The 56038-nt window shown below is 73.4% G+C and carries 55 protein-coding genes (1 of these 55 cut by a window edge); 31 read left to right on the forward strand and 24 right to left on the reverse strand.

Going from position 1 to position 56038, the window contains the following annotated elements:
* The 6 genes from AC1DT4_RS00005 to AC1DT4_RS00030 form a co-directional block, all read left to right on the forward strand.
* The coding region (locus tag AC1DT4_RS00005; protein WP_477087707.1) for a helix-turn-helix transcriptional regulator at positions 1-1626 on the forward strand (1626 nt) is incomplete at its 5' end.
* Between the two features lie 17 nt (positions 1627-1643).
* Positions 1644-2096 (forward strand): hypothetical protein, encoded by a 453-nt coding sequence (locus AC1DT4_RS00010; RefSeq protein ID WP_477087708.1) that lies wholly within the window; start codon positions 1644-1646, stop codon positions 2094-2096.
* A 99-nt stretch (positions 2097-2195) separates the two neighbouring features.
* Positions 2196-2858, forward strand: a complete 663-nt coding sequence (locus AC1DT4_RS00015) for a DUF998 domain-containing protein (protein ID WP_477087709.1) — start codon at positions 2196-2198, stop codon at positions 2856-2858.
* Positions 2859-2871: 13 nt separating this feature from the next.
* On the forward strand, positions 2872-3228 hold the full coding sequence (locus tag AC1DT4_RS00020) for a YciI family protein (protein WP_477087710.1): 357 nt from the start codon (positions 2872-2874) through the stop codon (positions 3226-3228).
* The gene (locus AC1DT4_RS00025; RefSeq protein WP_477087711.1) at positions 3218-4468 is read left to right on the forward strand and encodes an RNA polymerase sigma factor; all 1251 of its coding nucleotides are present in this window, start codon (positions 3218-3220) and stop codon (positions 4466-4468) included. Before AC1DT4_RS00020 ends, AC1DT4_RS00025 begins: the two co-directional genes overlap by 11 nt.
* A gap of 64 nt (positions 4469-4532) precedes the next feature.
* Entirely contained in the window at positions 4533-5417 is an 885-nt protein-coding gene (locus tag AC1DT4_RS00030) for a hypothetical protein (protein ID WP_477087712.1), read from the forward strand.
* A 2-nt stretch (positions 5418-5419) separates the two neighbouring features.
* Here AC1DT4_RS00030 and AC1DT4_RS00035 read toward each other — a convergent pair whose 3' ends face one another.
* Positions 5420-6271: a VOC family protein gene (locus tag AC1DT4_RS00035; protein ID WP_477087713.1), complete on the reverse strand. Its 852-nt coding sequence runs from the start codon at positions 6269-6271 to the stop codon at positions 5420-5422.
* Complete coding sequence (locus tag AC1DT4_RS00040; RefSeq protein WP_477087714.1) at positions 6268-6879, reverse strand: NADPH-dependent F420 reductase; 612 nt, start codon at positions 6877-6879, stop codon at positions 6268-6270. Before AC1DT4_RS00040 ends, AC1DT4_RS00035 begins: the two co-directional genes overlap by 4 nt.
* A gap of 84 nt (positions 6880-6963) precedes the next feature.
* Here AC1DT4_RS00040 and AC1DT4_RS00045 point away from each other — a divergent pair, with 84 nt between their 5' ends.
* The 6 genes from AC1DT4_RS00045 to AC1DT4_RS00070 all read left to right on the forward strand — a co-directional run bounded on the left by AC1DT4_RS00045 (position 6964) and on the right by AC1DT4_RS00070 (position 12501).
* The gene (locus AC1DT4_RS00045) at positions 6964-7455 is read left to right on the forward strand and encodes a MarR family winged helix-turn-helix transcriptional regulator (protein ID WP_477087715.1); all 492 of its coding nucleotides are present in this window, start codon (positions 6964-6966) and stop codon (positions 7453-7455) included.
* A 3-nt stretch (positions 7456-7458) separates the two neighbouring features.
* Positions 7459-8112 (forward strand): hypothetical protein, encoded by a 654-nt coding sequence (locus AC1DT4_RS00050; protein ID WP_477087716.1) that lies wholly within the window; start codon positions 7459-7461, stop codon positions 8110-8112.
* Positions 8113-8143: 31 nt separating this feature from the next.
* Positions 8144-10687 (forward strand): ATP-binding protein, encoded by a 2544-nt coding sequence (locus AC1DT4_RS00055; RefSeq protein WP_477087717.1) that lies wholly within the window; start codon positions 8144-8146, stop codon positions 10685-10687.
* A 70-nt stretch (positions 10688-10757) separates the two neighbouring features.
* A complete protein-coding gene (locus tag AC1DT4_RS00060) occupies positions 10758-11030 on the forward strand; it encodes a DUF4242 domain-containing protein (protein ID WP_477087718.1) in 273 nt (90 codons plus the stop codon).
* A gap of 10 nt (positions 11031-11040) precedes the next feature.
* Positions 11041-11583, forward strand: a complete 543-nt coding sequence (locus AC1DT4_RS00065; RefSeq protein WP_477087719.1) for a hypothetical protein — start codon at positions 11041-11043, stop codon at positions 11581-11583.
* Between the two features lie 87 nt (positions 11584-11670).
* On the forward strand, positions 11671-12501 hold the full coding sequence (locus AC1DT4_RS00070) for a class II glutamine amidotransferase (RefSeq protein ID WP_477087720.1): 831 nt from the start codon (positions 11671-11673) through the stop codon (positions 12499-12501).
* Position 12502: 1 nt separating this feature from the next.
* Here the strand turns inward: AC1DT4_RS00070 and AC1DT4_RS00075 are convergent, their stop codons facing one another.
* Positions 12503-12904: a VOC family protein gene (locus AC1DT4_RS00075; protein WP_477087721.1), complete on the reverse strand. Its 402-nt coding sequence runs from the start codon at positions 12902-12904 to the stop codon at positions 12503-12505.
* Between the two features lie 71 nt (positions 12905-12975).
* On the opposite strand from AC1DT4_RS00075, the gene AC1DT4_RS00080 reads away from it, so the two are divergent.
* A complete protein-coding gene (locus AC1DT4_RS00080; RefSeq protein WP_477087722.1) occupies positions 12976-13773 on the forward strand; it encodes an FAD binding domain-containing protein in 798 nt (265 codons plus the stop codon).
* Positions 13770-16484, forward strand: a complete 2715-nt coding sequence (locus AC1DT4_RS00085) for a molybdopterin-dependent oxidoreductase (RefSeq protein WP_477087723.1) — start codon at positions 13770-13772, stop codon at positions 16482-16484. The genes AC1DT4_RS00080 and AC1DT4_RS00085 overlap by 4 nt, the downstream gene beginning before the upstream one ends.
* 93 nt (positions 16485-16577) lie before the next feature.
* On the opposite strand, the gene AC1DT4_RS00090 is transcribed toward AC1DT4_RS00085, so the two are convergent.
* Positions 16578-17579 carry an XdhC family protein gene (locus AC1DT4_RS00090; RefSeq protein ID WP_477087724.1) on the reverse strand — a complete coding sequence of 334 codons (1002 nt, stop codon included), beginning with the start codon at positions 17577-17579 and terminating at the stop codon, positions 16578-16580.
* A gap of 123 nt (positions 17580-17702) precedes the next feature.
* Between AC1DT4_RS00090 and pucL the strand changes: the two genes are divergently transcribed.
* Complete coding sequence (gene pucL, locus AC1DT4_RS00095; RefSeq protein ID WP_477087725.1) at positions 17703-18599, forward strand: factor-independent urate hydroxylase; 897 nt, start codon at positions 17703-17705, stop codon at positions 18597-18599.
* 31 nt (positions 18600-18630) lie between these two features.
* The gene (locus AC1DT4_RS00100; protein ID WP_477087726.1) at positions 18631-19104 is read left to right on the forward strand and encodes a nucleoside deaminase; all 474 of its coding nucleotides are present in this window, start codon (positions 18631-18633) and stop codon (positions 19102-19104) included.
* Between the two features lie 3 nt (positions 19105-19107).
* Here AC1DT4_RS00100 and uraH read toward each other — a convergent pair whose 3' ends face one another.
* Both uraH and AC1DT4_RS00110 read right to left on the reverse strand, forming a co-directional pair.
* Positions 19108-19440 (reverse strand): hydroxyisourate hydrolase, encoded by a 333-nt coding sequence (uraH, locus tag AC1DT4_RS00105; RefSeq protein ID WP_477087727.1) that lies wholly within the window; start codon positions 19438-19440, stop codon positions 19108-19110.
* Positions 19437-19904 (reverse strand): 2-oxo-4-hydroxy-4-carboxy-5-ureidoimidazoline decarboxylase, encoded by a 468-nt coding sequence (locus AC1DT4_RS00110; RefSeq protein WP_477087728.1) that lies wholly within the window; start codon positions 19902-19904, stop codon positions 19437-19439. The genes uraH and AC1DT4_RS00110 overlap by 4 nt, the downstream gene beginning before the upstream one ends.
* An 88-nt stretch (positions 19905-19992) precedes the next feature.
* Here AC1DT4_RS00110 and AC1DT4_RS00115 point away from each other — a divergent pair, with 88 nt between their 5' ends.
* The 3 genes from AC1DT4_RS00115 to AC1DT4_RS00125 all read left to right on the forward strand — a co-directional run bounded on the left by AC1DT4_RS00115 (position 19993) and on the right by AC1DT4_RS00125 (position 23442).
* Positions 19993-20547, forward strand: coding sequence for a nucleotidyltransferase family protein (locus tag AC1DT4_RS00115; RefSeq protein WP_477087729.1), 555 nt, complete (start codon positions 19993-19995; stop codon positions 20545-20547).
* 93 nt (positions 20548-20640) lie between these two features.
* Complete coding sequence (locus AC1DT4_RS00120) at positions 20641-21021, forward strand: YciI family protein (RefSeq protein ID WP_477087730.1); 381 nt, start codon at positions 20641-20643, stop codon at positions 21019-21021.
* A gap of 24 nt (positions 21022-21045) precedes the next feature.
* Positions 21046-23442 (forward strand): lysylphosphatidylglycerol synthase domain-containing protein, encoded by a 2397-nt coding sequence (locus AC1DT4_RS00125; protein ID WP_477087731.1) that lies wholly within the window; start codon positions 21046-21048, stop codon positions 23440-23442.
* Positions 23443-23447: 5 nt separating this feature from the next.
* On the opposite strand, the gene AC1DT4_RS00130 is transcribed toward AC1DT4_RS00125, so the two are convergent.
* Positions 23448-23822 (reverse strand): nuclear transport factor 2 family protein, encoded by a 375-nt coding sequence (locus AC1DT4_RS00130; protein WP_477087732.1) that lies wholly within the window; start codon positions 23820-23822, stop codon positions 23448-23450.
* 118 nt (positions 23823-23940) lie between these two features.
* Between AC1DT4_RS00130 and AC1DT4_RS00135 the strand changes: the two genes are divergently transcribed.
* Positions 23941-24090 carry a hypothetical protein gene (locus AC1DT4_RS00135; RefSeq protein WP_477087733.1) on the forward strand — a complete coding sequence of 50 codons (150 nt, stop codon included), beginning with the start codon at positions 23941-23943 and terminating at the stop codon, positions 24088-24090.
* A gap of 61 nt (positions 24091-24151) precedes the next feature.
* Here the strand turns inward: AC1DT4_RS00135 and AC1DT4_RS00140 are convergent, their stop codons facing one another.
* On the reverse strand, positions 24152-24532 hold the full coding sequence (locus AC1DT4_RS00140) for a VOC family protein (protein WP_477087734.1): 381 nt from the start codon (positions 24530-24532) through the stop codon (positions 24152-24154).
* Positions 24533-24555: 23 nt separating this feature from the next.
* On the opposite strand from AC1DT4_RS00140, the gene dinB reads away from it, so the two are divergent.
* A complete protein-coding gene (gene dinB, locus AC1DT4_RS00145; protein WP_477087735.1) occupies positions 24556-25764 on the forward strand; it encodes a DNA polymerase IV in 1209 nt (402 codons plus the stop codon).
* A 1-nt stretch (position 25765) separates the two neighbouring features.
* Here the strand turns inward: dinB and AC1DT4_RS00150 are convergent, their stop codons facing one another.
* Positions 25766-30565, reverse strand: a complete 4800-nt coding sequence (locus AC1DT4_RS00150) for a hypothetical protein (protein WP_477087736.1) — start codon at positions 30563-30565, stop codon at positions 25766-25768.
* A 14-nt stretch (positions 30566-30579) separates the two neighbouring features.
* Positions 30580-33840 (reverse strand): hypothetical protein, encoded by a 3261-nt coding sequence (locus AC1DT4_RS00155; protein WP_477087737.1) that lies wholly within the window; start codon positions 33838-33840, stop codon positions 30580-30582.
* Positions 33841-34010: 170 nt separating this feature from the next.
* Here AC1DT4_RS00155 and AC1DT4_RS00160 point away from each other — a divergent pair, with 170 nt between their 5' ends.
* From AC1DT4_RS00160 to AC1DT4_RS00175, 4 genes are all read left to right on the forward strand, one after another.
* Positions 34011-34139: a hypothetical protein gene (locus AC1DT4_RS00160; RefSeq protein WP_477087738.1), complete on the forward strand. Its 129-nt coding sequence runs from the start codon at positions 34011-34013 to the stop codon at positions 34137-34139.
* A gap of 64 nt (positions 34140-34203) precedes the next feature.
* Positions 34204-35064 (forward strand): alpha/beta fold hydrolase, encoded by an 861-nt coding sequence (locus tag AC1DT4_RS00165; protein WP_477087739.1) that lies wholly within the window; start codon positions 34204-34206, stop codon positions 35062-35064.
* A 26-nt stretch (positions 35065-35090) separates the two neighbouring features.
* Positions 35091-35399, forward strand: coding sequence for a DUF5808 domain-containing protein (locus AC1DT4_RS00170; RefSeq protein WP_477087740.1), 309 nt, complete (start codon positions 35091-35093; stop codon positions 35397-35399).
* Between the two features lie 67 nt (positions 35400-35466).
* Complete coding sequence (locus AC1DT4_RS00175; protein ID WP_477087741.1) at positions 35467-36291, forward strand: alpha/beta fold hydrolase; 825 nt, start codon at positions 35467-35469, stop codon at positions 36289-36291.
* A 56-nt stretch (positions 36292-36347) separates the two neighbouring features.
* On the opposite strand, the gene AC1DT4_RS00180 is transcribed toward AC1DT4_RS00175, so the two are convergent.
* From AC1DT4_RS00180 to AC1DT4_RS00210, 7 genes are all read right to left on the reverse strand, one after another.
* A complete protein-coding gene (locus AC1DT4_RS00180) occupies positions 36348-37322 on the reverse strand; it encodes a class I mannose-6-phosphate isomerase (protein ID WP_477087742.1) in 975 nt (324 codons plus the stop codon).
* A complete protein-coding gene (locus AC1DT4_RS00185) occupies positions 37319-38269 on the reverse strand; it encodes a DUF4432 family protein (protein ID WP_477087743.1) in 951 nt (316 codons plus the stop codon). Before AC1DT4_RS00185 ends, AC1DT4_RS00180 begins: the two co-directional genes overlap by 4 nt.
* Entirely contained in the window at positions 38266-39456 is a 1191-nt protein-coding gene (locus AC1DT4_RS00190; RefSeq protein ID WP_477087744.1) for an ADP-dependent glucokinase/phosphofructokinase, read from the reverse strand. Before AC1DT4_RS00190 ends, AC1DT4_RS00185 begins: the two co-directional genes overlap by 4 nt.
* Before the next feature lie 35 nt (positions 39457-39491).
* Positions 39492-40352, reverse strand: a complete 861-nt coding sequence (locus tag AC1DT4_RS00195) for a ketose-bisphosphate aldolase (protein WP_477087745.1) — start codon at positions 40350-40352, stop codon at positions 39492-39494.
* A 52-nt stretch (positions 40353-40404) separates the two neighbouring features.
* Entirely contained in the window at positions 40405-41289 is an 885-nt protein-coding gene (locus tag AC1DT4_RS00200; protein WP_477087746.1) for a carbohydrate ABC transporter permease, read from the reverse strand.
* A 1-nt stretch (position 41290) separates the two neighbouring features.
* Positions 41291-42262 (reverse strand): carbohydrate ABC transporter permease, encoded by a 972-nt coding sequence (locus AC1DT4_RS00205; protein ID WP_477087747.1) that lies wholly within the window; start codon positions 42260-42262, stop codon positions 41291-41293.
* Between the two features lie 80 nt (positions 42263-42342).
* The gene (locus AC1DT4_RS00210) at positions 42343-43641 is read right to left on the reverse strand and encodes an ABC transporter substrate-binding protein (protein WP_477087748.1); all 1299 of its coding nucleotides are present in this window, start codon (positions 43639-43641) and stop codon (positions 42343-42345) included.
* A gap of 284 nt (positions 43642-43925) precedes the next feature.
* Here AC1DT4_RS00210 and AC1DT4_RS00215 point away from each other — a divergent pair, with 284 nt between their 5' ends.
* The 6 genes from AC1DT4_RS00215 to AC1DT4_RS00240 all read left to right on the forward strand — a co-directional run bounded on the left by AC1DT4_RS00215 (position 43926) and on the right by AC1DT4_RS00240 (position 48967).
* Positions 43926-44741: a DeoR/GlpR family DNA-binding transcription regulator gene (locus AC1DT4_RS00215; protein WP_477087749.1), complete on the forward strand. Its 816-nt coding sequence runs from the start codon at positions 43926-43928 to the stop codon at positions 44739-44741.
* A gap of 257 nt (positions 44742-44998) precedes the next feature.
* Positions 44999-45325, forward strand: coding sequence for a hypothetical protein (locus AC1DT4_RS00220; RefSeq protein ID WP_477087750.1), 327 nt, complete (start codon positions 44999-45001; stop codon positions 45323-45325).
* Positions 45322-46497: a putative T7SS-secreted protein gene (locus AC1DT4_RS00225; protein WP_477087751.1), complete on the forward strand. Its 1176-nt coding sequence runs from the start codon at positions 45322-45324 to the stop codon at positions 46495-46497. The genes AC1DT4_RS00220 and AC1DT4_RS00225 overlap by 4 nt, the downstream gene beginning before the upstream one ends.
* A gap of 381 nt (positions 46498-46878) precedes the next feature.
* The gene (locus AC1DT4_RS00230) at positions 46879-47361 is read left to right on the forward strand and encodes a RipA family octameric membrane protein (RefSeq protein WP_477087752.1); all 483 of its coding nucleotides are present in this window, start codon (positions 46879-46881) and stop codon (positions 47359-47361) included.
* Positions 47358-47654: a DUF7701 domain-containing protein gene (locus AC1DT4_RS00235; RefSeq protein WP_477087753.1), complete on the forward strand. Its 297-nt coding sequence runs from the start codon at positions 47358-47360 to the stop codon at positions 47652-47654. The genes AC1DT4_RS00230 and AC1DT4_RS00235 overlap by 4 nt, the downstream gene beginning before the upstream one ends.
* Positions 47651-48967, forward strand: a complete 1317-nt coding sequence (locus tag AC1DT4_RS00240) for a hypothetical protein (protein WP_477087754.1) — start codon at positions 47651-47653, stop codon at positions 48965-48967. Before AC1DT4_RS00235 ends, AC1DT4_RS00240 begins: the two co-directional genes overlap by 4 nt.
* Before the next feature lie 122 nt (positions 48968-49089).
* Here AC1DT4_RS00240 and AC1DT4_RS00245 read toward each other — a convergent pair whose 3' ends face one another.
* The 7 genes from AC1DT4_RS00245 to AC1DT4_RS00275 form a co-directional block, all read right to left on the reverse strand.
* Positions 49090-50496: a dicarboxylate/amino acid:cation symporter gene (locus tag AC1DT4_RS00245; protein ID WP_477087755.1), complete on the reverse strand. Its 1407-nt coding sequence runs from the start codon at positions 50494-50496 to the stop codon at positions 49090-49092.
* A gap of 98 nt (positions 50497-50594) precedes the next feature.
* Positions 50595-50681 carry a putative leader peptide gene (locus tag AC1DT4_RS00250; RefSeq protein WP_477087985.1) on the reverse strand — a complete coding sequence of 29 codons (87 nt, stop codon included), beginning with the start codon at positions 50679-50681 and terminating at the stop codon, positions 50595-50597.
* 109 nt (positions 50682-50790) lie between these two features.
* Positions 50791-51582, reverse strand: a complete 792-nt coding sequence (locus AC1DT4_RS00255) for an HpcH/HpaI aldolase/citrate lyase family protein (protein WP_477087986.1) — start codon at positions 51580-51582, stop codon at positions 50791-50793.
* Positions 51583-51593: 11 nt separating this feature from the next.
* A complete protein-coding gene (locus AC1DT4_RS00260) occupies positions 51594-52070 on the reverse strand; it encodes a MaoC family dehydratase (RefSeq protein ID WP_477087756.1) in 477 nt (158 codons plus the stop codon).
* 16 nt (positions 52071-52086) lie between these two features.
* A complete protein-coding gene (locus tag AC1DT4_RS00265; RefSeq protein WP_477087757.1) occupies positions 52087-53262 on the reverse strand; it encodes an acyl-CoA dehydrogenase family protein in 1176 nt (391 codons plus the stop codon).
* Complete coding sequence (locus tag AC1DT4_RS00270; protein ID WP_477087758.1) at positions 53240-55183, reverse strand: acetyl/propionyl/methylcrotonyl-CoA carboxylase subunit alpha; 1944 nt, start codon at positions 55181-55183, stop codon at positions 53240-53242. The genes AC1DT4_RS00265 and AC1DT4_RS00270 overlap by 23 nt, the downstream gene beginning before the upstream one ends.
* Before the next feature lie 5 nt (positions 55184-55188).
* A protein-coding gene (locus tag AC1DT4_RS00275) for a carboxyl transferase domain-containing protein (protein ID WP_477087759.1) crosses the window boundary here: on the reverse strand, positions 55189-56038 show its 3' portion. Its footprint extends 758 nt past the window's final position; 850 of the gene's 1608 nt are visible here — the last part of the coding sequence; its start codon lies off the right edge, out of view — the gene reads right to left on this strand; the stop codon is at positions 55189-55191.

The following is a 56038-nucleotide window of genomic DNA, read 5'->3' on the forward strand; positions in this document are numbered from 1 at the left end:
GTGCTCGACGACGCCGCGACCCGCGCCCGCGCGCGCGGTGCGCACGCCGTCGCCGCGGCCGGGTTCGAGCGCGCCGCCCGGCTCACCCCGGACCCGGGCGACCGGGTGCACCGGCTGGTCTCGGCGGCGGAGAGCGCCTGGCGCGCAGGGCTGCCGGACGCCGCCGTCGACCTGCTCGCCCGCGCCTCCGCCCTGCCCCAGACCCCGGGCCTGCGCATGCGCGCGGCGGCCCTGGACGGCGCGGTGGCGATGCGCACCGGATCGATCGAGCGCGCCCGCGACGTGCTGGTCACGGCGGGCCTCGCGGCGGCCGACGACGACCCGGACGCCGCGATCCTGCTGCTCGCCGAGGGCATCCTGGCCAGCCAGTTCGCGGGCGACATCGCCGCGGCCGCGGCCGCCGCCGGACGCATCGGGGAGCTCAAACCGCGAACCACCCGGGCGCGCTGGGTGGGCATCATGGCCACCGCGATCGCCGGCGTCCTGACCGGGAAGGGCGGCCCCGACCTCATCCGGACCGGCATCGCGCAGGCGGAGCAGTTCCTCGCCGACCCCCAGCTCGCGCCGTGGCTCGTCGTCGGCCCCCTGTACCTGCGTGAGAGCGCCGTCGGCCGCGACGTGATCCCGACGGTCGTCGCCCACACTCGCCGCCGCAGCGACATCGGCGGCCTGCCGATCCTGCTGTTCTACGTCGCCCGCGACCAGGCGACCACCGACCGCTGGGACGACGCCGTCGCCGGCTACACGGAGGCGGTCCAGCTCGCGCGCGAGGCCGGCCAGTCGACGGACGTCGCCGCGTGCCTGGCGGGCCTGGCGTGGCTCGAGGCGCGCCGCGGCGACGTCGACGCGTGCCGGTCGCACGCGGCGGAGGCGCTCGACATCACGCGGGCCCACCACCTGGGGTTCTTCCAGGCGTGGGCGATGACGGCGCTGGCCGAGCTCGAGCTGGGCCTCGGGCACGCGGAGGCCGCGCTCGACCGGTACGTCGCGCTGGACCGGCTGCTCGACGAGCTCGGCCTGGTCGACGTCGACCTGTCCCCGGCCGCCGAGATGATCGAGGCGCTGGTCCACCTCGGCCGCGACGACGAGGCGCGGGTGCTGACCGCGTCGCTGACCGAGCGCGCGGAGCTCAAGGGCCAGCCGTGGTCGCTGGCCCGGGCCGCCCGTGCCGCTGGCCTGACCTGCCCGGACGCCGACGTCGACGTGTGCTTCTCGGTCGCGCTGGCCTACCACGGGCACACCCCTGACGACTTCGAGACGGCTCGCAGCGAGCTGGCGTACGGCTCCCGGTTGCGCCGGCTGAAGCGCCGCGTCGACGCCCGCCCGCACCTGCGCGCCGCCCTCGGGGCGTTCGAGCGGCTGGGCGCCGTCCCGTGGGCCGACCAGGCCGCCGCCGAGCTCCGCGCCACCGGCGAGACGGCGCAGCGCCGCAGCGCCACGGGCCTCGACCACCTCACGCCCCAGGAGCTGCAGGTCGCGCGCATGCTCGCCGGCGGCCGGACCACGCGGGAGGCGGCCGCGGCCCTGTTCCTCAGCCCGAAGACGATCGAGTACCACCTGCGCAACGTGTACCTGAAGCTCGGGGTGCGCTCGCGCGGCGAGCTGGCCGCGGCGATCCCCGGTTGATCCGGCACGATGTGCGCGTGACCGACCTCGCACCCCTCCCCGACGACGACGTGACCAGGAGGTTGAGGGCGCTGGTGGCGCGGTTGCAGCGTGAGCTCGCGGGGGTCGCGGAGGTCACGTCGACGAGCGATGGACCCGTCGACGGCGTCACGGTCTCGCCGACGCGGCTGGGCGCGTGGAGCGTCGGGTGGATCCACAGCTCCGAGGACATCTACCTGTTCGTGGGCGGTGCCGACGGACGCGAGCTGACGCGCGACCTCGCCTCGGTCAGCCTCATCGAGGACGTCGTCGACGCGGTGGTCGCCGCCCGGACGACCCTCGGCGTCGCCCTCGGGTACAAGCGGTACACGGTCCAGCTGGCGGACGGCAGCGTTCTCGAGGACGAGCAGACCCGTCCGTGGGCCGTCCTGCTGGAGATGCCGTGGCGGCGCCGCGTGAAGCCCGCGCCGACGGTGGCCTACCGGGGCTGAGCGAAAGTCGTCGGCGGCGCCCTGTCGAGAACCGACGGGCCCGTTCGAGGAGGGGGTGTTCGGCCGGGTCCGACCGGCCACCGACACCGAGGAGTCACCATGTCCACCATCGCTCAGGACTGCGCCGTCGAGCCGGCCGTCCGCGTCACCAGGTCCCTCATCGGCTGGGGCGTCGTCGCCGGCCCGTTCTACGTCGTGGTCTCGCTCGCGCAGGCCGTCACCCGCGAGGGGTTCGACCTCAGCCAGGACGCATGGTCCACGCTGGCCAACGGGTCGCTCGGCTGGGTCCAGGTTGCCAACCTCGTGCTCACGGGGCTCATGGTCGTCGCGTTCGCGGTCGGCCTGCGGCGCGCGCTGGTCTCCGGGCCCGGCGCCCGGTGGGTGCCCCGGCTCGTGAGCGTGTTCGGCGCCGGGCTGGTGCTCGCCGGCGTGTTCCGGGCCGACCCCGCGGACGGCTTCCCCGTCGGCTCGTCCGCCCCCGACGTGCCCAGCTGGCACGCGATGCTGCACCTGTTGTGCTCCGGGATCGGGTTCGTGGCTCTGGCGGTCGCCATGATCGTCGTCGCCCGGCGGTTCGCCGCGCAGCGTCGCCCGCTCGGTGCAGTGCTGTCGGCCGCCGCCGCGGTCGCACTGCTCAGCGGTTTCGCCGTCATCTCGTCGGTACCCGGGACCGTCGGGGTGCTGGCGTTCACCGCAGCGATCGTGCTCACCTGGACCTGGGTCAGCGCGTTCGCCGTCGACACCTACCGTCACACCGCCTGAGAGGAACGGGACGATGCGCTACTTCACCACCCTGCGAGTCACCGCCCAGCCCAGCACTCCCCCGCCGCCTGCGCTCTTCGAGGCCATCATGGCGCTCGGCGCCGAGGCCACCGCGTCCGGTGCCCTCCTCGACAACGCCGGCCTCATGCCCAGCGTCGCCGACGGCGCCCGCGTGGCACTCGTCGACGGGAGCCTGACCGTCACCGACGGCCCCTTCGCGGAGGCCAAGGAGCTCATCAGCTACGCGCTGTACGACGTGCGCTCGCGCGACGAGGCCGTCGAGTGGGCCAGCCGGTTCGTCCGCCTGCACCAGGAGCACTGGGACGGCTGGGCGGGCGAGGCCGACGTGCTGCGGGTCTATGAGCCCTGAGGACCGGGTCTCGGCGGCGCGCCACGCCGCCGAGACCGTCTGGCGGATGGAGTCCCCGGCGGTCGTCGCCGTCGCGTCCCGCGTGGTCGGCGACGTCGGCCTCGGTGAGGAGATCGCCCAGGACGCGTTCGTCGCGGCCCTCGAGCAGTGGCCGGCCGACGGCGTCCCCGCCAACCCCGCGGGCTGGTTGGTGACGACCGCGAAGCACAAGGCGCTGGACCTCGTGCGCCGGCGCGGGACCTATGCCCGCAAGCTCGCCGAGGTCGGGCGGTCGATCGAGCAGGAGGAGGCCACGGACGTGGAGGCGATCCTGGACGACCACATCGGCGACGACCTGCTCCGCCTGGTCTTCACCACGTGCCACCCGGCGCTGACCACCGAGTCGCGCGTGGCCCTCACGCTCCGCCTGCTCGGCGGCCTGCGCACCGACGAGGTCGCCCGCGGCCTGCTGATCAGCGAGGCGACGGCTGCGCAGCGGATCTCCCGGGCCAAGCGGACGCTCGCCCGCGAGGGCGTCGGGTTCGACCTGCCCGCCGCCGCGGACATGCCCGACCGCCTCGCGTCGGTGCTCGAGGTGGTCTACCTGGTGTTCAACGAGGGCTATGTCGCGACCTCCGGCGACGACTGGGCGCGGCCCGAGCTGTGCCACGAGGCCGTGCGGCTCGCCCGCGTGCTGTGCGCGCTCCTGCCCGACGAGGCCTCGGTGCAGGCGCTCGACGCGCTCCTCGAGCTCCAGGCGTCGCGGCTCGCGGCGCGGGTCTCGGCCGACGGCGCGCCGGTGCCGCTGCTCGAGCAGGACCGGGGCCGGTGGGACCGGCTGCTGGTCCGCCGCGGCACCGCAGCCCTCGAGCGGGCGCACGCGCTCGGCGGAGCGCGCGGCGCCTACGCGCTGCAGGCGGCGGTCGCGCTGTGCCACGCGACCGCCGCGACCGCCGAAGACACGGACTGGGCCCTGATCGCGGGCCTGTACGCGCAGCTGTCCGCGGTCTCCCCGTCGCCGGTCGTCTCCCTCAACCGGGCCGTCGCGCTGGGCATGGCCGGGTCGCCCGCCGACGGGCTCGCCCTCCTCGACGTCATCGACGGGCTCGACGGGTACGCGCCCCGCGAGGCCGCGCGCGGGCAGCTGCTCGGCCAGCTCGGACGCGCCGCGGAGTCCCGGGCGGCGTTCCTCGCCGCGGCCGAGCTGACCCGCAACGCGGGCGAGCGGGCGCTCCTGCGGAAGCGGGCCGAGTCGGCGTAGCGGTGTTTGTCCCGAAACAGCCCGCGGGTCTACGGTGCGAACAGCGCCGCAGAGGGGGCCGACGATGGCAGACGTCGAGCCAGGGGGCACCGTGGCCCTGGACCTGACCACCCGCAAGACGTACCGCTACCTACGCGTCTCCGTCGTCGGGATGGCGCTGCTGCTGGCCACGTCACTGGCGATCGAGATGATCTGGGGCGAGAGCCCGCGCCTCGGCTCGATCAGCGCGTACTACTACACGGCTGTGAAGGCCGTGTTCATCGGCTCGCTGGTCGCCATCGGGCCCGCGATGATCGCGATCAAGGGCCGGCCCGGCTGGGAGGACGCGCTCCTCGACCTCGCCGGCATGGTGATCCCGCTGGTGGCCTTCGTCCCGACGCCGCTCAAGCGGGGCTGCGAGGAGGGCGTCGCCACCTGCCTGCCGCCCGCGCTGGTGCCGGGCGTCGAGAACAACGTCAGCGCGCTCCTGGTGGTCGGCGGGGTCGGGCTGGTGTTCGCGTGGTGGAGCGCGCGGCCGCGGGGGCGCGCGATGACGATCGCCCTGCTGGTGGCGACCGGCGTCTGGTTGGCGTTCGGGCTCTGGTTCGTCGTCTCGCGCAACACGTTCCTGACCGGCGCGCACTACGCGTCGGCGATCACGTTCTTCGTGCTCATCGCGGGCGTCGCGTGGATCAACGGCCGTCGCGCTCCGGAGCGCGGGAACGTCCGGGGCATGACGCCGCACGGGTACGCCGGCGCCTACAAGGTGATCAGCCTGCTCATGGTGCTGACCATCGTGGTCGCCGGCGCCCTGTACGCCGTCGCGGCGCTGTCCGGCTTCACGCTCTGGTTCGCGACGATCCTGGTGGTGGAGGCGGTCCTGCTCGTGCTCTTCGTCGTCTTCTGGATCCTGCAGACCGCGGAGAACTGGAACGAGGAGGCGGTCGAGACCGCCCCGCCCGTCCCCTGAGCTCAGTCCGCCACGACGACCCGGATCTCGTTGTTCCACGGGTCCTCGAACGCGAGCACCCGGCCGTCGTCGCGGACCGCGATCCCGCGGCTCGCCAGGCGGGCGCCGAGAGCGCCGCGCTCGTCGTGGCTCGGCAGCTCGATGGTGACCTCGCCCAGCCCGAGCGCCGGCCACCGGCCCTGCGCGCCGCGGCTCTGCCAGGTGTTCATGGCCAGGTGGTGGTGGTACCCGCCGGCCGAGACGAACAACGCCTGGGTGCCGTACTCGGCGGTCACCTCGAAGCCGACCGTGTCGACGTAGAACTGGTGGGCCGTGGTGATGTCGCCCACCTTGAGGTGCACGTGGCCCACGGCCGCGGCGCCGTCGAGCGCGTCCGGGTCCGCGAGGTTCTCGCGCAGGAAGCCGTTCGGGTCGAGGTACTCGGTGGCCATCGCGACGCGGCCGTTCTCCCAGCCCCACTGCTCGCGCGGCCGGTCCCAGTACAGCTCGACGCCGTTGCCCTCGGGGTCGTCGAAGTAGAGCGCCTTGGACACCAGGTGGTCGGAGCTGCCGGTGAACGAGGACGGGAAGTGCCGCGCGACCGAGAAGACGGACGAGGCCAGGTCGGCCTGCTGGTCGAACAGGATGGCGGTGTGGAAGAGGCCGGCCGCCGACGACGGCGCGTGCTTGAGCAGCGGCGTGTGCTCGAGCACGACGGAGGGCACACCCTGCCGCCCGAGGCTGACGCGGCCGCCCTCCTGGCTCAGCACGGCGAGGCCGACACCGCGCGAGTAGTAGTCGGTCATGCCGTCGAGGTCGCCCACCTTGAGGGTGACGGCGCCGACGTCGGTCCGGGCGTCGAGGATCTCGGTCATGCCGTCAGCCCGAACCCGCCGGTCCACGACGTCTTCTCGGCCGCGGCCAGCGTGATCTGGAGGAAGCCGAGCGCCTCGAGCTCGTGGGCGCGCTTGAGCGAGCCGGCGTCGACCGCCCGAAGGCCGCCCGCCTCGACGATGTCGGTGAGCGCCGCCTTGGCGTCGGCGTCGTCACCCGCGATCAGGACGGCCGTCTTCTCCCCGCCGACCTCGCCGCTGCGCAGGGTCGCACCGAACGTGGTGTTGAACGCCTTGAGCACCGAGGCCCCGGGGATCGCCTCGGCGACCACGGCGGCGGCCGAGCTGCCGGCGGGGACGACGAGCCCGTCGAACGTCTCGAGGTCGACCGGGTTCGACAGGTCCACGAGCACCTTGCCGTCCAGCTGACCCTCGTACCGGCCGAGGACTTCGTCGTACGCGCTGTAGGGCAGCGCGAGGACGACGATGTCGCCGGCGATCGCGTCGCCGACCGCGCCGTGCTTCGCGCCGGGGATGGCGACCTTGAGCGGCTCTCGGGTGAGCACCTGCGCGTCGTTGCCGCCCGCGATGACCCGCCACGCGATGGCCGACCCCATGTTCCCGGCCCCGATGATCGTCACAGTGCTCACAGCGTCCTCCTGAGTGATTGGTTGTCGCTTCAACAACTGTACCTCTAATACTTGTAGCGTCAAGTATTTGCTAGGATCGGGCTCATGAGCGACGCGCGATGGCTGGACCGTGAGCAGCTGCGCGCCTGGAAGAAGCTCATCGCGGTCGTCGAGCTGCTGCCCGGCACCCTCGAGACCCAGCTCCAGCGCGACTCCGGCCTGAGCCACTTCGAGTACTTCACGCTCGCCATGCTCTCCGAGGCACCCGACCGGACGCTGCGGATGACCGCGCTCGCCGCCCACACGAACGCCACCCTCGCGCGGCTGTCGCACGTCGTCTCCCGGCTCGAGAAGCGCGGTCTGGTCCGTCGCGAGGCCTGCGCCGCCGACCGCCGGGCCACGAACGCGATCCTCACGCCGGCGGGGTGGGAGGCCGTCGTGGGCGCCGCGCCCGGTCACGCCGCCAGGGTCCTGGAGACGGTGATCGACCCGCTGACGGCGGGCGACGTCGCCGACCTCGACCGGATCATGGGCCGCATCCTCGAGGTCCTCGACCCCGCGCACGTCATGGTGGAGCCCTCGACGACCGATGACTGAGGTGTGCTCCTCGCCCTCCTGCTGACCGGCTTCCTCGCCCTCGCGGCGCTGCTGGCCGTGCGCTGGGTGCTGCGCCGGGTCGACTCGCTCGGGCGGATCGCTCCGTTCCCGAAGGTCAGCGTCGGCCTGACGCTCGTCCTCGCCCTGTGCTGCGCGATCCCGCTCGCCGTGCAGGTCCGCGTCGAGGGCAGGCTCGAGCGGGCCGCGTCGCAGGTCGCGGGCATGCCCGTCCAGGTGCACTGCCAGGGTCTCGGGCAGGCGTTCCTCGACCTCGGCCCCGACCTCGGGTTCGTCTCGTGGGCGCCGGGCGGGGTGCCGGAGAAGTCGACGCTGATCAAGCTAGAGCCGTGCGTGCACCTGCGGGCGTGGCTGGACTCGACGAAGGCCCACCCGACGCGCGACCAGGTCATCGCCGTGCACGTGCTCACGCACGAGACCATGCACATGGTCGGCATCACCGAGGAGGCGCGCGCCGAGTGCGCCGCGGTGCAGCGCGACGCGGCGATGGCCCTCGCGCTCGGGGCGTCGCCGAGCGAGGCCGCGGAGCTCGCGCGCACCTACTGGACCGACGTCTACCCCCACATGCCGGAGGCGTACGTCGGCGGCTGCGGGCGCGACGGGTCGTTCGACGAGAGGCTTCCGGCGCCGCCCTGGTGACGCGACCGGCCCCGGGTGGAGCATGGTCGTCGTGGAGCGCACCACGACGGCCGACGACGTCCACGCCACCGTGCTCGAGCGCGACCGCGAGCTGGCGGTCCTGACCGAGGCCCTGGAGCAGGTCCGGCGCACGTCCGTCGGCGTGGTGGTCGTCGTGCGGGGCGAGGCAGGCGCGGGCAAGACGACGCTCGTCCGCGCGCTGGTCGCCCGCGCCGGCGTCCCCGTCCTGTCCGGCGCGTGCGACCCGCTGTTCTCCCCGCGCCCGCTGGGCCCGCTGCTCGACGTCGCCGAGTCCGCGGGCGGCGCGCTGCACGAGGTCGTCGCGGGGCGCCCGGCGCCGCACGACGTGGTCCGCGCGCTGGCCGGTGAGCTGCGCACGCACCCGGCGAGCGTCCTGGTCCTCGAGGACCTGCACTGGGCCGACGAGGCGACGCTGGACGTCGTCCGCCTGCTCGCCCGCAGGGTCGAGACCGTCCCCGCGCTCGTCGTGCTCACCTATCGCGACGACGAGCTGCACCGGGACCACGCCCTGCGCACGCTCGTGGGCGAGCTGGCGACCCACCGGTCGGTGCGCCGGCTCACGCTCGCACCGCTCTCGCGGGAGGCCGTCGGGAGGCTGGCGGAGCCGGCCGGCGTCGACGCCGACGACCTCTTCCGCGCCACCGCCGGCAACCCGTTCTTCGTGGTCGAGACGCTCGCCGCGGGCACCGACCGCATCCCCGACACCGTGCGCGAGGCGGTGCTGGCGCGGGCGTCGCGCCTCGGCCCGGCCGCGCGCGAGCTCCTCGACGCGGTGGCTCTCGTCCCGCCGCAGGCCGACGTCCCGCTGCTCGAGGCGATGACCGACGGACCGGTCGACGCGCTCGACGAGGCCCTCGCGTCCGGCATGCTCGTCGCCCACCCCACGGGCGCCGGATTCCGGCACGAGCTCGCCCGGCTCGCGGTCGACGAGGCCATCGCGCCCCACCGCCGGGTGCAGCTGCACCGGCGGGCTCTCGCGACGCTGGAGGCCCGGCCGCCCGACCTCGCCGCCCTCGCGCACCACGCCGAGGCCGCGGGCGACGACGAGGCGGTGCTCCGCTGGGCCGTCGCCGCGGCGGAGCAGGCGGCGGGGCTCGGCGCGCACCGCGAGGCCGCGGCCCAGTACGCGCGGGCCCTGCGGCACGGCGCGGCCCTGTCGGCCGCGCAGCGGACCCGGATCCTCGTGCGACAGGCCGAGTCCTGCTACGTCACCGACGACTACGACGACGGGATCGCGGCACTGCAGGACGCGCTCGTCACCAGCGACGGGCCGGTGGAGCGCGGCGACGTGCTGCGGCGGCTGTCGGAGTTCCTGTGGTGCCCCGGGCGGACCGCGGAGTCGCAGGAGGCCGCCGCGGAGGCCGTCCGGCTGCTCGAGACCGCACCGCCCGGGCACGAGCTCGCGATGGCGTACGCCAACCTGGCCTCCGTCTGGCTGGGTGATGCCCGTCCGGACACCGCGGACCGGGCGCGTCAGGCCCTGGAGCTCGCGCGGTCGCTGGACGACACCCCGGTCGCGGTTCACGCGGACGGCACGCTCAGCCGCGTCGCGCTGGCCGACGACGGCGGTGCGACGCTGACGGCGAGCCTCGACGCGGCGCGCCGGACCGACGTCCCCGTGCTCATCGGCCGGACCTACGTGCTGCTGGGCGGCGGAGCCGTCGAGACGCGCCAGCACGCGCTCGCCCACGGGGCGCTCGAGGAGGGCACCGCCTACTGCAGCGACCACGGGGTCGAGCTGGACCGGCTCTACCTGCTCGCCTACGCCGCGCGGCTGGCGCTCGACGAGGGCCGCTGGGCGGCGGCCGCGACGACCGCACAGGAGGTCCTCGCGATCCGACGGACGTCGACCACGCCCCGGATCATCGCGCTGGTCGTCCTCGCCCTGGTCCGCGCCCGGCGCGGCGACCCGGGCCACCAGGAGCTGCTCGACGAGGCGTGGGCGCTGGCGGAGCCGACCGGCGAGCTCGGCAGGCTCGGCCAGGTCGCGCTGGCGCGCGCGGAGTCGGCCTGGCTCGGCGGCCGCCCCACCGACGTGGTCGAGGCCGTCGACGCCGCCCTTCCGCTCGCGCTCGACCGCGGGGCCGGGTCGGTCGTGGACGAGCTGCGGACGTGGCGCCGCCGCGCCGAGCCCGCACCGCGGGAGTCCGACGCCGACCTCTGGGCGCGACGCGGCTGCCCGTACGAGACGGCCCTCGCGCTGGCCGACACCGACGAGGAGGACGCGCTGCGGCGGGCCGTCGTCGCCCTGCAGGACCTCGGCGCCCGGCCGGCGGCGTCGATCGTGGCGCAGCAGCTGCGCACCCTCGGCGCCCTCGGCGTGCCGCGGGGTCCGCGCGCGACGACGCGGACCAACGCGGCGCACCTCACGGCGCGCGAGGTCGAGGTGGTGACCCTGGTCGCGGCGGGCCTGCAGAACGCCGAGATCGCCCAGCGGCTGTTCGTCTCCCGCCGGACCGTCGACCACCACGTCGCGGCGATCCTGCGCAAGCTCGACGCCGGCACGCGCGCGCAGGCGGCCGCCGAGGCGCGCCGGCTCGGCCTGGTGACCTAGGCACCGCACGACCGCAACATGGGTCGCCACGCCGATGTGGGCGGTTGGGCGCGCTTCCTAGCGTCGGGGCATGCCGAGATACCTGGTCGAGCGGACCTACCCCGCCGGCCTGCACATCCCCACCGACGCCGAGGGCGCCACGAGGTGCCTGGCGATCGTCGACACGAACACCGACGAGGCCGTCACCTGGGTCCAGTCGTACGTCAGCGACGACCGGTCCACGTCCTTCTGCGTCTACGACGCCCCGGATCCCGAGGCCATCCGCGCGGCCGCGCTGCGCAACCACCTGCCCGTCGACCGGATCACGCAGGTCCGCGTGCTCGACCCCTACTTCTACGTCTGAGGAGCCCGTCATGCTCACCACCCTGATGTCCACCCTGGCGACCGTCGGCATGTGCTTCTGCGGCGTCGGGGGCCCCGCGCCCGACCACCACCCGACCGACCTCGCGCGCGCCCGGCACGCGATCGCGCCCTACCAGAGCCTCGATCGGGCGAAGAACGCCGGCTACGGACTGCTCAGCGACGCCGCGGGCGTCGAGTGCATCGACAACCCCGGCGTGGGCGGCATGGGCGTGCACTTCGTCGACGGCGAGCTCGTCGGCGACGGCGCCGTGCGCGCGACGACGCCCGAGGCGCTCGTCTACGAGCCGGTCCGCCACGGGCGGCTGCGCCTGGTGGCTGCCGAGTACGTGGTCCTGCAGTCCGACTGGGACGCCGCGCACACGGCTCCCCCGCGGCTCTTCGGGCAGACGTTCGAGCTGACGCCGGCGGGCAACCGGTACGGGCTGCCGGCGTTCTACGAGCTGCACGCCTGGCTGTTCGAGCCGAACTCCCTCGGCCTGTTCGACGACTGGAACCCGCGGGTCAGCTGCGCCCGGTCGACCGAGTCCTACTGACGGCGCGTCCGGTGCGGGCCCGGGTGCAGACATCCGGGCGCGCACCTGGTGTGCTGGGGGCAGATGCCGCACGGCAAGGAGGCCGACATGTGTCGCTGGCTCGCGTACACCGGATCGCCCGTCCTCATCGAGGACCTGCTCTACAAGCCGACCAACTCGTTGATCGTGCAGAGCCTGCACAGCAGGCTGGGGGCCGAGGCGACCAACGGGGACGGGTTCGGCCTCGGCTGGTACGACGAGCACTCCCCCACGCCCGGGGTGTTCCGCAGCATCGAGCCGGCGTGGAGCGACCGCAACCTGCAGGAGCTGTCCGCCCACGTCCGCTCCGGCCTGGTCCTGGCGCACATCCGCGCGACGAGCGGGTCCGCGGTGCAGCAGACGAACTGCCACCCGTTCCGCCACGGCCGGTGGCTGTGGATGCACAACGGGCTGCTCGCCGGGTTCTCCGGCTACAAGCGCGACATGGCGCTGGCGGTCGACCCCGCGCTGTTCCCCCTCATCGAGGGGTCGACCGACTCCGAGCTGCTGTTCTACCTGGCCCTCACGTTCGGCCTGGAGGAGGACCCGCCGAGCGCCGTCGCCCGGGCCGTGGGCTTCGTCGAGGAGGTCGCCGGCCGGCACGACGTCGCGTTCCCGGTCCAGATGACGGTCGCGACCACCGACGGGACACGGCTCTGGGCGTTCCGCTACTCGACCGAGGGCCAGTCCCGCTCGCTGTTCCGCAACGCCGACGTCGCCGTGCTGCGCGAGCAGTACCCCGAGAACCCGCTCCTGCACGGCCTCGCCGACACCACGCGGATCGTCGTGTCCGAGCCGCTCGGCGATCTCAAGGGCGCCTGGCACGAGGTGCCCGAGAGCACCTGCCTGGTGGTGGAGGACGGGACCGAGACGCTCGTGCCGTTCGCCCCCGCGGCGTGACTCAGGCGTCCGGGTCCGGGAGGCACAGGCAGAAGGGGTGTCCCGACGGGTCGGCGTACACGCGGAACGGGTCGTCGGCGTGACCCTCCTCGGCGGGCGTGCCCGTGAGCGGCCGCGCGCCGAGCCGGACGGCATCCTCGTGCGCGACGTCGAGGTCCTCGACGTCGAGGTCGACGTGCACGCGCGCGCCGACCCGCCACGGCGCCACCACCGCGTCGGAGCGCTGGAAGGCCAGCCGCACGGGCCGGTCGGGGTCGATCAGCAGGAGGAAGTCGTCGCCGTCGGGGTCGACGCCCTCGTGGCCCGGCGCGTAGTCCCAGCCGAGCAGCCGGCGGTAGAACTCGGCGAGCTCGCGGGGCTCGGCGCAGTCCAGCGTCGGTTGGCGCACGTGGCGGGTCGTCATGGTCCGACGGTAGGACTCACGTCGCTCCTCGTCACATGCTCGTCACGTGGATACGGTTCACTCGGCAGACCATGGACCTGACCTCGTTGGACCGCGTACGCGCGGCACACGACCGGACCGAGCTCGCGCTCGGCCCTGGTAGCGCGCCGTTGGCCGGGGGCACGTGGCTGTTCTCCGAGCCGCAGCCGGACCTCACCGAGCTGGTCGACCTCACCACGCTGGGCTGGCCGGACATCGAGGTCGGGACCGACGCGCTGACCCTGGCGGCGACGTGCACGGTCAGGGCGCTGGTCGACCTCCCGCCCGTGCCCGGCTGGGCCTCGCAGCACCTGGTCGAGCGGTGCGCACGGTCGCTCGTGGCCTCGGAGAAGATCTGGGACTGGGCGACCGTCGGCGGCAACATCTGCCTGGCGCTGCCCGCGGGTGCCCTCACGTCCCTCGCGGTCGCCCTCGACGCGACGGCCGTGGTGTGGACGCCCGACGGCGGCGACCGGCGCGTGGCCGTGTCCGACCTGGTCGCCGGCGTGCGGACGACGGCGCTCGGGCCCGGCGAGGTGCTGCGCTCGCTCGAGATCGACGCGGCGGTCCTCGCGGAGCCCGCCGCCTTCCGCCGCATCGCCCTCACGCGGCACGGGCGCTCCGGCGCGATCGTCGTCGGCCGCCGGTCCGCCGACGGGCTCGTCGTCACGCTCACCGCGGGCGTCACGCACCCGCACCGGCTCGCCTTCGCGGGCGTGCCGGGGGCCGACGAGCTGCACGCCGCGATCGAGCAGGTCGACGACTGGTACGACGACCCGCACGGCCCGCCGGACTGGCGGCGTGCCATGACGCTCCGGCTGGCCGAGCAGGTGCGGGAGGAGCTCGCATGAGGTTCGAGGTCAACGGTGCGCCCGTCGAGGCCGATCCGGCGCCTGGCCAGGTGCTGCGGTCCCTCCTCCGGGAGCAGGGGCACGTCGAGGTCAAGAAGGGCTGCGACTCGGGCGACTGCGGCGCCTGCACGGTCCTGCTCGACGGCCGACCCACGCACTCGTGCCTGGTTCCTGCGTACCGCGCCGCCGGTCGGGCCGTCACCACCGTGTCCGGGCTCGGCTCGGAGGAGGAGCCGCACCCCGTCCAGCAGGCGTTCGTCGACGCCGCTGCGTTCCAGTGCGGGTTCTGCACGGCGGGTCTGGTCACCACCGTGGCAGGCCTCGCCCTGGACGACGGCGACGACGACGAGACGGCCCGGCTGCTCAAGGGCAACCTCTGCCGCTGCACGGGCTACCGGTCGATCCGCGACGCCGTGGCGCGCCGGCGCAACACCGTCGACGCGGTCGCCGGCCAGGACGCGGGCCGGTCGGTGCGGTCCCCCGCGGCGCGCCGGATCGTCACCGGCCGCGAGCCGTTCACGCTCGACGTGCCGGCCACCGACCTCGCGCACCTCGCCGTGCTGGGCAGCCCGCACGCGCACGCCCGGATCGTCTCGATCGACGCGTCCGACGCCCTCGCCGCGCCGGGCGTCCTCGCGGTCCTCACGCACGAGGACGCCCCCGCGACCCTCTTCTCGACCGCCCGCCACGAGTCGCGCCTGGACGACCCCGACGACACCCGGGTGCTCGACCCCATGCTGCGGTTCCGCGGCCAGCGGGTCGCGGTCGTGGTCGCCGAGTCGCTGCGCGAGGCCGAGCGGGCGCGGTCGCTGCTCCGCGTCGAGTACGAGGTGCTGCCGGCCGTCGTCGACCCCGCGGAGGCCCGACGACCCGGTGCCCCGCTGGTCCACGGCGACAAGGGGCCCGAGGCGCGCATCTCGGAGCCCGGCCGCAACGTCGTCGCGCAGCTGCACGCGGAGATGGGCGACGTGGGCGCCGGGCTGTCGTCGTCGGCCCACCGCGTCAGCGGCACGTACCGCACGGGCCGGGTGGCGCACGCGGCCCTCGAGACGCACGCGACCCGCGGCTGGCTCGACGAGGCCGGTCGCCTCGTGCTCCGCACGAGCACGCAGGTGCCGTACCTGGTCCGCGACGAGATCGCGCACATCTTCGGGCGCGACCCCGCGACGGTGCGGGTGCTCACGGGCCGCGTCGGTGGCGGGTTCGGCGGCAAGCAGGAGCTGCTCACGGAGGACGTCGTCGCGCTCGCCGTCCTGCGCACGGGCCGCGCAGTCCAGTACGAGATGACCCGGGCCGACGAGTTCACGATCGTGCCCAGCCGGCACCCGGTCCGGGTCGAGGTCGAGCTGGGCGCAGACGCCGATGGCGTGCTCACGGCCATGCGGATCGACGTGCTCAACAACACCGGCGCGTACGGCAACCACGGTCCCGGCGTGATATTCCACGGCGTCAGCGAGTCGATGGCGGTGTACCGCTGCCCGAACAAGCGCGTCGACGCCGAGTCGGTCTACACGCACACGCTGCCGTCGGGCGCGTTCCGCGGGTACGGGCTGGGGCAGATCATCTTCGCGATCGAGTCGGCCATGGACGACCTCGCACGGTCCGTCGGCATCGACGCGTTCGACCTGCGGCGGCGCAACGTCGTCGTCCCCGGCGACCGCCTGCTGGTCACCGACCCGGACGAGGTGAGTGACCTCGGCATGCACTCCTACGGCATGGACCAGTGCCTCGACCTCGCGCAGGCCGCGTTGGCGGACCGGTCGCTCGACGCCGTCCCGGTCCCTCCGGGGGCGGCCGTGGGCGAGGGGATGGCCGTCGCGATGATCGCGACGATCGCCCCCCGTGGGCACTACGCCGAGGCCTCGGTGCGCCTGCTGGACGACGGCCGGTACGAGGCGAGCGTCGGCACCACCGAGTTCGGCAACGGGACCACCACGGTGCACGGCCAGCTGGTCGCGCAGGCGCTCGGCACCACGGTCGACCGAGTCGTGATCCGGCAGTCCGACACCGACGTGACGGGCTACGACACGGGGGCGTTCGGGTCGGCCGGCGTCGTCGTCGCCGGCCTCGCGCTGCACCGGGCCGCGCTCCAGCTGCGCGGCAAGATCCTCGCCGCGGCGGCGGCGCTGCAGGAGCACCCGAGCGACGAGCCGCGGACCTGGGACGGCGTCTCGCTCTCGCCCGACGCCGCGGGCCGCGTGCCGCTGACCGCGATCGCCGCCGCCGCACCCGGGCTCACGGGACAGGGGACGCACGACGGCTCCCCGCGCTCGGTGGCCTTCAACGTGCACGCCTTCCGCGTGGCCGTCGACCCCGCGACCGGCGAGGTCACCGTCCTGCGGTCGATCCAGGCCGTCGACGCCGGCACCGTCCTGCACCCCGAGCAGCTGCGCGGGCAGGTCGAGGGCGGCACCGGCCAGGCCGTCGGCAGCGCCCTGTACGAGGAGCTGCGGCTCGACGACGAGGGCCGCGTGACCACCGCCTCGTTCCGCAGCTACCACGTGCCGCAGATGATCGACCTGCCCCGCACCGAGGTGCTCTTCGCGCAGACCACCGACGACCTCGGGCCGCTGGGGGCCAAGTCCATGAGCGAGGCGCCGTACAACCCGGTCGCCCCCGCGCTGGCCAACGCGATCCACGACGCCCTGGGCGTCCGCCCCCACGAGCTCCCGATGTCCGCCGACCGCCTCTGGCGCCTGACCCACCCCTGAGCGCTCCGCCCCCCACCAGCGGAACCCACCACCAGCGGGACGTCCGAGCTTGTGCGGGCTATAGCCCTCATGTGCTCGGACGTTGCGGGTGCGTCAGGGGGTGGTGGCGGGGCGGTGGATCGGGCCCGCGATGTCTCGCAGCGGGAGGCCGGTGGCGGCCGTGCGGGACGCGAGCACCTCCGCGAGGACGGACACGGCGGTCTCGGCCGGGGTCGACGCGCCGACGTCGAGGCCGATGGGCGCGTGCAGGCGCGCGAGCTCGTCGCCGGTGGCCCCGCGCTCGATCAGCGACGCGGTCCGGCGGTCCTGCGTGCGGCGCGAGCCCATGGCGCCGACGTACCCGGCGCCGGACCGCAGGGCGGCGAGCACGAGTTCGGCGTCGAACCGGTCGTCGTGGGCCATGACGCACACGACGTCGCGCGCACCGAGCACCTGCAGGCCGAGGTGGCGGACGGGCCAGTCGACGACGACCTCGTCCGCCCCCGGGTGCCGACGAGGGGTCGCCAGCACCGCGCGGGCGTCGCACACGGTGACCCGGTATCCGACGGCGCGCGCCGCGGCGGCGAGCGCGGAGGAGAACTCGAGCGCCCCGTAGACCAGCATCCGCGCCGGCGCCGACGCCACCTCGACGAACACCTCGACGCCTCCGTCGGGACCCGTGACCCGCAGGAGGCCCGAGCGGTCCGGGAGCGGCGGCAGCCGGTCGGGCAGCGGCCCGTCGAGCGGCGTCACCACGACGGCGTCGGCGCCCCGCGCGGCGGCGGAGAGTGGGGGCACGTCGGCCGGGCCGAGCTCGCGAKCGTGCACGCGCAGCACGCCGCCGCAGGTCAGGCCGACGGCGAAGGCGTCCTCGTCCGTGACGCCGTACTCCTGCACGCCCGGGGCGGCGCCGCGCAGCACCGACGAGCACAGCTCGTAGAGGGCGCCCTCGACGCACCCGCCGGCGACGCTCCCGATCGCCGCGCCGGTGTCGTCGACGGCCATCGAGGTGCCGACGACGGTGGGCCCGCTGCCGGTCATCGACACGACCGTGGCGACGGCCACCCGGTGTCCCCCCGTGAGCCGGGCCAGCACGCGGTCCGCGATCTCGAGCACTCGACCACCTCCGGACGCGTCGCGACGGGCTCAGACAGACATGGTGACATCCGAGGTCAACGGCGCCGAAAGAGCCGGGCGAAAGGAAATGTGCGCGTCACACGGTCGGGGCACACTGCGGAGATGACGGCCCGACTGCACGCCCACCAGTACGGCAAGGCCGAGACGCGCGTCGTCCGGATCGTGCGCGACACCCCGCGGCACCAGATTCGCGACCTCAACGTCTCGACCGCGCTGCGCGGCGACTTCGCGGCCGCGTACCTCGACGGCGACCAGTCGGCCGTGCTGCCCACGGACACGCAGAAGAACACGGCGTTCGCCTTCGCCAAGAAGCACGGGATCGACTCGCCCGAGCAGTTCGCGACGCTGCTGGCGCGGCACTTCGTCGACGACGTCACCCCCGTCTCGGCCGCGCGCGTGGACGTGCAGGAGTACGCCTGGGTGCGGGTCGAGGCGGACAGCGCGCCCCACGACCACACGTGGGTCCGCAGCGGCCAGGAGGTGCGGACGGCGTCCGTGACCGCCGACGAGTCCGGCACCACGGTCATCGCGGGCCTGCGGGACCTCACGGTGCTGAAGTCGACGGGCTCGGAGTTCCACGGCTTCCTCAAGGACGAGTACACGACCCTCGCGGAGACCACCGACCGGGTCCTCGCGACGTCGCTCGAGGCCCAGTGGCGGTACACCGCGGGCGCCGACGTCGACTACGACGCGACCTACGCCTCGGTGCGCACCGTGCTGCTCTCCGCCTTCGCGACGGTGCACTCGCTCGCCCTCCAGCAGACGCTCTGGCAGATGGGGGTCGCCGTGCTCGACGCGGTCCCCGAGGTGGTCGAGGTCCGGTTCGCTGCGCCCAACAAGCACCACGTCCTCGCCGACCTGGGCCCGTTCGGCCTGGAGAACCCGGGCGAGGTCTTCTTCGCGGCGGACCGCCCGTACGGCCTGATCGAGGCGGCGATCCTGCGCGACGGCGCCGAACCCGCCGAGCACGCCTGGACCCGCTCCGTGGGGGCCCCGTGAGTCCGTCGACCACCCGCACCGGAGGTACCCGATGACGCCCGACGACGAGAGCTGGCTGTCGCAGGCGGTCGCCCTGGCGACCGCGAACGTGGCCGACGGCGGCGGGCCGTTCGGCGCCGTGGTCGTCCGGGCGGGCGTCGTGATCGGCGTCGGCCAGAACCGGGTCACCCGCGACAACGACCCCACCGCGCACGCCGAGGTCCAGGCGATCCGCGCGGCGTGCCGGACGATCGAGAACTTCTCCCTCGCGGGCGCGACGGTCTACAGCTCCTGCGAGCCCTGCCCGCTGTGCCTGGCGGCCTGCCTGTGGTCGCGGGTCGACCGCGTCGTGTACGCCGCCGACCGCCACGACGCCGCGCGCGCGGGCTTCGACGACAGCGCCTTCTACGACCTCTTCGAGACCGAGCGCGACAGCTGGCCGATGCCCGTCACCGGCCACCGCGTCGCCGCCGCGTCGGCGCCGATGGACGCCTGGCTGGCCCGCGCGACGAGGATCGAGTACTGACGGCTAGCTCCCCCGGTACGTCGAGTACGCGAACGGGCTGAGCAGCAGCGGCACGTGGTAGTGACTGTCGTCGGCGACGTCGAACACGACGACCACCTCGGGGTGGAACGCGGCCTGCGCGGTCGCGGCGAAGTACGCCTCGGTGTCGAACGTGAACCGGTACCGGCCGGGCGGCACCGCGTCCGGCCCGAGCGAGCGGGCCCGGCCGTCGGCGTCGGTGACGCCGGAGGCCAGCGGGCGCCACGACCCGTCGACCAGCGCGGCGAGCGTCACGGGCACCCCGACCGCGGGCCGGCCGAGGGCCGTGTCGAGGACGTGCGTGGTCAGCTGGCTCATGGGGACTCCTCGAACAGGGTGCGGAGGCGAAGGAGCGCGATCTGGCGGAGCTGGTCGGCCACCTCGGCGGACTCGGCGGCGTCGTCGAGAGCGAGCCGGCGGCGCAGCTCGGCGAGGATCTCCGGCCGGCTCCGGCCGGCGGCGCGGATGAGGAAGATGCGCCCGAACCGGTCCTCGTAGGCGCGGTTGCCGGCGGCCATCGCGGCCACGAGCTCCGGGTCGTCCGTCGCCGACGCCGCCTGCTCCGACCGGCTCAGCCCGGCGGCCTTCTCCCCGATCCGCGGGTGTGCGGACAGCGCCTCGTCGACCTCCGCGGACGTCAGCGTGCGCGCGGCGAGGTCCCCGACCCCGACGAGGGAGTCGACCGACGGGTAGGGGCAGCCGGCGGCCACCTCGTCGACCCAGCGCGCCACGTGCAGCGCGGTGGCCAGGCGGGACCGGGTCTCGGCGTCGTCCACGATCATCGCGCCACCTTCGTCGTCGGGAAGCCGGACAGCTGCGGACCAGCGAGCCGCGCGCGACCGCACACGCCCGCGGTGGCACCGTACAGGCGTGACCTCACCCAACGCCCTCGACCTGACCGGCATCGTGCTCGCGGCCGGCGCGGGTCGGCGCCGCGGGGAGCCCAAGGCGCTGGCGGTCGGCCCGGCCGGCCCGTGGCTCGCCGAGGCCGTGGACCTGTTCCTGGCGGCCGGGTGCGCACGCGTCGTCGTGGTCCTGGGCGCGGGTGCCGACGAGGCCCGCACCCTCCTGCCGGGCGACCCCCGGGTCGTCGCGGTCCTCGCGGAGCGCTGGGCGGACGGCATCGGCGAGTCGCTGCGCACCGGGCTCGCGCACGCCACCGGTGAGGCGGTCCTGATCACGCTCGTCGACCTGCCCGGAACGCCCCTGAGCGTCGTCGAGCGCGTGCTGGCCGCGGACGGCGACCTGCGCCAGGCGGTCTACGACGGCCGCCCGGGCCACCCGGTCCTGGTCGCCCGGAGCCACTGGGAGTCGCTGGCGGAGGCGCTGAGCGGCGACCGGGGTGCCCGCCCGTACCTCATCGGGCACGGCGTCACCGAGGTGGAGTGCGGCGACCTGCACCACGGGCGTGACCACGACACCTGAACGCGCTGCAAAACTGCTCACCGGGGCGTGTCGAGAAGCCGGCGCCCTCCGCGTCATGGGGACGAACGCACACGACGACGAAGGAGACCGACCATGAAGTACGTCATCCTCATCCACTCGAACCCCAAGCCGTGGGGCCACCCGACCTCGCAGCTGACGGACGAGGGGCGCGCGCTCCCGCCCGGGCAGCTCGAGGCGATGGACAAGGAGTTCGACACCCTGCTGACCGAGCTGTCGACGTCGGGCGAGCTCGTCATGGGCGAGGCGCTGGCCGACCCCCGGGAGTCGACCGTCTACCAGTGGCGCAGCGGCGGGTCGCTGGCGAGCGAGGGGCCGTTCGCCGAGACGCAGGAGCAGCTGGCCGGGTTCTTCCTCATCAACGTGGCCACGCGGGAGCGCGCCGAGCAGGTCGCGGCGCAGTTCGCCGGCCCGGGCAGCCACGTCGAGCTCCGTCCGGCATTCGTGTGGGAGTGACGGGGGGCAGCTAGCCTCGGCGGGGTGAGGGCACCCACCGCGCCCGACGCCGCCGTGGGTGCACCCCCGACCTACGTCGACGTCCGGCACCGTCGCAGCGTCGAGGACGCGCGCGCGGCGTTCGCGTGGCTCGTGGTGCTCGTCGTCGGCCTGCTGCTGGCGACGATCGCGGCGGAGACCATGCACGGCATCGCCCAGGACCTCCATCGCGGCATCGGTCGGATCCCGCGCACGGTGTTCGAGGTGTTCCTCGTCCTCGTGCAGGTCACCTACATCCTGCTGCTCACGCTGACGCCGCTGGTGCTCCTGGCGACCCGGCGGTTCACCCTGCTGGGCCGCGGCGCACTCGCGCTCGCGCTCGGGCCGATCGTCTTCCGCCTGGTCGAGCTGCTCCCGCAGGTGCCGACCACGACGCTGGAGATCTCGGACGCGCTCGACCTCACGGCCGTCTCGTGGCCGCCGACGGGCGTGCTCGCGGGATGCACCGCGCTCGCCGTGGTGACCAGCCCCGCCCTGCGCCGGCCGTGGCGCCGGGCCGTCTGGGTGCTGCTCTGGGTGCTCGTCGTGCTGCGGGTCGTCACCTCGTCGTCGGCCCCGCTCGACGTCGTCCTGGCCATCGGGGTGGGCGGCGTCGTCGGGGCCGGGCTGATGCTCGCGCTGGGCCGGACCGTCGGCGAGCTGACGCCGGCGGGGGTGCGCCGCACCCTCGCCGAGGCCGGGCTCGACCTGGACGAGGACCCCGAGCCCGTCGACGTCGGCACCTGGACCTTCCGCGGGCACGCCGACTCGGGTCCGGTGGCGGTCCGGGTGATCGGCGAGCACGACTGGAGCTCGGCCCGCCTGGACCAGGCGTGGCGGCGGCTGCGGTGGCGCGACGTGAGCGACGACGACGTCGACCCGCAGCCCGCGCAGGCCGTCACCACCGAGGCCATGGCGGCCCTGCTCGCGGCGTCGCGCGACGTGCACGTCCCCGCGGTCCGGGCCGTCGCGCGCGCCCCCCGCGGCGAGTCGGTCCTGGCCGTCGACGCGGTCCCCGGCCGGGTGCTCTCGGGTCTCGCGACCGAGGAGATCACCGACGACCTCCTCGGGCGGGCGTGGGAGCAGGTGCGCCTGCTGCGGTCGGCCCGCATCGCGCACCGTGAGCTCGACCTGACGCGCCTGACCCTCGACCCCCACGGTGACATCTGGTTCACGGACCTCGACCGCGGCCAGCCCGCCGCCTCCGACGCGGTGCTCGCCTGGGACGTCGCCGCGCTGCTGGCCGCGACGTCGCCGGTGGTGGGTCCGGAGCGCGCGGTCGCCGCCGCCGACGCCGCCCTCGGGCACGACGCCCTCACCGTCGCGCTGCCCCGCCTCGTCCCGGCGAGCCTGTCCACGCGGACGCGCACGGCGGTGAAGTCGGCGGGCGGGATCACCCCGCTGGTGGACGAGGTCCGCCGCGTGACCGGCGCGGGCGAGCCCGACTTCGAGCAGGTCGCCCGGTTCAAGCCGCGGACGCTCGTCATCGCGGCGTTCCTGGCCGTCGCCGTGTACTTCCTCGCGCCCCAGTTCGCCGACATCCCGCGGTCCATCGAGGCGATCGGCGGCGCCGACCCGCGCTGGGTCATCGCGGTGGTCATCGCGTCGGCGGCCACCTACGTCGGGGCGGCGCTCGGCCTCGCCGGCGGCACCCCCGGGCGCGTCCCGGTCGGTGAGGCGACCAGCGTGGCCCTCGCGTCCTCGTTCGTCGCCACCTTCTCCCCGCCCGGCCTCGGCCAGGTCGGCCTGAACATCCGCTACCTGCAGAAGCGTGGCTTCGCGTCACCCGTCGCCGTCTCGGCCAGCGCCGCCAAGGAGACCGCCGTCTTCGTCGTGCACCTGCTGATCCTGGCGACCTTCGCGGTCCTTGCAGGGTCGACGGGCGCCCTGTCCTCCGAGCTGGACAAGCTGCCGCCGGTCGGGATCGTCGTCGCGATCGTCGCGGGGGTGCTGGTCCTCGCGGGCGTGGCGCTCGCCATCCCGCGGGTGCGGGTCCTGCTGCGCGACCGGCTGGTGCCGGCCGTGCGGTCGTCGGTCGATGCCATGCGGATCGTCGTGTCGAGCCCGGCCAAGCTGGTCACGCTCCTCGCCGGTGTGGCTCTGCTGCCGCTGGGGTACGCCACCGCCCTCTACTTCTCGGTCCGCGCCGTCGGCGTGAGCGACGCGAGCTTCGTGGCCGTCGCGCTGGTCTCGCTCACCGCCGGCGCGGTCGCCACGGCCGCACCGACCCCCGGCGGCGTCGGCGTCGTGGAGGCCGTGCTGCTGGCGTCGCTGACCGGCATCGGCGTGCCGTCCGGCCCGGCCCTGGCGGCCGTGCTCCTCTACCGGCTGTCGACGTTCTGGCTGCCGATCGTGCCCGGGCTCATCTCGTTCCGGGTGCTGTCCCGACGAGGGATCATCTAGGTCCGTCAGCCCCCGGCCGCCGCGGCCGCCGCGCGCGCCGCGTCGAACGGCGCTCGGTCGAACAGGAACCGGCTGCGCGTGATCTGGCCGTCGACCACCCACACGCACTCCGCGCCGGGTGCGTCCGGCACGGGCCGCGTCACGGTGTCGTACATGACCAGCGCCTTCTCGTCGTCGCCGAACGCCGCGATCATCGTCGCGCTGACGAGCGAGCCGACGAACGGCGCCATGAACGCGCGGTAGGCGTCGGCCCCCTCCAGGCGGCCCGGCGGCGCGTCGCAGACGATGTCCGGGTCGATGTACGCCATCGCGGCGTCGAGGTCGTGGTGCGTCCAGGCGTCGAAGTACGCGAGAGCGACGTCCAACGGTGCTGCAGCCATGCGAGCCCACCTCCTGGGTCGGTTGTCACGCACGACGCTAGGACCGGCCACCCACACCCGACCGACCCGCTACCCCGGCTCCCGGCCGGGCTGCTGCGGCACGACGCCGATGGCCGCGGTGCCCGGTCGCGCCCTCGCCAGCACCGAGACGGGCGGCCCCACGGGGCGGCGGACGACGCGCTCGCTCGTCGACCAGGACGCGCGCGTCCCGCGCGCGGTGCGCAGCGAGCGCTTCCGCGCACACCTCGTTCTCATCGACGTCCCCTGAGGTGGTGCACTCATCCACGGTAGGGACGGATCGGCGGCGACGGACGGACGAAGGTCCCGGGTCAGTCCCCGACGGACCGCGAGCGCGTCGCGAACTCCTCCGACACGGGCGGCAGCAGGCAGAACAGGAGGCCGGCGGGGTCGGCGAGGATCGCGTAGTCGTCGAAGCGGGTCTGCACGGACGCGCCGAGGCCCGTGAGACGCGCGATCTCCGCCTCGAGGTCGTCGGTCTCGATGTCCAGGTGGTAGCGGGGCGTCGGATCGTCGCCGATGTCCTGGGTGGCGACGTGCGGCAACGACGCGGCGCCCCGGAGGCCGACGAACGGCTCGTCCGGGACGGGGTGCGGCGTGGCGTCGAGCGCGCCGGACCAGAAGGCGGTGACCGCGTCGAACCGGGCGGCCGGGGCGTCGATGATGACCTCGCGGAGCATGATCCGGTGCATCCGTGGAGCGTAGTGTCAGACCCGTGTTCGAACATGTGTTCGTGCCCGCCGCCACCATCCTCCACGCCGACCTCGACGCCTTCTACGCCTCGGTCGAGCAGCGTGACGACCCCCGCCTGCGCGACCGCCCCGTCGCGGTGGGCGGTGGGGGCGTGATCCTCGCCTGCTCGTACGAGGCCAAGCGGTACGGCGTGAAGACCGCCATGGGCGGCAGGCAGGCTCGCGCGCTGTGTCCTGAGCTGGTCTTCGTCCGGCCCCGGTTCGACGCCTACGTCGAGGCGAGCAAGTCCGTGTTCGAGGTCTTCCACCAGACGACTCCCCTGGTCCAGGGTGTCTCGATCGACGAGGCGTTCCTCGACGTCGCCGGCCTGCACCGCATCGACGTGCCCCCCGTCGAGATCGGCGCCCGCCTGCGGACCCGCGTGCGCGGCGAGGTCGGCCTGCCCATCACCGTGGGGGTCGCGCGGACGCCGTTCCTGGCCAAGGTGGCGTCGCGGGTGGCCAAGCCGGACGGGTTGCTGCTCGTCCCGCCCGGCGGCGAGGACGCGTTCCTGTACCCGCTGCCGCTCGAGCAGCTGTGGGGCGTCGGCGAGGTGACCGCGCGCAAGCTGCACTCGTTCGGGCTGGTGACGGCGGGGGACGTCGCGGCGCTGCCGTCGTCGGTGCTCGTCGGTGCGCTCGGGCCTGCAGCGGGGCGGCACCTGTTCGCGGTGGTGCACGGGCAGACGCCGGCGCGCGTCGTGGTCGGGGGCTCCCGCGGCTCGATCGGCGCCCAGCGCGCCCTCGGGCACGGCCCGCACGAGGTGCCGTTCGTGCGCGCCGCGCTGCTCGGGCTCGTCGACCGGGTGTGCCGACGGATGCGCAAGGCCCACCGGACCACGCGCACGGTGGTGCTCCGGCTGCGGTTCGAGGACTACACGAAGGCCACCCGGTCCCGGTCGTTCGCGCAGGCCACCGACTCGGGCGAGGACATCGCCGCGGCGGCCCTCGCCCTGCTCGCCACCGCCGGCCCGCTGATCCGCGAGCGCGGGCTGACCCTCGTGGGCGTGGCGCTGACCGGGCTGGGGACCGACGCCTTCGTGCAGCCGACGCTGCCGCTCGACCACCCCGACCGGGGCGGCCTCGACCACGCCGTGGACGCGGTGGCGCTGCGGTTCGGGACGCAGGCCGTCATGCGGGCGAGCCTGCTGCGGCGCGGCGAGGGCATCGCCGTCCCGCTCCTGCCGGACTGAGCTAGAGCGAGACCCCGTCCGCGTAGACCAGCCGCGGCACGGGCACGCCCGGGACGCCGGGCACGGTCGGGTCGGCGTCGAGCAGCTCGTGCTCCTCCACCAGCACCCGCCAGTCCGACTCCACCGCCCCAGGCTGCCGGAGCCCGGGGTACCCCTCGCCCTCGGGCACCAGCACCGACCCGGTCCACGTGGCCCGGAAGCCACCGGACTCCTCCACGCTCACCGCGAGCAGGAGGGACGTCGACACCGTCGACCACTCGAGGTCGCCGGCCCCGGCGGCCCGGTTCTGCACGGTCGCCCGCACGGTCCGCGACTGCTGCAGGCGGGACGCGCGGGTGGCGGCGTCGCCGGTCGGGCTGTCGGCGCTCAGCTGCTCGCCGGCGAGCTCGGGGCCACCGTGCGGGTCGAACCGGAGCCAGCTCACGACGCCGGTCAGGGTGACCTGGACGTGGCGCGGATCGGGCCGGCTCACCGTGAGCGTGCGGGTGGGCAGAGGCTGCACCCAGCCCGTGAGCGCGACCGGGGAGAGCGAGCACCCCTCGATCGACCGGGGCTGGAACCGGGCGACGGCGAGGCGCACGAACGGCCACAGGGCGGGCGTCTCCTGCAGCGCGACGTCGACGAACCAGCGACCGGTGTCCTCGTCGAACTCGGCCTGGTAGCCCAGCACCCGCACGGCGGGGTGCCCGCGGACGTCCCGCAACGGCACGGAGCCCGCCACGGCAACCGGGTTGCCCGGACCGTCCGGCCAGCCGCGGTCGCGACCGCCGAGCACCTCCCCGTCGAGCGGCGGCCGGATCCCGACGGCCTCGGACGCCCCGGTCTCGACCACGTCGAGCACCAGCTGGCCGAACGTCAGCAGCGGGGGCACGGTCGGGTTCGTCGTCGCACCGCCGTGCTGCACGATCGGGTCCGCGGCCCACAGGCTCGTCGCGCCGTCGGGCGCCTGGGTCGCCTTCGGCTGGCGCGACCACGTGCCGTCCCCGGCCTGCACCCACTCGTCGGTGTCGAACACGAGGACGCCCAGCAGCTCGCCGTCCCCGGAGGAGAACCAGGGGCGGGCCAGCCAGACGCGCACGCCCGAGCGCCGGACCTGCCGCCACGCGAACGGGTCGGCGGGCTCCGGCTGCTCCTCCCAGCGCAGCAGCGGCACGGCGTCGAGCACCAGCGGCGCCGCAGGGCGGGCCGACGACGGGATGTCGAGCACCACGGCCTCGCCGGGCACGGGCTCGGCGGGCAGCTCGTCGGGCGCGAAGAACTCGGCGTACCGCGTGGTCCCGCTGGGCACGTAGGTGACGCGGCGGTAGTGGGTGTCCTCGAACGTCTGCAGCATCTTGTGGAACCCGATGCCGCCGAGCGCCTGCAGGAGCGGGCCCGTCGGCAGGAAGTCGTAGAGGAACAGCACGCCGGAGGTCTCGCGCTCGGCGACGGACGAGCGCACGACGACGTCGGACCTGGACACCACCTGCGGCGTCGACGCCGTCGGGTCGTCGACGGTCTCGGTCCACGACGCCCGCACGACGAGCGTGTCCGTGCTCGCGCCGTGCACGTCGACGAGGCCGGTGAAGGCGGCGACCGACCGGCCGGGCGGCCGCAGGAACAGGTCGAGCGCGGAGAGGGCAGGGGGCCGTACGGGCGTCGGCACGGCGTGCACCAGGCGGACGTCGGTCGAGGGCGTCAGCCACCAGGTCCACCCGGACGACGCGGCGCGCATGAGGGCGGCCGCGGCGACCACCTCGTCGGTGGTGTAGCCGTCCGCGGGGTCGACCGCGCTGGCCAGGTGCGAGCGCCACAGCCCGAACTTGTCCAGCGCGCGCACGTCGAGCGTGCTGGAGACCGCCACGCGCACCTGCTCGCCCGGCGGGAGCTGCACGTGCACCTCGTGCCCGACCACGTGGGCGCCGAGGGCGTCACCGGCCTCGACGACGAGCCGCAGGGGCTGGAGGGACGGCCACGCGCCCGGGTACGGCACGGAGACCGCCTGCAGCGCGCGGGGCTCGGGCAGCGAGTGGGGCGCTCCCGCCTCGTAGAACACCAGCGAGATGCCCGTCGCGTACGGGTCGGGGAGGTACGGCAGCCGCAGCGCGTCGGTGTCGTGCACGACGTACTGGCCCTCGCCGATGGGCCGGCCGCGGTCGGCCGTGATCTCCGCCAGCGTCGCCCGGTGGGCGGACCCGGTGTCGGCGCCGGGCCGGTCGACCAGCGCGATCCCGGGCTGCTCGTCGGTCGCGGTGGCGTCGGTCAGGCTGGGCACGAGCTGGTCCAGCAGCGTGCCCCGCTCGGCGAGCGCGACCGCGTACAAGCGCCTGATCTCCGCGGCGTCGCCCGTGCCGATGGCCGTGTCGAACTCGCCGGCGGCCTCGGCCTCGAGCTGCGTGGCCTTCGGCGGGGCGAGGTGCCGCTCGGACGTCGTGGGTCCGCCGCCGCGCACCACCAGGGCGGCCGGCTGCTCCCCCGGCGTGAGCTCGTCGCGGACCACGAGCGCCGGCGCGGGGACGGGCTCCCACCGCAGGTAGGGCCGTGGCGTGGTGACGACGGACCGGGTCGGCAGGCGCAGCTCGTCGGGAATCAGGAGGTCGTCGTTGGCGGCCAGGCCCGCGAACTCGCCCGCGTCGATCCGCAGCTGCGGTCGCACGCGCAGGGTCGCCCGCGACTCGGCGAGGATCCGCGACGCCGCCGCGACGTCGTCGAACACGCGCTGGACCGGCGGGACCTCCTCCGGGATCCCGGCCCGCGCCACCAGGTTCTCCAGCGTCGCGTCGAGGCGCGCGTCGCCGGACAGGAGCTCCTCGGGCAGCCGCGCGACCCGCGGCGGTTCCTCGCGCAGGCGCTCGATCACCGCCGCGCGCCTCGCCTCCGCGACGCCCCCGCGGTCCCGGCGGACGTACGCCTCCCGCACGCGCTCCAGGTGCTCGCGGGCCGCGCCGATCTGCCGCTCGCCGGGCCGACGCGGACGCCGCCGCGGCACCTGCGGCACCGAGTTGCCGGCCAGGTCCACGGCCAGCACCCGGAAGCTGTACGACGTGCCGTAGCGCAGCCGGGGCAGCGACAGCGGCTCGACCCGCGAGACCGTGTGCGCACCGTCGATCGGCTCGTCGGGCACGGTGTCGACGACGGCCTCGGTCGCCCCGTCGGGACCCGGCGGCTCGACGTGCACGATGGTCAGCCCGGGGCGCGGCGCGGACAGGCTCCAGCCGTCCCACCCGGCGACGACCTCGTGCAGGTAGTACCCGTTCGTCTCGTCACCGGGCGCCCGGTTCAGCGCCGACAGCTGCAGGAACCCGACGTCGGGCTCGTCAGCGAGCACGCCCAGGCCGCCGGGTGACGCCGTCACCGTGACCCGCCGCCGGTGCAGGCTGTGCCACTCCGTCGTCACGTCGTCCCACACCTCGACGCGGATGCCGCGCACGAGGTCGTCCAGCAGCAGCTCGCGCGTGCCGTCGTCGGCTGCGAGGGCCTCGGCCTCCTGCACGCGGGCGCGCAGCTGGGCGGCCCGCTCGCGGCGCGCCAGGGCGAAGCCGGTCGAGCGCAGCGTCCCGGGCGCCGACGTCGCCGGGTCGCCGTTGGCCTCGCTCGCATACTGCCGCGCGAGGTTGCGCGCGTGCTGGTCGAGCTTGAGGCCGGACGCGTCGGGGTCGACGTCGAGCACCACCCACTCGTCGTCACCCAGCGGCAGCGCGCCGCCCACCCACGCCTCGCTCGACCGCGCCGCGAACACCGGTCCGTCGACGACGACCGCGGTCTTGCGCGGCGGGAGCACCTGCAGGTCCGCGCCGGGCGACGTGAGGGTCACGCTCACCCACGTCGCGCCGGCCAGCGCGGCGCGGGCGCGGGTCGCGTCGAGCCCGTCGAGCACCACGTCGACCGCCAGCCCGAGCCGGCGCAGCAGGGTGGGCGTCGCCCCGAAGGAGCCGACCCTGGCGTGGAAGTCGTGCTCGGGCCGGTCGAGACGCGGGGTCGGCGGCGCGGTGGGGTCCGGCTCCCGGCGCGGGGTCTGCTGCGGCTGCTCGGGCCGCTCGTAGTAGCGCCGCATCGCGTGCGAGTCGGCGATCAGCTGCAGCTGCGGGTCCGCCGTGAGGTCCTGCCCCGCCAGCGCGTCGAGCTGCCGGGTCACCCGCGTGTCCGCCTCGGGGTCGTCCAGCAGCACCTGCACCGGCGACGGACGGTCCACGATCTCCGACTGGTACGGCGGCAGCGGCGGGATCTCGCGCCCGTGGCCGCGCTCGGGGTCGGTCTCGTCCGGCTCGGTGAGCGGGCCGATCGTGGTCAGCGCGTCCCTCAGCCGCTGGCCGGCCAGCTGGAGCCCGCGCCGCGCGCGACCCGCCTCGTCGTCGAGCAGTCGCCACAGCGGGCCACCCTGGTCGAGGTTCGCGAGCGTGCGCAGCATCCCGCCGGCCACGGGGTCGCCCGCCAGGCGGGGCCGGGTCAGCGGCGCCGCCGTGATCGCCGCGAGGTGCAGGTCCACGGCGTGGTCGCTCAACCGGCTCGCGGGGTTGGTGCGCCAGGTCTGGTCCGACAGCGCCGGCGTCGGGAAGCCGTCGACCRGCGTGCCCGGGGGCAGCACGGCCGCCCACGACGCGGCGTCGGCCACCGAGACGACGCGCAGCGGCAGCGACGTCCCGAGCGAGGTCTCCAGGGCGAACGTGCAGCCGGCGAGGGTGGTCGGCCAGTCGACGGCCGCCGGGAAGTCGGACAGGAGGGCGCCGTCGACCAGCTTGTGCGTGAGGAACACGGTGAGCTGGAACGGGGCCTCGTCGGCGAGCGAGTGCGGCAGGGCGGTCGCCAGGACGGTGGTGGGCATCGGTCCTCCTGCGTCTACGCCGGCACGGGCGCGAACGCGCCGCAGTACTCGGCCCAGTCGGCGTTCATGCCCGTGCCGTCGGGGGGCATGACCTGGTACATCGTCGGGTCGCCCTTCGAGCCGGCCAGCTTGCGCTCGACCGAGATCTCGACGGACGCGGAGAAGAAGAGCACCTCGACCTCGACCACCAGCGAGGCGCGGCCGATGAGCTTGCCGGTCTCGAAGTGGTAGGTCAGCGACAGCTCGAGCGTGATCGACGCGCTGATGAGGCCGAGCACGTCGACCTCGCCGCGGATGCGGAAGTAGGCCGTGAACAGCCCCTTGTCCGCCTCGAGCCGCAGGTAGACGCCGACCGAGATCGACACCGACCCCGACGCGACGCCGAGGTCCACCGACAGTGACGCGCACGCCTCGAGCCCGAGCTCCAGCAGGACGAGCCCCTTGGGCGCCGCCCGCAGCACCAGCCACCCGCCGCCGCCGACGCACATGACCGTGAGCCGGAAGGGCGCGTCCTTGGAGCAGAAGTGGAACCCGACCGTCATCGCGTCGCCGAGGAACGGCACCCGCGCGTCGGCCCCGAGCGAGATGTTCTCCAGGCTGAACACGCCGACCGACACGTTGGGCAGCGTGAGGTCGAACCCGGCCGTCACGCCCTCGGGCGCCACGTCGACGTAGGGCGGGTCGGAGAAACCGTCGAACGGGATGAGCTCGCGCAGCCGGTCGACGAACGACAGCGGCCCGAGGAACCCGAGCCCGCCGAACACGACGTCGACCTCGGGCTTTCCCGACGACCCCGCGTGGAACCCGATCCGCCGGAACATCAGCTTCATCAGCCCGGCGTCGCCGTCGCCGATGAGGTTCAGGTCGAAGTCGACGATCTCCGCCACGATGTCGACCGCCGGCGGTGCGGTCGCCGACGCGCGGACCTCCACGTCGAGGTGCAGCGAGTCCGGCTTCGGCTTGAAGATGTTCGGCGCGCCCGGCAGCCCCCACGGCTTGATCAGCGGCCGCCACGACATCCGCGCGGTGACCTGCCCGCCCGCGATCCCCTCGAGCATCTGCGCCAGCCCGGCCGCGTCCTTGGCGAGGTCCGTGAGCGTCTTCAGGGTTGCGACGGGCTTCTCCAGCGCGGACCGGACCGCGGCCGGCACGCCCGGCACGCCGATCGCGTCGAGCAGCGGCTGGAGGTCGCCCGCGAGCGCGACGGCCGCGGCACTGACCGCGTCGGGGTTGCCGGGCAGCCCCTGGACGGCCGTGACGAGCGCGTCGAGGTGCGCCTGCAGGGTGCCGACGAGCGCGTCGAGCTGGTCCTTCGCGTGCTGCGCGACCGCCTGCGCTCCCCCGTGCGCGGCGTTCGCGACCTCCTGCGTCAGCCGCGCCTCGGCGTCGTCGATCGCCGCCTTGAGCCGCTGCGCCTCGGTGAGCAGCTTGGTCACGGCGTCGAGCGCGTCGGACACGAACGCCGGCGCCTCGTCGAGACCCGCCGCCTCGAGCAGGTCCAGCAGGCTGAACAGCCCGAACAGCTTGGGCATCGCGCCCGACAGGAAGGAGCTGGGGTCGAACTGCGCCGCGTCGAACGCCGAGGGCGCGTTCCCGCTCTCCCCGATCGCGCCCAGCGCGCGCGAGATCCCCTTGACGGACAGGTTGGGCGCGACGAACCCGCCGGCCCGGTCGGACCCGGTGGTGAAGTCGACCGCGGCGGGCGCGCTCTTGAGCGCGAGGATCAGCTCGCCTGCGTTGGGGGCGCCCGGGACGGGCTTGGCGTCGAGGGCCCGGGCGGGCAGACCGTTCGCCAGGTACGGCTTGGCGAACACGAGGTCCACGGCGGGCGCCTGCGGGGCGAGGTGCCGCATCGAGGGCACGATCGACCGCGTCTCGGTGAGGAACGGCCGGCTCGTGACGTTCGGCGAGTCGATCTCGCCGTCGAAGATCAGGTGCCCGACCTCGATCGACGTGTCCCCGGCCTTGACCGGCTTCGCGACCGCGAGCGCCTGCCCGCGCCCCTGGATCTGCCGCACCGGGAAGTACCGCGGCGAGGCGTCCTCGGCGTGGAACACGAACGTCTGCGGCCCGTCCTTGCCCGCCTGCACGAACACCAGCGGCGCCGGCCAGGTCCGGGTCTCGCCGCCGCGGTCGACCGTGGTCAGCGTGAACGGGAACGGCACGCCGTTGCGCGTCGGCACGAACGGCTGCTGGTCGTCGGGGGGCTTGTCGATGTCCGGCGTGACCAGCGGGCTGATGGTGACCTGCCCGAACGGGTTGTCGAAGTCCGTCGGCGGGTATCCGCGGGTCGGCTGCCGCACGATGATGAACCAGCGCTGCCACAGGTAGGCGACCGGGGTGTCGCGGTGCTTGACCTCCCGCTCCGTGATCTTGACCAGGAAGCACCGGTGCCCGAACGGGAACAGGATCCCGGGGTAGGCCACCCGCACGTACCCGTCGCGTCCCATGAACGCCTGGTGCCGGTAGTCGACGATGTTCGCGGGGAACTCCCACGACTGCTTCCAGTCGAACCAGGCGCCGAGGCTCGACAGGCTCAGGCGACTGACCTCGAGCGGGGTTCGCGCGTTCTCCGGGTTGCCGCCGTGCGTCTGGTTGACGATCGCCGTGCGGTCGAACGGGACCAGCGGCTGGTCGAACCCCGGCGGCGGCAGCTCGCTGTCGCGGGTCCACAGCGCGCGGACGATGCGCTGGTCGGTGTCGTCGTCGTCGAACGTCCCGTCGTCCGCGCGGACCGTCAGGTGAGTGCGCCAGAGCTCGGACCGGTCGCTCGGACCCTTCGGGCTCGACTCGTGCCGGAACGCGCCGCGCGCGCTCGGGGAGACGATGAGGCGGTACGGGGCCTCGATGGCCGTCTCCACGTCCCTGGGCGGTTCGATGCCCGAGCCGTCCGACCCGCCGTTCTCGGTCGCGCCGGGGGCCACCCGCAGCCGCAGGGTCTGGATCGCGTCGAGCACCGTCTCGAGCGTGTAGGTGATGCGGGTGCCCTCCGGCACCTCGTAGACGAGCCTGGTCGGCCCGGCCGCGACGTGCCGCGACGGGCTCCCGGGCTTCGCGGGCGGGGGTGGCGAAGCGCCCGCCTGCCAGACCTCCTCGCCCACGTGCTGCGGGGGGAAGTGCACCACGAGCGACGCGTCGGGGCCGGCGACCAGCTCCGCGCCGCCGTCGGTCGGTTCGATGGTGCACCCGGGCGCCTCGAGCCTCAGGTCGACCAGGTCCCGGGTGCGCAGCAGCCTCGTGTCGATCGGCTGCGGCCGCTCGTCCGGCTCGCCCATGCGGCACCGCCCCCTCGCGTCCGCTTCGTGCTGATTTGGGTGCCTTCGAGAGCCGATCATGCTCCCCTTGGCGGCGTCCCGCTACGCCTTTCGGGTGAACGTTGCCTCCGCCTGCCGGGGCGGGTCCAACGTCCCGGACCGCGCGCTCGGGCCGGGAGGACGATCGAGGGGTGAACGCACCGTGGTGGCGGCTGGCAGCCGAGGGCCAGCAGGGACCGGACCTGACGACGGCCGTGCGGGAGCCCGCGGGCGACGCGCCGGCCGACCTGGCCGACCTGCTCCCGCCCTTCGTCGACTGACCTGACCGGGGTGCGCCGCAGGTAGCCGACGTGGTGCGATGGGAGCCCACGACGAGGAGGCGCGATGACGACGCTGACCACGCACACGCTCGAGGTCCCCGGGGCGTCGCTCGTCTACGACGTCCGCGGTCCTCTCCCGCCCGCCGACGGCCGCCCGCCCCTGCTGCTCATCGGCCAGCCCATGGACGCGTCCGGCTTCGCCACGCTCGCCTCCTTCCTGCCGGACCGGACGGTCGTGACGTACGACCCCCGCGGCCTGGGTCGGAGCACGCGCACCGACGGCAGTGCGCAGAACTCGCCGCAGCAGCAGGCCGAGGACCTGCACCGGCTGATCGGCGAGCTCGGTCCCGTGGACCTGTTCGGGAGCAGCGGCGGTGCCGTGACGGCGCTGGCGCTGGTGTCGGCGCACCCGGACGACGTCCGGACCCTCGTCGCGCACGAGCCGCCGATCCTCGGCGTGCTGCCCGACGCGGAGCAGGCGTTCGCGGCCGAGCGCGCGGTGCAGGCGGCCTACCAGCAGCGCGGCTGGGGTGCCGGCATGGCGGCGTTCATCGCCCTGACGTCGTGGCCCGGTGAGTTCACCGACGCCTTCAGCAGCGCGCTCCCCGACCCGGCGGCGTTCGGGCTCCCGACGGACGACGACGGATCCCGGGCCGACCCGCTCCTGTCCGGCGTCTCCAACGCCGTGACGGCGTACGCACCGGAGGTCGGCCCGCTCACGTCGGCGTCGACCCGGGTCATCATCGCCGCCGGGATCGAGAGCCAGGGCCTGCTCACGTGGCGCTCGTCGGCTGCTCTCGCCGACGCGCTGGGCCAGGAGCTCACCGTCTTCCCCAGCCACCACGGCGGGTTCTCCGGGCCGGAGTTCGGCCACGCGGGCGAGCCCGAGGCGTTCGCGGCCCGGTTGCGGGAAGTGCTCGGCTAGACCACCACCCTGACGAAGGAGTCACCATGGGATCGCACGAAGGACGTTCACGGGGGCCGGGAGACCTCCAGCGCCTCATCCGGCTGATCACGCTCGCGCTGGCGGTCGCCGCCGTGGTCAAGGAGCTGCGCACGCCGCCGGAGGAGCGGGAGTGGAACGGGGTCGTCGTCGGCGTCGTGCCCTACGACTTCCGGATGCCGACCGTCGAGCGGATCAAGCAGCGGTTCTGGGACCCCCAGGGCGCCCACCTGATCAGCCCGCGCGTCTTCGGCGTCGGCTGGACGCTCAACGTCGGCCGGATCGTGGAGCTGGTGCGTCAGCGGGTGTCGGCCTGACGGCAGGCGCGAGCCGCGGGGCCGACCTAGGGTCGGGATACCGCTTCGCTACCTCCGGAGGATCCCCATGGGAACGATCACCACGACCGACGGCGTCGAGATCTTCTACAAGGACTGGGGGTCGGGCCAGCCCCTCGTCTTCAGCCACGGCTGGCCGCTGTCGGCCGACGACTGGGACACCCAGCTGCTCTTCTTCCTGCAGCACGGCTACCGCGTCATCGCGCACGACCGCCGCGGGCACGGCCGCTCGACGCAGACCGGCGACGGCCACGACATGGACCACTACGCCGACGACCTCGCGGCGCTGACCGAGCACCTCGACCTGCACGACGCCGTCCACATCGGGCACTCCACCGGCGGCGGCGAGGTGGTGCACTACATCGCCCGGCACGGCGAGAGCCGCGTGGCGAAGGCCGTGCTGATCAGCGCCGTGCCGCCGATCATGGTGCAGACCGACGCCAACCCGGGCGGGCTGCCGAAGAGCGTCTTCGACGGCCTGCAGGAGCAGGTCGCCACCAACCGGTCGAACTTCTACCGCGACCTCGCGGCCACCGCCTTCTACGGCTTCAACCGGCCCGGCCGGGAGCCGTCCGAGGCGATCATCGAGAACTGGTGGCGCCAGGGCATGATGGGCGGCGCGAAGGCCCACTACGACGGCATCGTCGCGTTCTCGCAGACCGACTTCACCGAGGACCTCAAGAAGATCACCGTCCCCGTGCTGGTGATGCACGGCGACGACGACCAGGTGGTCCCCTACGCGGACTCCGGCCCGCTGTCCGCGAAGCTGGTGCAGAACGGCACCCTCAAGACGTACGCGGGCTTCCCCCACGGGATGCCGACCACCGAGGCCGCGACGATCAACGCGGACCTGCTGGCGTTCCTGCAGTCCTGAGCCGATCGCGGCGGCGGCGGTCCGAGAACGCCGCCGCCGCGGTCCCGGTCACGTGATCAGGGCCGGGGCGGGCGGCAGACGACGACCTGCAGGTCGTCGCCCTCGATCGTCACGGGGCCGGCGGCCGCGGGCAGCAGCACCGTCTGCCCGCGCCGGAGCGGTTCGGACCCGAGCAGGCCGGAGCCGGCGACGACGACGAGCACCGCGAGCCCGGCGTCGAGGACCCGGGACCCGCTCCAGCGCTCGACGTGGAAGAAGCGCGCAGCGTCGGGCAGCAGGTCTCCCGACGACGCCGCGGTGGCCCCGCGCAGCCGCGCGATCTCGTCGGCGGTCCACCCGCGGCGGTCGACGGCGGCGAGCGCGACGTCGAACCCGAGGCCCAGGTGGCCGTCGGCAGCGCCGTCGATCTCGAACCCGTCCCACTCCAGGAGGATCGACAGGTCGGTCGGCTCCTGCAGCTCGACCACGAAGGCGCCCTCGCCGATCGCGTGCGGCAGCCCGGCCGGGACCAGCACCGCGTCGCCCGCGTCGAGGTCGAGCACGTGCATCGCGCCGAGCATCGCGTCCGTGTCCTGCGTCCGCACCCAGCCCGCGAGCTCGTCGGCACCGACGTCCCGCGCGAACCCCAGGTGCACGCGGGCAGGCTCGAGCACCACCCACGCCTCGGTCTTGCCGTGGGCGAGCCCGAGGTGCTCGGCCGCGAACGGGACGTCGGGGTGGGCGTGCACGGGCAGCCGCTGGCCCGCGTCGAGCAGCTTGACCAGCAGCGCGGGGTCGGGGCCGTAGGCGGCGACGTGCTCCGCGCCGAGCCAGCCGACGGGATCGGCCGCGATCGCGTCGCGGAGCAGAGTCCCGTCCGGCAGGACCGTGAGCCCCACGGGATCGTGCCCGAACACCGACGTGCTCGACGCCACCCAGTCCTCGGGCTCGTGGCTCGCCGCAGGACCAGTGCCACGGAAGTCCGCGATCTGACGGCCGCCCGCGTAGAAGCGGTCGGCGGGCTGGTTGGCGGGCAGGAACAGCGGCCTCATGCCTCTCCTCGGTCGCGGATCTGGATGCGGACCCCGGTGTGCCACGTCGCCCCGGGCGCGAGCACGGGCGCGCCGGCGTGCGGCAGGTCGCGCTCGGGGCCGAACAGCGGGGCGTTGGTGGGTTCGACGCCCAGCACGTACGCGCCCCGCGCGGGCCAGCTCCACGTGCACAGCCGCGGCAGGGTCGCGTCCGTCCACGTCACGACGACATCGGGGTACGCGTCGTCGCCGACGAGGGTGGCCCGTGCCCCGCGCACGCCCACGTGCTCGGCGACGACCGGGGCCAGTCCCGGCCCCGGCGCGGGCGTGACCAGGGGGTCACGACCGTCGGGCAGCGGCTCGCGCACGACGGCCCGGTCGGCGTCCACGTCGAGCCGGGCACCGGGGCGCAGGAACGGGGCGCCGAGGTTGACGTGGTAGAGCAGCGGGACGCCGACGGGCTCGTCGCCCACGTTGCGGACGACGTCACTCACCTCGACGGCGGGCACCCCCGTCGTCGCCACGACCGTCCGCTCCACCAGGATCCGGGGGCCGCCCAGCGAGGTGTGCGGGACCGTGCCCGTCACGCGCACCTGCCAGGCGGCCCCCACCCGCTCCCGCGACCAGTGCACGTCGGTCGCGGGCGTGAGGTGGTGCGTGCCGTGCTGCCCCGACGAGCCGCGCGGCTCGCCGATGTTGTCGGGGCCGCACGTCGCGAGCAGCCCGCCCAGGAAGCGTTCCTCCCAGCCCCGGCCGGGCCCGGGGTCCACGGGGTTCGGCGAGCGCCAGGCCAGCGGCGTCGACCCCCACCACGTCGCGCCGAGGTCGAGACCGCGTCCGGGGAGCACCTCGAACGCGAGCCCGCCGGCCAGCCGCACCGAGAGGACCCCGCCGCGGTCGTCGACGGTGGCGAGCGCGGAGGGCTGGGACACGCGGCCGTCGTCGGTCAGGTCGGTCCAGGACGTCACGATCGGTCCAGCGCGGCGAGGAAGCCGCCGACGAACGAGTCGCCCAGTCCGATCGTCGTCGGCGCCGCGACGTCGGTCAGGTCGAGAGCCGGCACGATGCACGCGTCGGGGCCGAGCAGGTCCGCGACGTCCGACACGAGCCGTTGCGCGGTCGTGCCGGGCGTGAGGGCGGCCGTCGCCGCGTAGTCGTCGGCGGTGAAGCCGTCGCCCAGCCAGTACCGGGTGCTCGCCATCGTGATCCCGCCCACGAGCGCGGGGCGCAGCGAGGCAGCGCGCTGCCCGACCGCCAGCGCCCAGTACTTGGTGTGCACGACGAGGGTCGGCGCCGGGACCACGTCGTGCAGCTCTCGGACGGCCTTGGCGACCGTTGCGGGGTCGAGCAGGTCGACCGCGCGCCCGAGGTACGCCTGCATCTCGTCCTCGTTGAGGCTGTAGATGTCGGCGCACCACACCATCTCGTCGCGCACGCGCCGGCTCAGCGCCGGCACGTGGTACCCCGCGTCCTCGAAGACGACGAGGGCGTCGGGGGGCAGCAGCCGCATCGCCTCGCGCACCTGCGCCAGGCGGGACTCGAGCGTCGCCGGGTCCTGGATGACGTTGAAGGACGAGAGCAGGAAGACGTCGGCGGTGCGCAGCGCGTCGGGCAGGTCGGCGGCGATCTTCAGCTCACGGTGCGGCGGGTCGTTGGCGAAGATGACCCGGTTGGGGTGGGGAGCCACGAGGTCGGTGTCGCCCAGGCGCACCCGCGCGCCCGCCGGGTACTGCACGATCAGGTGCGGGTCGAGCGAGTCCTGCGAGGCGCTCGACACGTAGTCGACGGACGCCGGGAGCAGCCGGCGCACGGTGTCGTCGATCGACACCAGGTGCATCGTGCTCGGCACGCCGAGCACGTCCATGGCGATCGCCGCCCGCACGCACGTCCCGCCCAGGGTCACCGCCTTGTCGAACCGCGCCGCGACGGCCTCGACGATGTCGGAGGAGGCGACGAACCGCTCTCCCCCGACACCGTCGCGGACGAACGCGAGCAGGCTCCGCACGAGGTCCCGCACCGAGTCGACCGGGGTGGCCGGGTCGAGATCCTCAGGACCGATGCGGTGCTCCGCCGCGAGCGCCTCGAGCACGGCCGGGTCCCAGCGGATCTCGTAGTCGACCGTCCCACCCATGCCCAGCACGAACCTCGTGCTCATTCCTCGGCTGCTCCCTCGTGCGTCGTGGCCGTGCGTCAGTACAGGTCGGCCTTGCCGGCGGCATCGAACAGGTGGATCTTCTGCCCGGCGACCTCCTGCATGGCGGCGATGCACGGCGGCTGGATCGAGTTGGGCTCACGCAGCGAGCTGTCCGCCAGGACCTCCCGCATCTTGTCGTGGTAGGCCACCTTGATGTCGCTCGAGATGTTGATCTTGTTGACGCCCAGCTTGACCGACTGACCGATCTCGTCGTCGGGGTTGCCGGAGCCGCCGTGCAGCACCAGCGGGATGGGCAGCAGGGCCTTGATCTCCTGCAGCAGGTCGAGCTTGAGCTGCGGGGTCACGTGCTTGGGGTACAGGCCGTGCGCGGTGCCGATGGCGATCGCGAGGCTGTCCACGCCGGTGCGCTCGACGTACTCGACCGCCTCGGCGGGGTCGGTGAACGCGATCTGGGAGACGAGCACGCCGTCCTCCGCCTGCTCGTCGAGCTTGCCGATGGTGCCCAGCTCGCCCTCGACCGAGAGGCCGACCGCGTGCGCGGTGTCGACGACCTTCTTGGTGATCGCGACGTTGTCCTCGAACGGCTGCATGGACGCGTCGATCATCGCCGACGTGAACCCGAGCTGGATGGCCTCGAGCACCTGCTCGTAGGTGCCGCCGTGGTCCCAGTGGATGGCGACCGGCACGGTCGCGCGGTGCGCACGCTGGATGAGGGCCGCCAGGGCGTCGCCGCCGAGGTGCGACACCTCGTCCGGGTGGATCGCCACGATCAGCGGCGACCGCAGCTGCTCGGAGATCTCGAAGACTCCCTTGCCCATCGCGTAGTCGCTGATGTTGAAGGCGGGGATGGCGAAGTAGTTCTCGTTCGCCACCGCGAGCAGGTCTCGGCCGTTCATCAACATGGTGTGTATCAACTTCCTGTGTGGGTGTTTCAGAGGAATGGGGGGTCTAGATCTTCACAGCGCCGGCGGTCATCCCCCCGATGAAGTAGCGCTGGAAGAAGAGGAAGAGAACGAGCACGGGAATGCACCCGAGAATGCTCATCGCCATCATCTCGTTCCACTCGTACGAGTGCTGTCCCATGAGCAGCTGGATGCCGATGGGCACCGTGCGCATGTCTTCCGTGCGCGTAAGCGTCAAGGCGAAGAGGAATTCGTTCCAGCAGATCATGAACGTGTAGACGCCGACGGACACGAGGCCCGGGACAGAGATGGGGACGAGAATGCGCCACAATGCGGTCAATGGACCGGCGCCGTCCACCTTGACGGCCTCGTCGAGCTCTTTGGGAAGGGTGTTGAAATACCCCGTGAGCATGATGATCGCGTAGGGCAGCGTGAACACCATGTAGGTGAGGATCAGGCCCTGGTAGGTGTTGTAGAGCTTGAGCGCGACGACGAGCCCGAAGTACGGGATCAGGAGCGTGATCGGCGGCACGGCCTGGACCGAGACGACGACGACGTTGATCGTCTTCTTGCCCCAGAACTCGTAGCGGCTGAACGCGTAGGCGGCATGCATGCCCACCACGAGCGACAGGGCGGTCACCGAGAGCGCGATGACGTAGCTGTTGAAGAAGAACCGCAGCTTGACGGGGTCCGTGAGGATCGTCGTGTAGGCGTCGAACGAGAAGCCGGGCGTGATCAGCCGGGGCGGGAACTCGAAGATCTCGGGGTTCGTCTTGAAGGAGCTCGAGAGCATCCACAGCACGGGCAGCGCCGAGAAGCAGGCGCCCAGGACGAGGGCCACGACGAGCATGGCCTTCTTGCCGGTGTGCTTGGGCGGCGTGCGGAGCACCGGTGCGTCGGTGGTGACGCCAGGGGTGGCCAGCGTGGTCATCTCAGTCCCTCGCCTTCTGGTGCCGGACGTAGAAGAACGCGAGCACCATCGACATCAGCAGGACGAGGACGGCGGCCGCGGAGGCGACCGAGAACTCGTACTGGGTGAACGCGAGCTTGTAGGTGAAGGTGGAGAGCACCTCGGTGGCCGTGATGGGTCCGCCGCCGGTCGTCATCCAGATGAGCGCGAACTGCTGCGTGGTCCAGATGAAGTCCAGGAGCGCCATCGAGATGATGATCGGGCGCAGCATCGGGAGGGTCACGTTGCGGAACTGCGCGACCACGCCGGCGCCGTCGACGCGGGCGGCCTCGTACAGGTCCTTCGGGATGCCCTGCAGACCCGCCAGCAGCGAGATCATGAAGAACGGGTAGCCGGACCAGATGTTGATGAACGTCACCGCTGCGAGGGCGGTCGACGGGTTGGCGAGCCATTCCGTCTGGCCGTCCGTGAGGCCGGCCGTGCCCAGCAGGTAGTTGATGACGCCGTTGGGGCTCAGCAGCAGCCGCCACAGCACCGCCACGATCGCCACCGTGAACAGCCACGGGAGGATGTACAGCACCCGGAAGAGGCCCTTGGTGCGATTCCCCAGCAGCGGCGAGTTGAGCATCAGCGCGAAGGCGAGCCCGATGACGAAGTGCACGACCACCGAGCTGATGGTGAACACGAGGGTGTTCCGCACGGCCGTGACGAACACGGGGTCGGTGAGGACGTCCATGTAGTTGGCGAAGCCGACGAACGCGGGGTTCTTGTTCGTGATCACCCCGTCGAGCAGCGAGTAGCTGACGACCATGATGATCGGCGTGACCATGAGGATGATCAGCAGCACCCCGGTGGGGGTGAGGAATCCGTAGGGGGTCAGCGTCCGCCTGATCCTGCTCAGCGACCGCGACCGCGACCGCTGCGCTCCGACCGGGGCCGGCGGCGTCGCCTGCGCGGGTCGGGCGTCCGGTGCCGGACGAGTGATGTTGGACATGATCGGCTCTTTCCTCGGGGGTGGGCCGCGCCGGGTGCCGGATGGTCCCGGCGCGGCCCGAGGGGTTCAGGGCTGGCGGCCTAGAACTCCTCTTCCCACTTGGTCTGGGCCGCGGCGAGCGCGTCCTCCATGGACTGCTGACCGTCGAGGGCCTTCTGGAACTGCTCCCCGAAGTCCCGCATGAGCTGCTCGGCCACCGGCAGGCCGGTGAACTCGTTGGCCGGGTAGCCCGACTTGTAGATGTCGAACGCCGTGCTGAAGAGCTCGTCGTCCTTGACGAAGTCCGGCACCGAGGCCGTGTTGCCCGGGAAGGCGTTGGCCATCGTCGAGAGCTCGCTGTTGACGTCCTCGCTCATGAGGAACTCGACCAGCTTGAACGCCTCGGCCTTGTGCTCGGAGTTCTCGGCGATGCCGATGCCCCACGACGCGTACGGGATGCCGCGCTTGTCCGTGTACCCGTCCTCGGCCGGGATGGCCGAGATGCTGAACTTCAGGTCGGGGTTGGACTCGCGCAGGTCGGTCACGTGGGCGAGGGAGTCGATCATCATGCCGACCCGGCCGTTGGTGAACTCCTCGACCTTGTCCTGCTCCTTCATCGTGAAGGATCCCGGCGCGATCACGCCGTCGTCCCAGAGGCCCTGGATGTAGTCGGTCGCGCTGGTCACGGCCTTGTTGTCCGTCAGGGCGGGCTTGCCGTCCTTGAGCATGGAGCCGCCGGACGCCCACACCCACGACATGACGTCGTTCTGGATGCCGTTGGGCGCCTCGAGCGAGAGCGGGAGCACCCAGCCGTGCACGTTGTCGCCGAGCGCGGTGATCTTGGTCGCCGCGTCCGCGAACTCCGTGCGGTTGGTGGGGGGCGCCGTGACGCCCGCCTGGCTGAGCAGGTCGTCGTTGGTGAACATCGGGTAGACGAAGTTGACCACCGGGATCATGTAGGTCTTTGCGTCGACCTGCACCTGGCTGGCCAGCTGCGAGTCGTCGTAGCCGGAGTCCTTCATGACCGCCGTGAGGTCCGTGATCGCGCCCTGCTTGGCGAAGTCGCTGACCCAGGCTCCGTCGAGCCCGACGACGTCCGACATGGTGCCGGAGGCCGCGCCGGCCACGACCTGCTCCTTGGTCGAGGCGTACGGCCCCGACAGGAGCTCGACCTTGATGCCGGGGTTCTCCGCCTCGAACTTGTCCATCAGCTCGCGGAAGGCACCGTCGGGAAGCTCGGGTTCCCACCACTGGGAGAACTCGAGGGTGACGTCGCCGCCCGACTCCCCGTCCGAGCTCGAACCCCCGCCGCCGGAGCACGCCGCGAGCGCGAGTGCTGCGACACCGGTGAGTGCAATGAAGCGACCAACGTGAGCGCCCTTGCCCATGACTCTCCCCATCCTCGGATTCTGCCGCTTAGTGCGATTGTATGCGCACTTTTGCGGGTTTCCGTCAACGTAGACCCGTGGATGTGCGTCGTCAAGCGGTACTTGCGGTTCGCAATCACTCCGTGACCTAGCCGTTCCGTCGGGTCGCCCGGCGCCCGTGGCCTGCAATTTCGCTCTGAACTGGGCGGATGACCGGTTTCGTCGGCTTCGGAGGGCCCCGTGCGGGTGTGCCCGGAGTCCAACCTGTCGCACGCGGGTTCTCGCACAAACCCGCACGGCTGTGGTTCAGTACTCCCATGTCAGCGTCCACCGACGGCCAGCCGCGACGCCTCCCCGCGGGCCGCAAGGCCGACCTCGCGGCCTACGTGGCCGAGCAGGGCCAGGTCACCGTCGCCGATCTCGCGGAGCGCTTCGACGTCTCCCCCGACACCATCCGGCGCGACCTCGACGCGCTCGACGCGGACGGCGTCCTCATCCGGACGCACGGCGGCGCCATCAGCCCGCAGGCCGTCCCGCGGCCCGACACCGGCGTGGAGGTCCGGCTGCGCCTGCAGACGTCGGCCAAGGACCAGATCGGCGCCCTCGCGGCCGGCCTCGTGCAGGACGGCGCGGCGATCATGATCAATGCGGGCACGACGACTCTCGCGGTCGCGCGCCACCTCTCCGAGCACCGGGACCTGACGGTCGCGACGAACTCGCTGCGCATGCCGATGGAGATCAACCCGCTCGCGTTCCGCGACCTCTACGTGTTCGGCGGCGTGGTCCGGCTCAGCGCCCAGGGCACCGTCGGCGCCGTCGCCTTCCCCACCGAGAACGGGATCGACCGCAACATCCGCTGCGACCTCGCGCTCGTCGGCGTCGGTGCCGTGAGCGCCGAGGCCGGGTACTCCACCAGCAACCTCGGCGAGGCCGCCATGATGACCGCGATGATGGACCGCAGCGCGCGGGTCGCGGTCCTCGCCGACTCGACCAAGTTCGGCCGACGGTTGTTCGCGCAGATCGCCGAGCTGGGCCGAGCGGACTACCTGGTCACCGACGCCCCGCCGCCGCCCGACCTGGCCGCGGCGCTCGAGGCCGCGGGCGTCGAGGTCCTGGTCCCGCCCGCTGCCTGACCGAGGCTCGTCCGGTCGGTCAGCCTGCGCACTCCGTCTTCGGGCAGCCCTGCCACGTCGTGCAGAACCGGCAGACCCACTCGAGACCGCACAGCTCCGGCACCTGAGCATCGTGACGCCACGTCTGCGCCCGACGCACAGATCGTCCTGAGAAGTCGGCATCGCTCGGCCGCCGTCTGTGCACAAGTCGCTCGGCGACGCGGACGTCTTGGTTAGCGTCCCTCACCTGATACCGGATCGGCTTGGGGAGCAGGGTCATGGATGTCTCGCAGTCGAGTGGCGCGGAGACCGGGTTCACCGTCCAGGTGGACGAGCTCCGTGGTGCGTCGAACAGGCTGGCGGAGCTCGGCGACGCGCTCGACGACGTCCGACGCCGCGGCCTCATGAGCCATACCCCCAGGTGGGGCAGCGTCGAGGCGGTGGAGTCCGGGCGGCGCTTCCGTGATCGCTTCCACCACCTGCTGGCCGGCCTGACGAGCGAGGCGGACGACGCGAGCGTCCACCTGCGACAGACCGCGAGCGCCTACGAGCTGGTCGACGACAACGCGCGCACCGCGCTGCGACGCCTGGGCGAGGCGCTGTGACCGCGACCGTGTGGGCGCTGGACGGCACGCGCGACCCCGCTCGGCTCGTCCCGGGCAGCCCCGACGAGGTGCGGGCGGACGCCCTCGAGGCCGACGCGCAGGCGGCTGCCCTCGAGACCCTGACCGAGGACACCACGCGGTCGACCTCGACGCCCTCCTGGTCCGGAGCCGCCGCGGCCGGGTGGGCGCGGCGGCGCGATCAGCTGGTCCCCGTGCCGTCTGCGATCGCGGCGGCCTATCGCGCAGCGGCATCGGCACTCCGCGTCCACGCGAACGAGCTAGCCGGGGCGCAGGCCCGGGCGGCGCTGGCCGTCCGGCTCTGGGACGGCGACCCCACGTCGTGCTCCCCCGTCGACACCCGCGCGCTCGCGACGGCCGTCCTCGCGGAGGCGCGCTCTCGCGCCGCGGCGTCGGCGCGCACCCTCGACCACGTCCTCGACGACCTCGGCGCCGGCCTCCCCGACGGGCAGTTCCACGCCGATGCGTTCTTCGCCGGGGTCTGGGAGTGGGCGGAACGGCTCGGAGCGTCGGTCCTCGCGAACGACCCGATGCGGTCGGCCTACGACCCCGTCGGGTACTGGTCGCACCAGTACGAGCAGGCCCGCGGCGTCGTCGCGCTCGGCGGCGCCTTCGCTGACGACCCAGGCGGGACGGTCGGCGCGCTCGCCGACACCCGCACGCTGGACGACGACCCGGGCCGATGGTGGGGCGCACTGGCGCCGGACCTCGCACTCACCGTCGGCACCGCGGGTGCTGCCGGGCTCGCGGCGCGGTCGGCGGCCGTGAGCGGACGGGTGGCCGTCGTTAAGGAGCAGCCGCCGCTGGTGATCAAGGTCCTCGGCACCGAGCCCTCGCCGTACCTGCGCCCGAGCACCGCCGACAGCTGGGCCTGGCCGCACACGCTGGAACGGCACTTCGCCGACCACGCGGCCGACTTCGCGGCACGAAGCCCGGACGAGTATGCGCGCCTGGCGTCCGAGTTCTTCCAGCGTGCGGGAGCTGAGGGTCTGCCGACGCGCATCTCCGACAATGGCGTGATCCGCATCTACGACCCGTCCAGCAATACCTTCGGCGCATTCGACGCCGCAGGGCGGACGAAGACCTTCTACACGATCGCCAACGGTGACGGGCTGGCGTACTGGGGTCGACAGGATGGGATGCTCCTGCCATGACCTACGAGTGTCCTGCCTGCGGCTTTCCTGGTCTCCATGAGCCTCCGCGCACGCCAGGGAGCGGGGGGTCGTACGAGATCTGCCCGTCATGCGGCTTCGAGTTCGGATACACCGACGAGGTCCAGCACTACACGTACGAGTCCTGGCGCGAGCGCTGGATCGGCCGCGGCATGCCCTGGCGGTCGGCTGGAATCGAGGAGCCACCCGTCGGCTGGGACCCGCAGGAGCAGCTCCTCCGCGTCCAGCGGTAGTCGGTCGCGGCGAGCTGAGGCCGTCCGGGGCCGGCTCCGCCGCGAGGTGGGACGCATCGGGCGGTATCCCGGGGACGCGCGCGGGCTCCTATCGTGGTGAGCACCCGTCCGCCGAGCTCCGGAGATGGTCGTGACGTCGAACCCGGCCCCGTCGCAGCCGCCCGTGGGCGCGCGCCCCAACGGCGAGGTGATGGACCTCTACAAGCTCGCCGTGGAGATGGCGGACCGGGTGTCGGCGCGGCGCGGCGTCGCCAACAGCTTCTTCGTCGCCCTGCAGAGCGCGATCCTGGCGGCGCTCGGCTTCCTGTCCGACCGCGGCTCGGACCCGTGGGTGATGGTGGCCGTCTGCCTGTCCGGAGCCGTCACGTCGGCCACGTGGTTCTTGCTCCTGCGTAGCTACCGCACGCTGAACCGCGCGAAGTTCGCCGTCATCACGCACCTCGAGACCGAGCTGTCGCACCAGATCTTCGCCGACGAGTGGGACGCGCTGCGGCGCGACCCCATCACGCACTGGCAGCCGCGGTACGCCGAGCTGGGCACGGTCGAACGGGTGGTCCCCGTCGTGTTCCTGCTGATCAACGTGACGCTCGCCGTCTACCTGGCCACGTCATGACGTACCTGGACGAGGTCGCCGACGCCATCCGGGCCCACCTGCCCGGCGGGACCCGCGTGCCGCCGGACGCCGAGCCGCTGTTCCTCGCCTACGCGGTCCTCCTGCGCGCCAAGGGCGAGGACGTCACCGGGAGCGACGTGCACGACGCCTGGGTCGCGTGGATGACGCCGCGCGACGCGGACCACGAGGCGCTGCGGTCCTACGACGAGCTCCCCGCCGAGGTGCGCGCGCTGGACGAGCCCTTCCTGCGGGCGATCGTCGGTACCGCCCGGTCGATGCGGGAGCCGTCATGACGGTCCACGTGGTGTTCGACGTGCCGGCCCGCGGCGCCGGCAGGAGCTCGTCGGCGTCGGCGGCGAGCGTCGTCGGCGTGCTGCTCATGGGGCTCGGGATCGCGGGCGTCTGCGGCGTCGTGTCGGTGGTGGCGGTGGTCGCCGTCGTCGTCGCGCTGGGGTACGTCGCCGACTTCCTCAGCCGGCTCGACGTCAACCTGGCCTGGAGCGGCTCGGCCACGGTGGTGGACCCGCAGACGCTCGTGGGACCCGGGCTCCGGGTCGCGGCCGGCCTCGCGGCGTCCGCGGTCGTGCTCTGGCTCGGCCTGGTGCTGCTTCGTCGGCGGCGTCACGCCGTGCTGTTCCTGCGTCGCTTCGGGTACGACGACGCGACGCGCGTCGTCACCGCTGCGCTCGCCGTGCTCGGCCGGTCGTGGCGGGTGGTCACGCTCGACGACTCGGACGTGCAGGCGGTCGGCGCCCGCCGGTCCGGCGTGAGGACGTTCTCGCGCGCGGCATCGGAGCGGGTGGGCAAGGTCGTGGGCCGGCTGTCGGTGGTGACCTTCGTCGCCGTGGTGGGGACCCTCGCGTGGGCGGCGAACACCGTGGCCGACCCGGCCGAGCTCCTTCCCGGCGGCCTGCTCGACGGATCACCGCTGCGCATCGAGTCGCCCGCGCAGGTCGCGACGACGATCGTGCTGGTGTTCGTCGCGACGACGCTCGTCTTCGGCGTGCTCCGTCGGCTCCTCTTCCCTGCGTTCCTGCTCGCGAGACGTGTCGAGCGCAGCGCGCAGACGGCCGACGGTGCCGGGCGGCAGTCGGTGCAGGACGCGGACGACGTGGAGGCGGTCGGGACGCTGGTCGAGCGGATGTCCCGCCGGGTCTTCAGCCCTCAGCTCATGGTCGTCACCTCGACCAACGCGATGTGGCGCCGCGCCGTGAGCCGGTTGCTCGCCAGTACCGAGGTCACACTGGTGGACGTCTCCCGCCCGACCGAGAGCCTGTTGTGGGAGATCCGGGAGCTGTCGGAGAACGACGACGGCCGGTGCGTGTACATCGGCCACGTCGATCGTCTGGCGCGGTTCCTGCCCGACGTCGCCCGGACGGCCCCAGCCGGCTGGCACGTGCCGCAGTACGACGTGCTCGCGGCGGCCCCGACGTCGGTCATCGGCAAGATCGAGCGCGTGCTGGAGGGGCACGAGGTGCTGGCGTACAGCAGTGATCCGACGACCGTCGGCCAGTTCTCGCGCAGCCTCGAGCGGCACCTCTGGACAACCGTCGCGGCCCCGGCACCCGCGGCTCCGCAGGGTCGGCCGCGTGCGACGACGTCCTGACTCTCACGGCCCTCGGCCGGGGGGCCCGTGCCTGCCATGGGTCAGACGGTTCGCCGGAGGCCGGGGACGAGCGGGCCGGACGCGGCCGGTCGTGCACCGCGTCCGGCTCGAGGGGCTCGGGGTCAGCCGACGGAGACGGGCTCGCGCCGGTCGGCGGCGGGGCTGTCGACCGTGAGGTCGGCCTCGGCGTCGTCGTCCTCGAAGATGTCCTCGGCGGAGGCCGAGGCGTACCGGTCGAGGTCGAGGATCCCCTCGCGCTTGGCGACGATCGCCGGCACGAGAGCCTGCCCCGCGACGTTCACGGCGGTGCGGCCCATGTCGAGGATCGGGTCGATCGCGAGGAGCAGCCCGACGCCGGCGAGCGGCAGGCCGAGCGTCGAGAGCGTGAGCGTCAGCATGACGACGGCGCCGGTCAGCCCGGCGGTGGCCGCGGACCCGACGACGGACACGAACGCGATGAGCAGGTAGTCGGTGATCGAGAGGTCGATGCCGAACAGCTGCGCGACGAAGATCGCGGAGATCGCCGGGTAGATCGAGGCGCAGCCGTCCATCTTCGTCGTCGCCGCCAGCGGCACCGCGAACGAGGCGTAGGACCGCGGCACGCCGAGGTTCCGCTCGACCACGCGCTGAGTCACGGGCAGCGTCCCGACGGACGAGCGCGAGACGAACGCGAGCTGGATCGCCGGCCACGCGCCACGGAAGTAGCTGGCGACGCCGAGCCCGTTGGTCCGCAGGATCGCGGGGTAGACGACGAACAGCACGAGGGCGAGACCGACGTAGATCGCCACGGCGAACGACCCGAGCGGCGCCAGCAGGTCCCAGCCGTACGTCGCGACGGCGCGGCCGATGAGGCCCAGGGTGCCCAGCGGGGCGAGCCGGATGACCCACCACAGGACCTTCTGCACGATCGCGAGCGCCGAGCGCGTGAACGCCAGGAACGGCTGGGCCGCGGCGCCGCTGCGCAGGGCCGCGATGCCGACGACGATCGCGATGACCACGATCTGCAGGACGTTGAACGAGATTGACGTCGACAGCGCGCCGTCATGGTCCGCCGTGCTCGCGCCGAGACCGAGGAAATTGCCCGGGATCAGGCCGTTGAGGAAGTCGAGCCAGCTGCCCGTCACGCCGACCTCGGACCCGGCCTCGGGGCTCAGGGTCGAGTTGTTGCCGGGCTGGAACAGCAGGCCGAGCCCGATGCCGATCGCGACGGAGATCGCCGCGGTGATCGCGAACCAGAGCAGCGTCTGCCAGGCGAGCCGGGCCGCGTTGGTCACCTGCTGGAGGTTGGCGATCGACGTGACGATGGCGAGGAAGACGAGCGGCGGCACGATCGCCTTGAGCAGGGTCACGAACGACGAGCCGATGGTGTCCAGCGTCGTGGTCAGCCAGTTCGGATCGCCCGACGCGGTCGGGCCCATCTGGAGGGCGATCCAGCCGAGGAGGACGCCGAGGCCCAGGCCGAGGAGGACCTGGACGGAGAAGGACGGGAGGCGCAGCCGGCGCTTCGGCTGCGTGGAGGTGTCAGACACAAGAAGCCTTTCGGGGCGCGCCTCGGTCAGGCGCGCGGGTCACGACGAGGGAGGGACGGGCATCCGACCGCTGTTCGGAGCGGCGGAGCCGGGGCGGTTCAGCGACCGTGGACGGGACGACAGAGCGCGCTGGCGACTCGGTGCAGGTCGACGGCGAGGCGCTCGGTCAGGTTCCACGTGCTCACGCGGGGGTACTCCCTGGTTCGGTGACAGCTGACTCCGGGCGCAACACAGGCGGCGACGCAGATGCTTCCCGATCGCGTACGAGAGAGACGTCACACCCGGGCAGGCCGGTCACCTCGCGCGGTCGAGCACCCGCTCCGCGTGCCGCAGGATCGGCCCGTCGACCATCTGCCCGTCCCACCGGAACACCCCGCGCTGACCGGCCGCGGCCTCCAGCAGCGCCCGCGCCCACGCGACCTCGGCCTCGTCGGGCCGGTACGCCGCGCGGATCACCGCGACCTGCGACGGGTGGATGCACGCCGTCGCGGCGAACCCGCTGGCCGCGGCGTCGGCGGCCTCGGCCGCGAGGCCGTCGACGTCCCCGATGTCCAGGTGCACGGCGTCGATCGCGGCCTTGCCGAACGCCCCCGCGGCCAGCAGCACCGTCGAGCGCGCGTGGGCGGCCACCGACCGGTACGCGCCCGACGGCCCGCGGCTCGACGTCCCGCCCAGCGAGGCGACAAGGTCCTCGGCGCCCCACATCAGGCCGACGACGTTCGGTTCGGCGGCGATCGCCGCGGCGTTGACGACGCCGGCCGCCGTCTCGACCAGCGCGATCACGTCGTAGCGGGCTAGCGGGCGGACGTCGTCGGCCGACGCGGTCTTGGCCAGCATGACGGTCCGGTACGGCGTCGCCATGAGGGCGCGGAGGTCCTCGCAGAGGTCGTCGGTGCCAGCGGGATTGAGCCGGACGATCGTGCGCCGGGGGTCGAGGGGCAGGTCGCTGAGGCTGAACCGGGCGGCCGCCTTGGCGTCGGCCGACACCGCGTCCTCGAGGTCGAGGATCACGGCGTCGGCCCGGTCCGCGGCCTTCTCGTAGCGCTCGGGCCGGTCGGCGGGGCAGAAGAGCAGCGCCGGGCCCATCGCGAAGTCGGTCACGGCGCGGCCTCCCGGCACCAGAACAGCACCGAGCGCGTGGCCGTGGCGACGACGACCTCGTCCTGGTTCTTGCCGGTGTGCTTCAGCGTGACCACCCCCTGGCCGGGCCGCGACGCGGAGAGCCGCTTCTCGAGGACGACCGTCTCGGAGTAGAGCGTGTCCCCGTGGAACAGCGGGTGGGGGAACGCCACGTCGGTGAACCCGAGATTGGCGACGATCGTGCCTTGCGTGAGCTGGTCGACCGAGCTGCCGACCAGCACCGCCAGGGTCATCATCGAGTTCACCAGCCGCTGCCCGAACGGCTGCCCGGCCGACCAGGCGGCGTCGAGGTGCAGGGCCTGGCCGTTCATGGTCAGCGTGCTGAACAGCACGTTGTCCGCCTCCGTCAGGGTGCGCCCCGGCCGGTGCAGGTACCGCGTGTCCAGCTCGAGCTCCTCGTAGTAGAGCCCGCGCTGCTCGACGTCCCGGCTCACGGCGCCACCTCTCTGCTCATCGCGACGCCCCGGCGAACCCCAGCTCGCGCGCGATGACCATGAGCTGGACCTCCGTCGTGCCCTCGCCGATCTCCAGGATCTTGGAGTCGCGGTAGTGCCGCGCCACGGGGTTCTCGTTCATCACGCCGTTGCCGCCGAAGATCTGCGTCGCGTCGCGGGCGTTGTCCATCGCCGCCTCGCTGCCGATCATCTTGGCCAGGCTGGCCTCGAGCTTGAACGACCGACCCGCGACGAGGCGGTTCGCGGCGTCGTACCAGGCCAGCCGCGCGGAGTGCACGCGGGCCTCCATGCGGGCGATCGTGAACGCGATGTGCTGGTTCTCGCCGATCGCGTGGCCGAAGACGTTGCGGGTCTTGGCGTAACGCATGGCCTCGTCGAGGCAGCCCTGGGCGGCACCCGTGCACAGCGCGGCGAACGCCACACGTCCCTCGTCGAGGGTCTGGATGAACGACGCGAAGCCCCGGCCGCGCTCCCCCAGCAGGTTGGCCTCGGGCACGCGGACGTCCTCGAAGCGCAGCGGGTGCGTGTCGGAGGTGTGCCAGCCGACCTTGTCGTAGGCCGGCAGGACCGTGAAGCCGGGCGTGCCGCTGGGCACCAGGATCGCCGTGAGCTCCTTCTTCACGGAGCCGTCGGCGCGGACCGTCTCCCCGGTCACCGCCGTGATGGTGACCAGCCGCGTGATCTTGGTGCCGGAGTTGGTGATGAACTGCTTGGTGCCGTTGATGACCCACTGGCCGTCGTCGAGAACGGCCGTGGTCTTGGTCCCCGCCGCGTCCGAGCCGGCGTCGGCCTCCGTCAGCCCGAAGGCGGCGAGCGCGGTGCCCTGCGCGAGCATCGGCAGCCACTCCTGCTTCTGCGCCTCGGTCCCGCTGCGGAACACCGGCATCGCCCCGAGCCCGACGCCGGCCTCGAGGGTGACGGCGATGGACTGGTCGACGCGCGCCAGCTGCTCGACCGCCAGGCAGAGGTCGACGTAGTCCCGGCCCTGGCCGCCGTACTCCTTGGGGAAGGGCAGGCCGAAGAGCCCCATCTCGCCCATCTGGCCGATGATCTCGTAGGGCAGCTCTCGCAGCGTGTCGTACTTGTAGGCCGCGGGGGCGACGACGGTGTCCGCGAACTCGCGCACCTCGTCGCTCAGTCGCTGCTGCTCAGGAGTCAGTCCGTAGCTCATGCCGGATCCCTTCGTGGGGGTGGACGGTGATGGTGGCGACCACGCGGTCGAGGGCCACCTGCTCGGCCGGTCGGACCGAGAGCGTGACGACGCCGTCGCAGGGCGCGGCGATCCGGTGCTCCATCTTCATGGCCTCGATCGTCAGCAGGACCTGGCCGACGACCACGTCGTCGCCGGTCGCCACGTCGATCGAGACGACGGTGCCGGGCATCGGGGAACGGACCTCCGGGTCCACCGGGCGCGTGCCGCGGGCGCGCGTGGCCAGCTCGTCGGCCAGCCGCTCGACGCGGCTCCGGAAGCGGAGCTCGAACGCCGACCCGCGGTCGCCCACCCAGGTGACGGGCCCGTCCGCCGCGAGGCGCAGCCGGTGCAGGACGCCGTCGATCTCGACGGCCCCGGGCCCGACGAGCGCGGCCGTGACCGGCGGCTCGTCGCCCACCGTGACCGTCGAGCCCAGCACGGAGACCTCGACGCCGCCGACGTCGTGGCGGACCGCACGGGGGTCGCCCAGGCGCCAGCCGTCGGAGCGCCAGGCGCCGGTCTCGGAGGCGTCGTGCCGCGACAGCGCGGCCGCGACGTACGCCGCGACGGGAGGGGTCCGCGGGGTCAGCCCCGGGATCAGCCGCCCGAGCAGGCCGGTGTCGAGCCGGCCCTCCCGGACGTCGGGGTCCGCAAGGACCTGGCGGAGGAACTCGATGTTGGTCCGGACGCCGAGCACGGTCGTCCGCGACAGCGCGCCGTCCAGCCGCGCGATGGCCTCGGCGCGCGKGGGCGCCCACGCGATCACCTTCGCGAGCATCGGGTCGTACGCGGACCCGATCTCCAGCCCCTCGACCAGCGCGCTGTCGACCCGGATGCCCTCCCCGCCGGGCTCGTCGAGCAGGAGCACGGTCCCGGTGGACGGCAGGAACTCGCGCGACGGGTCCTCGGCGTAGACGCGCGCCTCGACCGCGTGGCCCGTGAGCACCACGTCGTCCTGCGCGACGGTCAGCCGCTCGCCGGCGGCGATCCGCAGCTGCCACTCCACCAGGTCGAGCCCGGTGACCAGCTCGGTGACCGGGTGCTCCACCTGCAGCCGCGTGTTCATCTCCATGAAGAAGAACTCCGTCGGCGCCTCGTCGGACACCAGGAACTCGACCGTCCCCGCGCCGACGTAGCCGACGCTGCGCGCGACGTCGCACGCCGCGGCCCCGATGCGGGCGCGGGTGGACTCGTCGAGCAGCGGCGACGGCGCCTCCTCGATGACCTTCTGGTGCCGGCGCTGCAGGGAGCACTCGCGCTCGCCGAGGTGGATCACGTGCTCGAAGCCGTCGGCCAGCAGCTGGACCTCGATGTGCCGCGGGGTCCGGACCAGGCGCTCGAGCAGCAGGGTGTCGTCGCCGAAGGCCGCCGCGGCCACGCGCCGCGCCCCGGCGAGTGCGTCGGCAAGGTCGTCCGCCCGCTCGACGACCACCATCCCCTTGCCGCCCCCGCCCGCCGAGGGCTTGACCAGCACCGGGTAGCCCACGCGAGCGGCGGACTCGGCGTCGACCACCGACGAGCCGGGGATCACCGGGACACCGGCGGACGACACGTGCTCCTTGGCGCGGATCTTGTCGCCCATGACCTCGAGCGCCTTGACGCCGGGGCCGACGAACGCGATGCCGGCTGCCTCGCACGCCCGCGCGAGGTCCGCGTTCTCCGAGAGGAAGCCGTAGCCGGGGTGGATCGCCTCCGTGCCGGTCGCGACGGCGGCGGCCAGCACGGCGTCGATGGAGAGGTAGCTGTCGATCCGCACGGCGTCGTCGGCCAGCGCGACGTGCTTGGCGCCGCGGTCGGCGTCGGTGTACACCGCCACGGAGCGGATCCCGAGCCGGCGCAGGGTCGCGACGACCCGGCTGGCGATCTCGCCACGGTTGGCCACGAGGACGGTCCGGAACATGGCACTCACATCCGGAACAGGCCGAGGCGCGGCTCGCCCAGCGGCACCGTGGCGCAGACGTCGAGGGCCATGCCGAGGACGCGGCGGGTGTCGGCGGGGTCGATGATCCCGTCGTCCCACAGGCGCGCGGTCGCGTAGTACGGGCTGCCCTGCGTCTCGTACTGCTCGCGCAGCGGCGCCTTGAAGGCCTCCTCGTCGTCGGCCGACCAGGTCTCGCCGCGGCCCTCCAGCTGCTCGCGGCGGACCGTGGCCAGCACCGACGACGCCTGCGGGCCGCCCATGACCGAGATCCGGCTCGCGGGCCACATCCACAGGAACCGCGGCGAGTACGCGCGTCCGCACATCGAGTAGTTGCCGGCCCCGAACGAGCCACCGATCACCACGGTCAGCTTGGGGACGCGGGTCGTCGCGACGGCGGTGACCATCTTCGCGCCGTGCTTCGCGATGCCGCCCGCCTCGTAGTCCCGGCCGACCATGAACCCGTTGACGTTCTGCAGGAACACCAGCGGGATGCCGCGCTGGTCGCAGAGCTCGATGAAGTGCGCGCCCTTGAGCGCGGACTCGCTGAACAGCACCCCGTTGTTGGCGACGATGCCGACGGGGTGCCCGTGCAGGCGCGCGAACCCGGTGACCAGCGTGGTGCCGTACTCGCGCTTGAACTCGTGCAGCTCGCTGCCGTCGACCAGGCGCGCGATGACCTCGCGCACGTCGTACGGGGTGAGCAGGTCGGTGGGGACCACGCCGTACAGCTGGCTCTCGTCCACCTTGGGCGGTCGGCTCTCGTGGACCTCCCACGCAGTCGTGGTCGGGACCGGCAGGGTCGCGACGATGTCCCGCACGATCTGCAGCGCGTGC

The sequence above is a fragment of the Cellulomonas sp. P4_D11 genome (assembly GCF_056401915.1).

Coding starts and splice junctions, on each gene's coding strand:
- AC1DT4_RS00015 (WP_477087709.1), top strand. CDS start 2,196: ATGTCCACCATCGCTCAGGACTGCGCCGTCGAGCCGGCCGTCCGCGTC.
- AC1DT4_RS00020 (WP_477087710.1), top strand. CDS start 2,872: ATGCGCTACTTCACCACCCTGCGAGTCACCGCCCAGCCCAGCACTCCC.
- AC1DT4_RS00025 (WP_477087711.1), top strand. CDS start 3,218: ATGAGCCCTGAGGACCGGGTCTCGGCGGCGCGCCACGCCGCCGAGACC.
- AC1DT4_RS00030 (WP_477087712.1), top strand. CDS start 4,533: ATGGCAGACGTCGAGCCAGGGGGCACCGTGGCCCTGGACCTGACCACC.
- AC1DT4_RS00035 (WP_477087713.1), bottom strand. CDS start 6,271: ATGACCGAGATCCTCGACGCCCGGACCGACGTCGGCGCCGTCACCCTC.
- AC1DT4_RS00045 (WP_477087715.1), top strand. CDS start 6,964: ATGAGCGACGCGCGATGGCTGGACCGTGAGCAGCTGCGCGCCTGGAAG.
- AC1DT4_RS00060 (WP_477087718.1), top strand. CDS start 10,758: ATGCCGAGATACCTGGTCGAGCGGACCTACCCCGCCGGCCTGCACATC.
- AC1DT4_RS00065 (WP_477087719.1), top strand. CDS start 11,041: ATGCTCACCACCCTGATGTCCACCCTGGCGACCGTCGGCATGTGCTTC.
- AC1DT4_RS00070 (WP_477087720.1), top strand. CDS start 11,671: ATGTGTCGCTGGCTCGCGTACACCGGATCGCCCGTCCTCATCGAGGAC.
- AC1DT4_RS00075 (WP_477087721.1), bottom strand. CDS start 12,904: ATGACGACCCGCCACGTGCGCCAACCGACGCTGGACTGCGCCGAGCCC.
- AC1DT4_RS00080 (WP_477087722.1), top strand. CDS start 12,976: ATGGACCTGACCTCGTTGGACCGCGTACGCGCGGCACACGACCGGACC.
- AC1DT4_RS00085 (WP_477087723.1), top strand. CDS start 13,770: ATGAGGTTCGAGGTCAACGGTGCGCCCGTCGAGGCCGATCCGGCGCCT.
- pucL (WP_477087725.1), top strand. CDS start 17,703: ATGACGGCCCGACTGCACGCCCACCAGTACGGCAAGGCCGAGACGCGC.
- AC1DT4_RS00100 (WP_477087726.1), top strand. CDS start 18,631: ATGACGCCCGACGACGAGAGCTGGCTGTCGCAGGCGGTCGCCCTGGCG.
- uraH (WP_477087727.1), bottom strand. CDS start 19,440: ATGAGCCAGCTGACCACGCACGTCCTCGACACGGCCCTCGGCCGGCCC.
- AC1DT4_RS00110 (WP_477087728.1), bottom strand. CDS start 19,904: ATGATCGTGGACGACGCCGAGACCCGGTCCCGCCTGGCCACCGCGCTG.
- AC1DT4_RS00120 (WP_477087730.1), top strand. CDS start 20,641: ATGAAGTACGTCATCCTCATCCACTCGAACCCCAAGCCGTGGGGCCAC.
- AC1DT4_RS00130 (WP_477087732.1), bottom strand. CDS start 23,822: ATGGCTGCAGCACCGTTGGACGTCGCTCTCGCGTACTTCGACGCCTGG.
- AC1DT4_RS00140 (WP_477087734.1), bottom strand. CDS start 24,532: ATGCACCGGATCATGCTCCGCGAGGTCATCATCGACGCCCCGGCCGCC.
- AC1DT4_RS00155 (WP_477087737.1), bottom strand. CDS start 33,840: ATGGGCGAGCCGGACGAGCGGCCGCAGCCGATCGACACGAGGCTGCTG.
- AC1DT4_RS00165 (WP_477087739.1), top strand. CDS start 34,204: ATGACGACGCTGACCACGCACACGCTCGAGGTCCCCGGGGCGTCGCTC.
- AC1DT4_RS00170 (WP_477087740.1), top strand. CDS start 35,091: ATGGGATCGCACGAAGGACGTTCACGGGGGCCGGGAGACCTCCAGCGC.
- AC1DT4_RS00175 (WP_477087741.1), top strand. CDS start 35,467: ATGGGAACGATCACCACGACCGACGGCGTCGAGATCTTCTACAAGGAC.
- AC1DT4_RS00180 (WP_477087742.1), bottom strand. CDS start 37,322: ATGAGGCCGCTGTTCCTGCCCGCCAACCAGCCCGCCGACCGCTTCTAC.
- AC1DT4_RS00190 (WP_477087744.1), bottom strand. CDS start 39,456: ATGAGCACGAGGTTCGTGCTGGGCATGGGTGGGACGGTCGACTACGAG.
- AC1DT4_RS00195 (WP_477087745.1), bottom strand. CDS start 40,352: ATGAACGGCCGAGACCTGCTCGCGGTGGCGAACGAGAACTACTTCGCC.
- AC1DT4_RS00200 (WP_477087746.1), bottom strand. CDS start 41,289: ATGACCACGCTGGCCACCCCTGGCGTCACCACCGACGCACCGGTGCTC.
- AC1DT4_RS00205 (WP_477087747.1), bottom strand. CDS start 42,262: ATGTCCAACATCACTCGTCCGGCACCGGACGCCCGACCCGCGCAGGCG.
- AC1DT4_RS00210 (WP_477087748.1), bottom strand. CDS start 43,641: ATGGGGAGAGTCATGGGCAAGGGCGCTCACGTTGGTCGCTTCATTGCA.
- AC1DT4_RS00215 (WP_477087749.1), top strand. CDS start 43,926: ATGTCAGCGTCCACCGACGGCCAGCCGCGACGCCTCCCCGCGGGCCGC.
- AC1DT4_RS00220 (WP_477087750.1), top strand. CDS start 44,999: ATGGATGTCTCGCAGTCGAGTGGCGCGGAGACCGGGTTCACCGTCCAG.
- AC1DT4_RS00235 (WP_477087753.1), top strand. CDS start 47,358: ATGACGTACCTGGACGAGGTCGCCGACGCCATCCGGGCCCACCTGCCC.
- AC1DT4_RS00240 (WP_477087754.1), top strand. CDS start 47,651: ATGACGGTCCACGTGGTGTTCGACGTGCCGGCCCGCGGCGCCGGCAGG.
- AC1DT4_RS00255 (WP_477087986.1), bottom strand. CDS start 51,582: ATGGGCCCGGCGCTGCTCTTCTGCCCCGCCGACCGGCCCGAGCGCTAC.
- AC1DT4_RS00265 (WP_477087757.1), bottom strand. CDS start 53,262: ATGAGCTACGGACTGACTCCTGAGCAGCAGCGACTGAGCGACGAGGTG.